A 57,671-nucleotide genomic window follows, 5' to 3' on the forward strand; every position below is an offset into this window, starting at 1 on the left:
GGCCGCAACCGCCACCCCCGTCCGGGGCGGCGGTCGAGAGAACGACCGAGAGGAACACCGAGAGGAAGGGCGGCACCAGACATCATGAGCGAACGGAACACGCGCGGCGGGGTGGCCGCGGGCAGGGATGGCGCGGGCGGGGCAGCCGGGGCCGCCGGGACGGCTGCGGCTGGCGCGGGCGCGGGCGGGGCAGCATCCGAACACATCGCGGACCACACCACGGCCCCCGTGCCCGGCACGCTGCGCAAATCGCTGAAGAACCGGCACATCCAGCTCATCGCGCTCGGCGGCGCCATCGGCACCGGCCTGTTCTACGGCTCCAGCGAATCCATCTCGCTGGCGGGGCCGGCCATCCTCGTCGCCTACCTGCTCGGCGGCCTCATCATCTTCCTCATCGTGCGCGCGCTGAGCGAGATGTCGGTGGAAGATCCGAAGGCCGGCGCCTTCAGCTACTACGCCACCCGCTACTGGTCGAAGCGGGCCGGATTCGTTTCCGGATGGAACTATTGGTTCAACTACATCCTCGTCTCGATGGTGGAGCTCAGCGTCGTCGGCAGCTTCGTCAACTACTGGTTCCCGGCCATCCCGCAGTGGGTGTCCGCGGCCGTGTTCCTGGTGCTCATCACCGCCGCCAACCTGCTCGGCGTGAGCAAATTCGGCGAGTTCGAATTCTGGTTCGCGGTGATCAAGATCGTGGCCGTGATCGCGATGATCATCGGCGGCCTGGCGGTGATCACATTCGCGCTGCCCACCGACTCCGGCGTCAAGGCGAGCTTCATGAACTGGTTCACCGTGGGTGACGGCTTCCTGCCCAACGGCCTCATGCAGCGGGCCGACGACGGCAGCTGGACCGGCCTGCTCATGGCGCTCGTCGTGGTGATGTTCAGCTTCGGCGGCACCGAACTCATTGGCATCACCGCCGGCGAAACCGAGGACCCGCGGCGCATCATCCCCCGCGCCACCAACGACATCATCTGGCGCATCCTGGTGTTCTACATCGCCGCGCTCGGCGTGATCATGGCTGTGGTGCCGTGGGACCGCATCGACGGCGAGTCCAGCCCCTTCGTGCAGATCTTCGACTCGGTGGGCGTGCACGCGGCCGCCGGCATCCTCAACTTCGTGTGCCTGACGGCCGTGATGAGCGTGTACAACTCCGCCCTGTACTCCAACTCCCGCATGCTGTACTCGCTGGCCAAGCAGGGCAACGCGCCCGCGTACCTGGGCCGGCTCAACAAGCGTGGCGTGCCGGCGGCGGGCGTGCTCACCTCCGCTGCCATCACCGTGATCGCCGTGGTGGTGGTGTTCGTGTGGCCCGAGTTCGCGTTCAACTACCTCATGTCCATCGCCACGATCTCCGCGGTGATCAACTGGACGATCATCATGGTCACCGAGATGCGCTTCCGCAAGGTGGTCGCCTCCGGGCGCGGGCCCGGCGAGCTGGCCGGGCACACCGGCTCGGATGCGCTGGAACGCATCCAGTTCAAGCTGCCGTTCGCGCATGTGACGCCGTATGTGGTGCTTGTGTTCCTCGCGGCGATGGTGGTGCTCATGTGCTTCTCCGCCAGCTACCGTGTGGCCGTGGTCGCCGGCGTGGTGTGGCTCGCGGTGCTGCTGGTGGCGTATCAGCTCACGCAGGTGCGGCGGGCCTGACGGGCGGTTCGGCTGGGTTGGTTTGCGGGGTCGGCGGATGGCTGCCGGGGGCTGCGGGTGGATCCGCGGCGGTGACGCCCGCCACACGCCCCCCGCTTACCGCGGCAGGTCGGTAAATCCGAACTGGGTGAGGTAGTCCTTGCCGACGGTCATGTCGTATTGGACGAGCCGGTAGTCGGCGAGGAGCTGCTTGGCGCGGCTGCTCAGCTGTCGCTCGTTGATAGGGTTGCCATCGGCATCGAGGAGGGTGGCGGTGCCGGTGCCGAATCCACCGGTGTCCGCGACCACTCGACTCATCGCCGGCACTTCGGCATGCAGCTCGGTGAGCAGCGCCAGATAGGGGGAAACCTTCGCGTCCAGATGCTGCGCCGTCTGTGCCATGAAGAAGTTCGACGACGTATAGCCGCCGGCCGAGGCGGCGTCATCCGACCCGTCGCCGGCTGACGGCGCTTCAGCCGTACCTTCCTCACCGCCATTGCCGGCCGCCGTACCATCGGCCGCCGCCGTCGCCGCGTTCGACCAGATGAACCAGTCGGTCTCATGCAAGGCCAGCGTGTTGTTCTCGTCCGCGGCCGCGGTGGCATAGATGCCGGGCAGGTGGTCGCCATAGAAGACGACAGTGACGGGCTTGTCCAGTCCGTTGAGCGCGTTGAGGAAGTCGGCGGTCGCTTGGTCGGTGAGGCGGACGCCCTCCGCGTAGGTCTCGATGGGGATGTGCTCGCCGTCGCCCACCTGGGAATAGTCGACGGTTTTGAACGGATTGTCCGGGTACCAGTCGTCGTAGCCGAGGTGGTTCTGCATCGTCACCAGCTGGATGAACTGCGGGTGGTCGGTCGCGCCGAGCTGGTCCAGCACCTCCTGATAGGCGGCCGAGTCGCTGACATAGGGATTGTTGCCCGCGTGGTCCTGATGAGTCACCGCAGGCGTGCTGTCCAGCGTGTGGAAGGACTTGAACCCGAACTTCTTGTAGTCCACGTCGCGCAGATACATGTTCTTGTAGTACGGGTGGAAGGCCGCGGAACCGTCTTTGCCGTGGGCTTGCTCCCACATCTGGTTGAACGCGAACGGAGTCTTCTGATGCGGCACCAGCTGCTGGTAAGGCGTCTGCAGCGAGGTGTCGAAGTTCGCCAGCGCCAGGCCGGTGAGGGTCTGGTATTCGACGTTCGCGGTGCCGCCGCCATAGCCGGAGGAGAGCATGATCCCGGAGGTGGTGCCCTCCTTGATGGCACGGACGTTGGGCATCGGGTCGAGACCGAAGGCGATGCCGGGCACGCGCGTCGGATCGGAGAACGATTCCGAGAGGACCATGATGACGGTGCTGTCGGTGAGATTGGCGGCGCGGGTCACATTGATGTCGTTGGCGGCTTTGCGGTAGCGCTTCGCCAGCTCCTCCATCGTCTCCTTGCTGTAGTCCGCGGGCTTGGCCATCGTTTTGGCGTGTGCAAGGCGCATGAACCCGGCCGCGGTGCCGTTGGCCTGCGCGTCCTCCAGGGAGTTCCAGTACCGCGGGGAATCGCCGAGATTGAGCGCCATCGTACGCGCCCACGTGCCGTTGGTGTTGAAGGTCCACGCCATGCTGGTCACGAAACCCACGGTGAGCGCCATCGCGGCCAGCCTGGTCGCGATGAGCGCCGCCGACCGCCACGGTGCCCTCCGGATGGTCCGGGGACGCCAGCGCACCGGGATGAGCCCGTTGCGACGGTCAAGGAACTGCAGCACGACGCAGATGCCCGCGAACCAGAGTATGCCGGTGACGGCCGTGCCTACCAGCGCCAGGTCGTCGTCGGAAAGGAAGGAGAGCAGACTGTCCGTGTTGCCGCTGGCCACGAAGCTCAGGTCGGAGGGCAGCACCGGCTCGTTGCGGAGGGCGACTTTGCAATGGTCGGCCACGGCCAATGCCGTGGCCGCCGAGCCGACGACGGCCGTGGCGATCCAGAACCGGTTGATCACGAACACGGCCGCCAGATAGATGGCCGCGACGATGAAGAGGTTGAGCAACGCCTGGGCGCCCAGCCCCAGCCAGGCCCTGGAGACGAATGCCGAGACCTGCCCGACGATGCTCTGGTTGGCCCGCGTCGTAGTGTCGACCTGCTGGTCCGGCGCGTACACCGGCGCCTGATACACGCCCGCCTGCAGGAACAGCATGGCGGTGACGCTGATGACGACGAACACCAGCACGTACAGCGCGACGGAGAACCTCGGACGCCGCTGCCACAGCCAGCGCACGGGTGGTGCCACCACGCCGAGCACGCGCTGGGCGACGCCCAGGACCCCGTTGCCGGGTAGTGACGGAGTCCCCGCGCGGCGGAGCGGAGCCTCGTCTGCGGTGGCGTCGGTCATGGCGGCGCGGGTGGCGCTGGTTTCGCCGGCGTCATTGGCGTTGCCGGTCGGTTGAGAAGGGGCGGCGGTGCGGGATGGCCGGTCTGCTCGTGTTGCCTGCGGCGCGCTCGCAGAGGGATTGGCTGCCGCTGATTGCCCGGTCGGCGTCTGGCTGCGGGCGGACACGTTGAGTTTCAGCCCGGCCGACGTGAGGTAGTCCTGATAATCGTTGTGCATCACACACCCTGCCTATGCGATGGGATTGTTGTTGCTATGGCAAGTCGTCCAGTGTAATCAGACGGTCCGAGGAGGGTGGCGCCGAGCGCTTGCCGCTAAGTTCGATTGCCGGGCATCCGCTGAGTGGATCGTCTGCGCAGCTGCCGACACGGTTGCGCTCACGTATCACTTGCATGATGCCAGTGGCGCTGTGCGAAGACGTCGTTTCTGCTAGCGGCAAAGGTCACCGGACGGCGTTGGCGTTTGTGTGCCGCGGACGGTGCGAATCAAATGAAGTGCTGGAGTTAAGACTCCAGCAATGACCGGCGTGAGCGTGGTGTGCGTGGCTGTGAACGATCCTCAATGAAGTGCTGGAGCTAAGACTCCAGCATACACTCGAGTCCAGCAAGCCCCGCTACAACAAGAAGGGAGGTGACCATGGAAATCAGCATTATCGTGATTTGTTTGACGATTCTTGCTTTGGCCCGGCAACCTCTATGCTTGGGTTGTTTATCAACTGACTTGCTAATAAACGCCCTATCCCCCTCTTCATTGAGGCGAGTTTAAGAGTCTGAACAAGGACTCTGCATGCTATCCGTTCCGAGCCAAGTCGGACTTCCTTGGACGTTGATGCATTTCCATAGCATATGGAAATGCATCAACGTCTTACATCACATTTGCTGCGGATCATCGCTTGGATGGCTTATGATTTTGTCGTCGGCCACATCCTTGAGATGTTTGCCATATGGGCTCTTGCCGTACTTGCGTGCTGCTTCAAGCAGTTCCTCGCGGTCAATCCAGCCGTTTTCGTAGGCGATTTCCTCGGCCACCGCAATGGGCAGTCCTTGGGCCTTTTGCACGGTACGCACGAACTCACCCGCCTCGTACAGGGAATCCATGGTGCCTGTGTCCAGCCAGGCATAGCCTCGGCCGAGCGTCTGTACGTTGAGGCTGCCATCCTCCAGATACATGCGGTTGAGATCGGTGATTTCCAGCTCGCCGCGGGCCGAAGGCCGGACTCGCTTGGCGAATTCGGTGACACGGGAATCATAGAAGTAGAGACCTGTCACCGCATAGTTGCTGGCTGGATGCTTGGGCTTCTCTACGATGGAGATGGCCTTGTGGCTCTTATCGAATTCAACCACGCCATAGCGTTCCGGGTCGTCCACGTAGTAGCCGAAGACTGTGGCGCCGTGTTCCACAGATGCAGCACGACGCAGGATTTTGCCCAGACCGTTGCCGTAGAAGATGTTGTCACCCAGCACCAGAGCGCACGGCTCGCCGCCGATGAACTCCTCGCCCAGTAGGAATGCCTGCGCCAGGCCATCGGGGGAGGGCTGCACCTTGTACGAGAACCGCACCCCGTACTGCGAGCCATCGCCTAGGAGCCGCTCGAAGTTCGGCAGGTCCTTCGGTGTGGAGATGACTAGGATGTCGCGGATGCCCGCCATCATCAGCACGCTCAGCGGGTAGTAAATCATCGGTTTGTCATACACCGGCAGCAGCTGCTTGGACGTGACTGTGGTCAGTGGGTAAAGACGTGTGCCGGAACCACCGGCGAGAATGATGCCCTTCATCGTCCGATCTCCTTGGACAGGTAATCCTTAAGTGAATCCTCCCAGTCGCGGGGCTGATAGCCAGTCGCCTCGATTTTGGATAGGTTGAGGGAACAGTTGCGGGGGCGTAGCGCAGCGTGATTGTTGCGCGCGTATTCCTCGACAGAGTTGGCGACGACGGTATCCGGATCGGCGCCGGCCGCCTGGAAGATTTCCCTGGCGATGTCATGCCAGCTGACGACGCGACCAGAACCAGTCATGTTGTAGGTGCCGTAGGGGGCGCGGGAATCCAACAGGTGGAAGATGGCCCCTGCCATGTCATCGGCGAAGGTGAGACGGCCGAACTGGTCGCTAGGGGCTTCCGCATGACCGCCATCCTTGGCTAGGGTGAGCATGCGGGTGACGAAGTTGTGGCCTTCGCCGATGACCCAACTGGAGCGTAGGAGATAATGGTTGGGAACGTTGTTGACGAGCGCGTCGCCGGCAGCCTTGGTCTGGCCATATACGCTGATGGGGGCGAAGCTCTCATCCTCCTGATGCATTGGGAGGATGCCGTCGAACACGTAGTCGGAGCTGACATGCACAAGCGTGATGTGGTGTGCGGTGGCAACCTGGGCAAGCCGCCGCACACCCTCAACATTCACACGCCAGGCTTCCTTGCGGCCCTCAGGGGTCTCGGCCTTGTCCACCGCGGTGTAGGCGCCGGCGTTGATGATCGTGCCATACAGATCCCAGTCGATGCCCTCATAGGCGACTGGGTCTGCAATATCGAAGGTGTCGTTGTCATGAAATTCGAAGCCAGTCAGCCCATGTGACTCGGCATAGGCGCGCACTGCGCGGCCAAGCTTGCCGTTGCAACCGGTGACCAAGGTACGCTTGGGCGCCATTGGCTTGGCGTCCTTGAGCATCGGATGATGCAGGTCGGCCTCGCTCCGCTCGGATTCCTCCAGCGGAATCGGCCACTGGATGTTAAGCTCCGGATCCGCCAGATTGACGAAGGTGTAGGTCTTCTTCTGCTCGAGACTCCAGTGCGCGTTCACCAGATACGTATAGGCGGTGCCGTCCTCGAGGGCCTGGAAGCTGTTGCCCACGCCACGCGGCACATAGATCGCACGCGAAGGATCGAGCCGGGTCGTGTACACCTGGCCGAAGCTTTCGCCTGGGCGCAGGTCCACCCACGCGCCGAAGATCTCGCCGGTGGCCACGGAGATGTACTTGTCCCACGGCTCGGCGTGGATGCCACGGGTCACGCCGCGCTTGGCGTTGAAGGAGATGTTGTTCTGCACCGGGCCAAAGTCAGGCAGCCCCAGCGCGGTCATCTTCGCGCGCTGCCAGTTCTCCTTGAACCAACCGCGGTTGTCGCCGTGCACCGGCAGATCGAACACCAGCAGACCGGGGATGTTGGTCTCGGTGACCTTAAGTTCTTTCTCGAATTCCATGACGTTGCTCACTGGTCCTTCAGCTCACTGGCCCTGCTTGGCGTACTTGGCCTCGGTGGCGGCCTTGGCCGGCTCCCACCAGGCGCGATTGGCGGTGTACCATTCGATGGTCTGTTTCAGCCCGGAAGTGAAGTCGGTGTGCTTCGGCTTCCAGCCGAGTTCGGTCTGCAGCTTGGTGGAGTCGATCGCATAACGCCGGTCATGGCCCGGGCGGTCCTTGACCCAGTCGAACGCATCCTCGGGCTGGCCCATCATGTCGAGGATCATGCGCAGCACGGTGATGTTGTTCTTCTCGCCGTTGGCGCCGATGAGATAGGTCTCGCCGATGCGGCCTTTGGTCAGGATGGTCCACACGCCGGAGGAGTGATCCTCGGTATGGATCCAGTCGCGCACGTTCTCGCCCTTGCCGTACAGCTTGGGACGGATGCCCTCGAGGATATTGGTGATCTGGCGGGGGATGAACTTCTCGACGTGCTGGTACGGGCCGTAGTTGTTCGAGCAGTTGGAGATGGTCGTCCTCAGGCCGTAGGTGCGGTGCCAGGCGCGCACGAGCATGTCGGACGAGGCCTTTGTGGACGAGTACGGGGAGGACGGGTGATACGGGGTCTCCTCGGTGAACTTGGCCGGGTCGTCGAGGGCCAGGTCGCCGTACACCTCGTCGGTGGAGATGTGGTGGAAGCGCACATCGTACTTGCGGGCGGCCTCGAGCAGACGGAACGTGCCTTCCACATTCGTCTTGACGAACGGCGCCGGGTCTGCGATCGAGTTGTCATTATGGGACTCGGCCGCGTAATGCACAATCGCGTCATGGCCCGGCACGATGCGATCGAGCAGCTCGGCGTCGCAGATGTTGCCGTGCACGAATTCGACGCGGTCCTCCGGCAGACCGGCGATGTTCTCGATGTTGCCGGCATAGGTGAGCGCATCCAGGACCGTGACGTGGGTCTCCGGGTGGTTGTTCACCACGTAATGCACGAAGTTGGACCCGATGAACCCGCAGCCGCCGGTCACGATGATGTTCTTGGGCGCAAAAATCTCTTCAGCCATGAGGCCTAGTCTAGCCAGCGGGGCGGAACGTCGAGGAGCCGGTAACGTTCTGACAGCCCCATATCGGAAAGGTGGCACCGCCAACAAGCGAGGAAAAGAGGAGAAAAGAAACCGCGGCCGTCATTGCAGGAAGGCGCCCTGCTAGACTCGGAAGCCATGAGCAAGAGAATCCTCGTGACTGGCGCCGGCGGCTACATCGGGCGCCATGTGGTGAAGGCCCTGCTGGATGCGGGGCAGGAAGTCGTTGCTTCGGACCTGCGCGTCGACGATGTCGATAATCGCGCTACGAAGCTTGAGGCCAATATTTTCGAGGCCGATGAACATGTGTTCGAGAAGCTTGGAGAACCGGATGTATGCCTGCATATGGCATGGCGTGATGGTTTCAAGCATAACTCCGACAACCATATGGGCGACTTGTCCTCCCATTACCGCTTCATCAAGGACATGCTCGACGGCGGCCTCAAGCAGATTGCCGTAATGGGTACCATGCACGAGGTCGGATACTGGGAAGGCGCCATCGATGAGAATACGCCCTGCCGTCCCGCTTCCATGTACGGCATCGCCAAGAACGCGCTGCGCGAGGCGACTCTCATGCTTGCGCAGGAACATGATGCCATTGCCCAGTGGATTCGCGCCTACTACATTGTTGGCGACGATGCCCACGGCAGCTCCATCTTCTCCAAGCTGCTCGCCGCAGCCAAGGAGGGTAAGCCCACTTTCCCGTTCACTACAGGAAAAAATAAGTACGATTTCATCGACGTGGACGAGCTTGCCCGCCAGATTGCCGCCGTGGTCTCCCAAGACCAAGTCAACGGCGTTATCAATTGCTGCACTGGCGAGCCGATCTCCCTGGCCGACCGTGTCGAGCGGTATATCAAGGACAATGGCCTGGACATCAAGCTCGACTACGGCGCCTTCCCCGACCGTCCCTACGACTCTCCAGGTGTGTGGGGCGACGCCACCAAGATCAAGCAGATCATGGCTGCGCGCTGAGCGCCGGTATCGTGCCGTCAGACAACACACGTTATAGGAGTGTTCGAGATTCATGCACATTGAAACCAGCGACCCCTCAGTCGCCGTTCTTATCCCTTGCTACAACGAGGAGATTACCATTGGCAAGGTGGTGACGGATTTCCGTCATGTGCTACCCGATGCCACGATATATGTGTATGACAACAACTCCACCGATGCCACCGCTCGCATCGCGGCGGCTGCCGGCGCTGTCGTGCGCAAAGAGCCCAGACAAGGCAAAGGTAATGTAATCCGCGCAATGTTCGAAGACATTGATGCCGATGTGTACGTTATGGTCGATGGCGACGACACCTACCCAGCTGAAGCTGCGCCTGACATGGTGGAAAAGGTGCTTGAAGGTTATGACATGGTGATTGGCGACAGGCTTAGTTCCACGTACTTCGCCGAAAATAAGCGGCCGTTCCACAATGTTGGCAATCGTGTGGTTCGAGGCGCGATCAATATCCTCTTTGACGCTCACGTCACTGACATCATGACCGGTTATCGCGCTTTCTCCTTCACTTTCGTCAAGACCTATCCGGTGCTGTCCAAAGGCTTCGAGGTGGAGACGGAAATGACCATCCATAGCCTGAACAACAACCTGCGTCTCTACGAGCTGCCAGTGCAGTATCGCGACCGTCCGGAGGGATCGGTTAGCAAACTTAATACAGTTGGCGATGGCATCCGGGTGTTGTCTACGATTTTCCGCCTTATCCGCGAGTACAAGCCACTGCCGTTCTTCGGCTGGATTGGCGTGGTTATTGGTGTGATTGGATTCGTGCTGGCGTTGTCTGTGACCATTGATTTCTGGCACACCGGTATGGTGCAGCGATTCCCGACACTCATAGGGGCGGTGCTTCTGCTGCTGGTCGGGTTGCTGAGCATTGTGGCGGGAATCGTGTTGGACACCCTTGCCAAGAATTCCCGGAGCCGTTTCATTCTGGACTCCAATATGTCCGCTTACGTCTATCGGCACAATCGTTGAGCATAGGTAGGAAGATGTCTGCATGGAGGAACCTGTGAACAGGCAGATAGCAGCGATACCCAGCACAGCGAAACGAAGCGCGAGGGGAAACCAAAAGGACAGGGATTCCCGGACCTTCGTACTGTGGGTGAGGGTGTTGATTCTCGCGGTCCCGTCCCTCGTTATGTGGGGTATCATGTTCCCGGGATTCCTGCAGGCCGATCATCAGAACACCATCTCGGGCATCGCGATGGGGAACCTCTCGGAGTGGCATTCCCTCCTGTGGGGGTTTCTCTCCTATCCGTTGATATATTTATCTCCCTCTTTCGGCTTATATGGACTGCTGCAAATCGGGATTTTCGTTGCTGCGGCTGCATATTCCATCACCCGTCTCTCGACTTTGGAACTCATCACGAGACGTACGGCAACCGTGCTCACCTGGGTGTTCGCGCTGTGCCCGACGTTCCTCCTGTATAACCTTCTGTACAGCTCGGATGTTGTTTTCGCTGTTCTGTTGCTGCCGCTCACCGTGCAACTCATGGAAGTGGCACATTCCAAGGGAGCATGCCTGCAGCGTGTTTCTTTTCTCGTGGGTTTCGGATTGCTGCTATATGCGGAGTACGAGCTGCGCAAGAACGCGATGCTCATCGTCATTGTGGTGCTGATAGTGCTGTTCGTCGTTTACAAAATGGCGCGTAAACGTTTGATTGTACTTGCGGCGGCTTGCCTGGCAGCTGTCATGGGCACTGGTTTTGTATTCTCGAACGTTCTTCATGCCGAGCCCTCCCCGTCTCAAGAACTTCTTTCGGTGCCGGTGCAGCAGATTGCGCGGGCTTATCAAGATGGCGGCACAATTCCTGAGGACGCAAATCGCTATCTCACCCGCATCCATTCCCGTGAGTACTGGACGACCCAATACCTGCCGTACAATGCCGATCCGGTGAAATTCCAATTCGATGAGACCAAGGAACCTGTGGAGCTCACTCCTGAGTTCGTCAAGGCATGGGTCCAGATTGGACTCAAGAACCCGGGCTCCTATGTGCGAGCCTACCTTGATTTGATGAATCCTTATTGGCAGTTGGTCGCGAATCCATCCACGGAATACATCGACACGGATTTCATGGACCATGATAACTACACGCGCGCTGCGTGCGGCAATGATGGGTGCAGAGCCGGATATGTGGCGCAGTTCCAGAGCAACTATTCTCCAGCGCGACGAATCGCCTCAACTGCTTTCAATACCGTCAATGGGCTAGGTGTGCCTCTGGTCACGGATGTGACTGATCTGGTGTTATTCAATCGTGCTCTGCCATTGTGGATGTATGCAATCGGCTGGATTGTGGCAGTGCACCGGAGGCAGGTCAGAGCCTATGCCATCTTTTCTCTGCCGATGCTGTGTATCTTGGCATCGTTGCTGGCCTTCTCCCCGGTTGCTTCATTCCGCTATTCGCTTCAGATGTATTATGTACTTCCGGTGTTACTGGCTTGGATGATGAACCATAAGGCCACAGAAGTCAAGGATGATGGAGTAGCGACGCTTGGGGAGACCGGCGATACGTCCGCATGACGGTGTCATTGTTATCGAGTTCTTAATGGTTGATGCGAGGACGTTCCTATGGAAAGAATGTCCTCGCAAATCTGGCGAGCTGGCGTGACGAACTGCTAGAAGGAGTCCTGCCACTTGGCAGCGGTGCCGGCAGTCTGCTTGACGAACGTCGCAGTGCGCTCAGCTCCCCGCGGCGCAGAGGAGCGCGTTCACGATGACACGGCTAAGGATGTTGTCCTGATGACGACCTGCGGCCGCGATGCACTGTGTGGGGAATCCGACGAACATCTGGCCGAAGCGAATCTCGCCAGCTCGATCATTGACCGGCTTGGTGCGCCGTGCGCACCCTCATTAGGCTTTCGCAATCATGGAACGCACGTAGGTGATGGTCGTACGCTCGAGACGGTAGAGGGCGATGGACAGAGCCATGATAATGATGAAATCCACAGCGAAGAGCAGATAGGCTCCAGTCGTCGACAGGCTAGCCGGGTTCACCACGGTGAAGATTTGCATGATGAGCACATGGTGCACCAGGAAAATCGGGTAGGAGTACTTCGCTACGGTCTTGACCGGCACGCGCACGGCGCGCACGTCCAGCCAGTGGGCGGCCCACACGAGCACCAGGAAAGCGGCGATACCCACGAAGGTCACCCCCAGCAAACCGGTGAGTAGTGGATGAATCTCCTGCGCCGCCAGGAACACGATCGCGACGATGGCTGCCATCCATGGCACCCGCTTGATGTAGCGGATAAAGAACATGCCGAAGACCAGTTCAGGAAGCCGGGTGGTGAGTAACAGATCGATAGGCAGTCCGAAGACTCTCGGCTGGAAGATCAGCGTGAGCACGTAGAGCGCGGCGACGATGACGGCCGTGATCCATGGATGGTTGCGCACTCCATACCGCAATAGCGGGAACACCACGTAGAACAGCAGGATGAAACCAAGGAACCATTCGCCAAGCGTGTAGAAGGTCGGCAGCGCGGTGTTGGCCACAAGGCCATCGACACCCAGCATGGAGAACACGATGGTCCACGGCTGTGCCTGGGAGAGCACGTGACCGCCTGCGCGCAGGAACAGCCACGCGTTCGCGATGATGAAGGCGAGCCAGAACATCGGATAGATGCCCAGGAACCGGCGGTGGTAGAAGCGCTTGAGGTCAAGCTTTGGCTCATCGCCGTACGTGTACATCAGCGCCGCACCCGAGATGATGAGAAACAGCGAAACACCAAGGCTGCCGATGTAGATGCCGAAAGGCTGGTTCGCGAAAATCGGACGGTTCGACAGATATGGATTGTTGAAATGCGTGATGACGATGAGGATGGCCGCCAATGCGCGCACCAGATCCAGATAGAACAGGCGTGGCTTCTTCTCCCGCTGCCCTGTGGCGGTGCCGGCTGCGGGGGCGGGCTGCTGCTGGTCAGTCATGGCACGGTTTTCCTTTCGCCATCGCGCTTACGCGCGGGTTTTGTCGAGGTGGCCCGCGCCGCCGTACACGGCGTCATAGTCATGTGGATGCTTGATATGGCGGTAGACGCTCATCGCTTTGGCTCCCAGATGATAGAAGAAGGGCTTGGAGACAAGGTGGAGCTTGAACCAGAACAGCAACGCGGCACGAAGACCAAAGCCTTTGTGCACGGCGTCGCAGGTCTCGTTAATCGTGGCGCGCAGGTACGGAGCCGTGGAGGCGGCCAGCGTTTGCGTGTCATAGGAGAGGTTGGTGATCTCGATGCGGGCGAAGCGATCGGAGAACACATATCCGGAGTAATAGCCGTTGGCTTGTGGCACGTAGCCGTAAGCGCGCTCGATGAAGTGCAGCATTGAGCCATCGATTTTGTTCGGCTCGGGCGGGAAGTCCTCATACCTCCACTCTCGCTCGAAGAACTGCTTGAATGCAGCCGGGCGGAACCAGAACATCGTACCCATTGGCGCCACCGGCTCCTTGTTTGGGTCGAGCGGCACATGGATGCCGAGCTCCTCGAGGAATTCCTTGGTGCCTGTGTAATTCGGACCCCACTTGCTGCCGAAGTTGCCGAAGTAGTCGGCGTGATTCGGCGCCGTGGGCGCCAGCAGGCCCGCATGCGGGTCCCGCTCGAAGTGATCGATGATGTTCGAGACGAGCTCCTTGCTACCGAGGATGTTCTCGAAGCACTTGTAGGCAAAGCCGTCGCCGATGCTGTAGGGGGAGAGCTGGGTGACTTTCTTGTCGTGAGCGAAGCATACGTAGTCGTATTTGAGGCAGTCCCTGCCCGCACCGACGAGCAAGGCAGAGACATCGCGGCCGCGGTTCTGGATGACGCGCACGTCCACGTTGTACGGCATGCCCTTGCAACGCTTGCGCACAAGCTCGGCGTTTTCCTCGGAACCGACGGTGAGGATGAAGTCGCAGCCCTCCGGCATGGAGGAAGCATAAGCGAGGGTTTTGTCGAGCAGGTCCATGTAATAGAGGTGCATGACGAGCGCGACACGACGGCCTTCGGGAATGGGCGTGCCGACGCGGCTCGGCAGCACAAAGTCGAGGTGGAGGTTTTTGACCAGGTCGGCCATGTTCATCGTGCGCAGCGCATTCTGCCAGATGAGGTCGGTGTCGTAGTCGGTGTGGTCGTGCAGGTACTCGTACAGGTCGAGCGCGGCGTTGCCCACGGACTGATCGAGTGTATCCGCGTAGTCGTGGAAGAAAGAACGGCGCTTGAAGATTGGGCAGCGCTTTTCCGCTACGAGCTGCTTGGCGGCGAAGGTAATCGGTCCGTAGGTGAAGCCCTCGAGATCGCTCGTATCCACGTAGACGTCCCACGCAAAGCCCTGGTCGGCGAAGCGCTTGGTGAACAGGGATTCGTGCAGACCTACGGAGTCGTAGTAGCTCTCAATCGGCGGCATGTTGTCCCAGTAGTCCTGGAAGGCCTTGCTTGTCACCAAGCTGCGGCGGTAGGCGTGGAAGTGGGATTGAATGTGCTCGGGCAGGTAGCCATAGGGGCTGCGGTTGAAGGGGTCGCGCGGCACCTTGTGGAACTTGGTGATGCCCCAGAAGTCGAGGTCGCGTCTGTTCATCGTCTCGAACATTTCGGAGAAGGGGTACACGGGGCCCATGATTGTGGCGTTGAAGAGCACCACCTCGTCGAACGCCGCGAGCCTATCCCAGCCATAGGAATCGAGCGCGGTCTTGTACGCCCACACGTCAAAGCCTTTGTTCTCTCGGACGATGAGGTTGGAGGTATAGCGCGAGAGCTTCTCGCCGCCTGCGTCGTTTAGCTTGCCATTGCACACGATTGTCATCTCGGAGAAGTGGGGTCGAAACCCGTCGAGCAGGGTGGTGACGTAGTCGTCCACCACGCCCTGCGCATCGTAGAAGAAGAAGATGCCGAGGCGGTTGACGGGGGAGCCGGTGAGCAGCATGGGCTGATTTCCTTATCTGATTACCGATATGCGGACGGTGCGGATGCGATGGCATCGAAGCGAATGCCCAAAGTATAGCGCGGCGCCCGGAAGCCGAATGCGCCGAAGCTGTGTGAACATGAAGTGGGAACCGACGCGGACCGGACATGCGTGCCCCTGTCTTGCTAGGATGATGCCCTTGTGAAGAGCATCATTCGACGTATAGGGGAGCGCTACCGGTATTCCATGGTGGTGTTCAAGGAACTGGTGAAGACCGATTTCCGTCTTCGCTATCAGGGATCGTTCCTAGGCATGGCATGGTCAGTGCTCAAGCCGCTGATGCTGTTCGCCGTCATGTACGTGGTATTCGTCCGCTTCCTTAAGTTCTCGGACGGCACTCCCACCTTTCCCATCTCGCTGTTGTGCGGCACCTGCCTGTGGTCCTTCTTCACCGAGGCGACGAGCATGGGCATGCGCGCCATCGTCGACCGCGGCGACCTGCTGCGCAAGGTGCATTTTCCCAATTACATCATCGTGGCCTCCACCACGATGGGGTCGATGATCTCGCTGGGCATCAACCTGCTGGTGGTCATCGTCTTCGGTTTCTTCGCCCATGCGCACTACACGTGGCGCGTGCTGCTGGTACCGTTCAGCATCCTTCAGCTTTACCTACTTGCGCTGGGCGTGACACTGCTGTTGGGCACCTTGTACGTCTACTTCCGTGATGTGGCACACATCTGGGATGTCGTCACACAGGCCATGTTCTACGCCACGCCGATCATCTATCCGATTTCAATGATCGCCCAGCGTGCTCCCGACTTTGCTTGGGCGTCGAAGATCCTCATGCTCAACCCGAGCACGCAGGTCATCATGGATATCCGGCACAACCTGCTGTCGCCGGAGTACATCCCCACGGTGTGGTCTTTCGTGGGAAACCCCTTGCTGTGCCTGATTCCTTATGCGCTGTCCGCTGTCATCTTGGTGCTTGGCATCGTGGTGTTTCGTAAGTACAGTGCCAAATTCGCCGAGGTGCTTTGAGATGGAGGTGGAAGCCGCAATGGAAGCGAAGGACATGGAAGTGCAGCGGGACTCGAGCCCTGTGGTGCTCAGGGTCGACCATGTGGCTAAGTCGTTCCGTTTGCCTACTGAGCAGGCCACGGGCCTCAAGATGGCTTTCCTCAACTGGACGAAGGGCATCAAAGGCTACACTGAGCAACGGGTGCTTCGCGACATCAGCTTCGAAGTGCGCCAGGGGGATTTCTTCGGCGTGGTGGGGCGTAACGGTTCCGGCAAGTCTACGCTGCTCAAGATCATCTCCCAGATTTACGTGCCTGAGGAAGGCACGGTAGAGGTGAAGGGCAAGCTCGTGCCCTTCATTGAGCTCGGCGTCGGCTTCAACCCGGAACTCACCGGTCGCGAGAACGTGTACCTCAACGGCGCGTTGCTCGGCTTCAGCCGCTCCGAGATCGACGCGATGTACGATGACATCGTCGAATTCGCCGAGCTTGACGCCTTCATGGACCAGAAGCTCAAGAACTACTCTTCCGGCATGCAGGTGCGCCTCGCCTTTTCCGTGGCCATCAAGGCCCAGGGTGACATCCTCGTCCTCGATGAGGTGCTTGCCGTGGGCGATGAGGCCTTCCAACAGAAGTGCGATGCGTTTTTCAAACAGGTCAAGGAGGATCCTACCAAGACCGTCATCTTGGTCACGCACAGTATGGGCGCCATGAAGCAGTACTGTAACAAGGCAATCCTTATCAAGGACGGCGAAATCGTGGCGTCGGGGGATCCAAAGACGGTCGCGGACCAATACAGTCTGGAGAACGCGCAGAGCAGCAATTACTTCCGCACGAAGGATCAGGGCGAATTCGCGCGTCCTCTGGGACTGAACGCCCGTGTACCCAAGCTCAAGGTCACGCATGAAGGCGACAAGTTCGTCGACGGCAGCCAGCCTTTCGAATTCTCCGTCGAGTATGAGTTCACGGAGGACAAGCCGGCCTACCTCGGCCTTATTCTTCAAGACGTCAGGCGAGGGGCCCAGGTATATGATGTCGACTCTCAGACTGAGTCCAAGGGGATCCGCGTCGCAGGCGGCCATCATGTCATGCGATTCTCCGTGCCGTTGGACTTGGTTAACAACGGGGAGTACCGTATCTTCGCGACCATGAGGGAAGGGCAGACGGATGATGCCGCAGTCCCCCGGTCCATCGCCTTCACTAATGACGACAACTGCTGTTACTTTGCAGTCAGGAGCAAAGACGGTGCGGAAAACGGCGTGCTGAACGTTAAGGCCATGCATATTGATGTGCTTGGATTGCAAGACTGAGCCTACGTCCGGGAACGACGGAGTCCGACTGACAACCGACAGGAGTGTGAGGTCGATGTCTCGTGTGGCATTGTGCGGTGTGTTCGACATCCCGAACTATGGTGACCATCTGTTCCCCCTGGTGTTCCGCAATGAACTTACCAAGCGCGGGTGCGAGGCAGAGGTTGTGCTGTTCTCACCTTTCGAGGCCGAGGAGAGCTTTGTCGAGGATTCGCACGTGTACTCGCTGGATGACATGGAACGCATGCACCGGGACAATCCGTTCTCCGCGATTGTCGTGGGTGGCGGCGAGATCATCCATTGGCACCGCTACAGGCAGAAGCGGTCGTTCCAGGACGAGGAATTCGTGGACTACCCGATGGACAAGGTCTGGGCGATACCGTCCTTCATGAAGATGAAGCACGACGTTCCTCTGATCTGGAACGCGCCGGGCATTCCCTACGACTTTGATGCCGACGAGGCCCTTGCCCATTTCCTGCTTGGGAACATCGATTATTTGAGCGTCCGAAATGAGTTTTCCGCGAAGGTGCTTGAGCACTGCGGGCTGCCGTCCGGGGGCATCCATCTGGTTCCGGACACCGGCTTTGCCTTGCGCACCATCGCCAGCGAGGATGAACTGATCAGGTTGCGCAGCGAAGTGGTGCCGGATGATGAGCGATACATCATTTTCCATTGCAACCGCTTCATCGACGATGACGCGCGTGATGCCATTGTCGGAATCCTGAGGCGGCTCGGCGAGGCCTACGGATGCAAGATCCTGCTCTTGCCGCTGGCATACACCCATGGTGACGACGACAAGCTCCGGGAACTGCGCGAAGCGTCGAACGGGGAGTTCCTCATGCCGGAAGCGCCGTTGTCGTTGAAGGGCATCATCGCAGTGCTGTCCGGATGCGAGCTGTACCTCGGCACCAGCCTTCATGGTACGGTCACGGCTTCAGTGTTTGGGCGGAAAACCGTCGCCTTTGATTACCAGAAGACCAAAAAGACCAAGGACTTGTATGACACGCTTGGCCTGTCGGAGTATTACCTGACTGAGGTCGGCCAGGTGGAGGACGCTGTGCGGAAGGCATTTGATTGTCAGCGTCCCGTTGATTTCTCAGAAGTTGAGCGAAGGCTAGGAATCCATTTTGACGCAATCGTTCGGTTGATCAATCATGGGGAGGTCGAGAATCCCAATCCGCCTGCTCAGACGACTGAGTTCTCCGACTCGGTGAACCGGCATTTTGCGTTCGCCTATGAGAGCCAGGGGCTGCGGAAACGCGTCAAGGAACTTAGCGAGGCTCTGGAGACCAATGAGAGGTTCGTTCAGATTTTCAAGGGACGGAGCGAGGGGTTGGCCGCTCAATATGAGGATTTGCAACATCGCTATGAGGACCTTGCGCACAGATATGACAAGACGTTGCGTTGCAAAGTCTCCCGTCTGCGGCAGCGCCTCAGTAACTGAACTGCTAAGCGCCTACCGTCTTGAATACGGTGGGCGCTTTTTATCGCTTTGCTCTGTAATAGGCGGGATGCCTTGCTCGGCTGATTCCAGAATTCCAGGATTAACTCCAGGATTCTGGAATCAGTGGTGCAGACAGCGTCTGCTCACTTCATGTTCTTGACCCGCCTGTCGTAGACCTGTTTCTCCAGCAGCCTCAGCGTCCGGGTGACGGCGCAGTGGAGGCGCTGGGCGGGCGTCAGACGGGCGAGCAGGGCGGCGAGCTCGGCGCGGTCGTCGTCATGCTGGCGGCGGTTGGCGGGGTCGTCGAAGTCGGGGGCGGTCCTCTCCTCGGCCAACGCGCCCACTGCGGTGTAGTAACTGCGCCCCGGCCGCACCCCATGCTCCAGGCAGAGGCGGAAGTTCGCGGCGCCGGCGGCGAAGTTGTCATGGTAGAAGCCGAAGCTGCGCTGCTTATGCGTCACGGAACCGGGGGACTGGAGCCAGTTGTATAGGCTCACGTCGATGTCTGCCACCTTGTCCATGCGCAGGTAGAGCTTGCCGGCCACCATCACGTCCTGCGCATACATGCCCTCGGGGAACCGAACCCCATCCCACAGCTCGGCGCGGTACAGGCGGCACCAGTTCGCCTCGTTGAAGTAGCGGGCCTCGGTGTTGCGGCCAAGCCGGTCGCCGATCAGCCGCAGCGACTTGCAGAACACGGTCTGGTAGGCGGCCAGCGGATGGCGGAACACCGTCACGCTTCGCGGGTCGGCGGCGCCCACGGCGGCCTCGCGGGCTACTGTATCCAGCGTGGAGACACCGAACTGGCGCCAGCGGGCCTTGCTCATATCCGCACCCGTGTTCACCAGCGCCTTGAGCAACAGTTCGATGTTGCGGCGGTCGAGGATGTCGTCGTTGTCGGCGAAGGCGATGAACTCGCCATGCGCGGCGTCGAGACCGGCGTTCTGCGCCTTCGCGATGCCGCCATTGGCCTGGTGGATCACCGTGACGCGGCTGTCGCGGGCGGCGTAGTCGTCACAGATGGCGGGGCTGGCGTCGGTGGCGCCGTCGTCGACGAGGATGACCTCCAGATTGCCGTAGGACTGCCCCAGGATCGAGTCGACGCAATGGCGCAGGAACTGCTCGGCGTTGTACACCGGCACGATGATGGAGACGAGCGGCTCTGCCGCATCGTTGGCGTGGCTGCCGGGGATGAAAGGGGTGGTGGTGCTGTTCATGATGGCGCTTCTGTGGTGTGGGTGTGCGCGGCGCGCACGGGTGGGGACGGGTATGGGCGGACTGCTCCAGTATGGCACAAAGCCCGTTGGACGGTTTCGTTCTGATCTGCCGTCCGGTCCGAGGACGTTCTTTCCGCACGGCTGCGCAACATGACCCGGCCAGTCCAGCGAACCGCACAGCGGCTATGTGAGTTCTGCCCTCACCCGCCGCTATCATGGCGGGCAGCGCGCGGATGCACGGCGGAAAGCGAGGAGACACATGGCCCAGGCACAGCCCCAGGCACAGCAGCACTACACTCCGGAGCATATGCCGGATCTGGTAGTGGTCGGCGCGGGCCTGTTCGGCCTGACGGTGGCGCAGCAGGCGGCGGAGCGCGCGGGCGCCCACGTGCTGGTGATCGACGTGCGTGATCATATCGGCGGCAACGCTTACTCCTATATGGATGAGGAGACCGGCGCGGAGATCCACCGGTACGGCGCCCATCTCTTCCACACGTCCAACCGGCGCGTGTGGGATTACGTCAACCGCTTCACCTCGTTCACCGGTTACGTGCACCGCGTGTACGCCACCCATGACGGCGAGGTGTATCCGCTGCCGATCAACCTGGGCACGATCAACCAGTTCTTCCACGCGCATTACACGCCGGCCGAGGCGAAGGCGCTGGTGGAGGAGCAGGCCGGCGAGCTGGCCGGCACCGATCCGCAGAACCTCAACGACAAGGGCGTGCAGCTCATCGGCCGCCCGTTGTACGAGGCGTTCATCAAGAACTACACCGGCAAGCAGTGGCAGACCGATCCCTCGCAGCTGCCGGCCGACATCATCAAGCGCCTGCCGGTGCGCTTCAACTACGACAACCGCTATTTCAAGGACACGTGGGAGGGGCTGCCCACGGACGGGTACACCGCCTGGATGGAGCGCATGGCCGCCGACCCGAGGATCGAGGTGCGCCTGGGCGTCGACTTCTTCGACTCCAGCCAGCCGTGGAACAAGGCCGCGCTGGTGGGCAAGGTGCCGGTTGTGTACACGGGGCCGGTGGACCGTTACTTCGACTATGAGCTCGGCGACCTCAAGTGGCGCACGGTGGATTTCAAAGAGGTCCGTTATGACGAGGGTGACCATTTCGGTTGCCCGGTGATGAACTATTCCGACGCCGATGTGCCGTACACGCGCGCCATCGAGTTCAAGAACTTCAATCCGGAGCGTGCCGACCGGCAGAACCCGGACCGGACCGTGGTCTGGCAGGAGTACAGCCGTTTCGCCGAGCGTGGCGACGAGCCGTATTATCCGGTGAACACCGAGGCGGACCGGAAGCTCTACGCCGCCTACGAGGCGAAGGCCGCGGCCGAGCCGCAGGTGGTGTTCGGCGGCCGTCTGGGCACGTACAAGTACTACGACATGCATCAGGTGATCGACACGGCGCTGACGGCCTACGACGAGCGGGTCGCGCCGATGCTCGCCCGCTGAGCACAGCCCGCTGAGCGCGCCCGGCGACGCGGCGCGGCCCGCGACAGGCGGTCCGCGGCCCGCGCCGGCGGACCCGTGGTCGGCACGGATTGTATGGTGGAGGATATGACTGACAGGAAGAGCCCCGTCGCGGCCGACGCGTCCGCTGACGCTACCATCGAGAAGCTGGCCATTGTCGTCGTCACCTATAAGCGGCAGCAGCTGCTGGGTAGGCTGTTCGCATCCCTGCTCGCGCTGGAGCAGGCCCCGTGGCGCATCGTGGTCGTGGACAACGAGCACAGCGATGAGACTGCCGCGATGGTCAGCGATTTCTCCGCCGCGGTCGCCGGCCGCTGGGGCGCCACCGAGACCGACGCGGCCGGCGGCACCGCCCGCGTCGTCTACGCGCCACAGACCGACAACCTCGGCGGCGCGGGCGGGTTCTCCGCCGGCGTGGGCAAGGCCTACGACCTCGGCGCCGAATGGTTCTGGGTCATGGACGACGACGTCGCCGTGCTCCCCGACGCCATCGCCAAGCTCGCCAAATGGACGCCCCATCACGACGTGATCCAGGGCTCCCGCCTCGATTACGACGACGGCCCCTTCTACTGGCAGTACGACTTCATCGTGCCCCTGGGCATCCCGAACCCCATCGCCCCGGCCGCGTTCGGCCCGTCCGGCTACCGCGTGATGGACACGCTGTGCTTCGAGGGCGGTCTGTTCCGCCGGCGCATCGTCGAGCAGATCGGCCTGCCGGACCCGCGCTTCTTCATCTACTGGGACGACACCATGTACGGCTATCTGGCCAGCAAAGTCACCAATCCCATCATCGTGCCCGACGTCATCCTGCGCCGCACGCGTGAGATCGGCAACTGGGACATCGCCGGCTTACGCCAGCTCAACTCCACGTCGGATATGAACCGCTACCATATCCTGCGCAACCGCGGCTACATGGCCCGCTACTTCATGGTGCACGGCGATTTCCGCCCGTTCCTGTTCGGCGTCGGCACCCTCGCCACCATCGCCAAGGAGCTGATCCGTCTGGTGATGGTGGACCGCGAGCATGTGCGGACCGGCATCGGCCGGATCTTCGAAGGCTGGCGCGACTCGCGCAAGCTGCTGCGCGACCCCGACTGGCAGCCGATGCCCCCGCTCAAGTGAGCGGGCGGCGCGCATCAGGCGTAGATGTTGCGCGCCTTCATATCCTCCGGCAGCCCCTCGAGGAGCGTGGCCACGGAGCCCTCCTCGAACACGGAGCGGATGCCGGCGGCCAGCAACGGCGCGACGGACAGCACCGTCATATTCGGCAGGCGCTTCTCCTCGGGCACGGGCACGGTGTCGGTCACCACGATCTCGCGCGCCCCGCACTCGCGCAGACGCTCAATGGCCGGGCCGGAGAACAGGCCGTGCGTGGCCACCAGCGTGACGGACTTCGCGCCGGCGTCGCGCAGCGTGCGCACCGCCTCGCAGATCGTGCCGGCGGTGTCAATCATGTCGTCCACCACCACGCAGTCGCGGCCGTCCACGTCGCCGATGATGCCATGCGCCTCGGCATGGTTCGGGCGCGTGATGTCGCGCTGCTTGTGGATGAACGCCAGCGGCAGGTTGCCCAGCTTGGCGGCCCAGCGCTCGGACACCTTGATGCGGCCGGCGTCGGGGGAGACGATGGTCGTGTTCTCCAGCGGCATGCTGCCGCGCACGTAGTCGATCAGGATCGGGGTGGCGGTGAGGTGGTCGACTGGCCCGTCGAAGAAGCCCTGCTCCTGGGAGGCGTGCAGGTCCACGGTCACGATGCGGTCGGCGCCGGCGGTGCGGAACAGGTCGAAGATCAGGCGCGCGGTGATCGGCTCGCGGCCCTGGTGCTTCTTGTCCTGGCGGGAGTAGCCGAGGAACGGGGCCACCACGGTGATGGAGCGGGCGGAGGCGCGCTTCAGCGCATCCACCATGATGAGCTGCTCCATGATCCACTCGTTGATGTCGCCGGAATGGCACTGCAGCGCGAACACGTCGGCGCCGCGCACCGGCTGCGCGAAGCGTACGTACATCTCGCCGTTGGCGAAGTCATAGGCGGTGGTCTCGAACACGTCGACGCCGAGGAACCTGGCGGTTTCCTGCGCCAGCTCGGGGTAGGCGCGTCCGGTCACCAATGCGAGACGCTTGTCCGGGGTTCCTTCGAGCACTGCCGACATAACCGCTGATCCACCTTTTCCTCGAGCCGTGATGATCTGAGCCGCCGATGGGCCGCCTACCAGTGTAACGGCATCGCTGGTCGGGACACGTCGCCGCGGGCGGTCCCCGCCGCACACGGCGACGGGGACCACGACCCGTCAGTAGTAGCTGCTGTTGAGGTCCACCGTCACCTTGTTGCCGTCGATGGTGTAGGTGCCGTAGCACTCGAAGCTGTCCTCGTCGCTGTCCGGCTCCCAGGTGTCGTCCCAGTTCTTGCGGTCGTAGGTGACCTTGGCCGTGCCGCTGCTGGCGCTGAACGAGCCGCTGAGATCCACGTCGGTCACCTTGGGGTATTTGGTGATGCTCCACGAGTAGTTGCGGTAGTACTCGTCGCTCCAGCGGTAGGTGGAGAACGGGCATCCCTCCGGCTCGGCTTCGGTGGATTCGGCGCAGGTGTCAAGCTTGGACTTGACCTGGTCCCCGATGGCCTGGGTGAGCGCGTCGGTGGGCTTCGCGCGCAGGTCGACGCTCACGCCGTCGGCGATGGTCGCTGCCTGCGCCTTCTGGCTTTCCGCGGTGTAGTACTTTGACTTCGTCGCGGTGACCTGGTAGGCGCCCGGGTACACCTTGAACGTCCAGCTGAAGCTGGAGCCCGTCGACTCGCCGCCCGCGGCATTGGTCTTGTCCAGATCCACGCCGTTGATGGAGACGCCGGTCACCTCGTCGGGTGCGGAGACGGTCAGGGTGCTGGTCAGCGGCGTGACGACGCCCCAGTCCTTGAACACCAGGAACTTCGGGCCGTTCGACGCCACCGTGAGCGAGCCGGTGTACTGCTTGCCGCCGAGCACATAGCGGATCTGCGCGGTGGCCGAGCCGCCGTCGATGGAGACCTTGGTGACCTCCGGGTTGGAGATGGTGGCGCCGTCCTTCGCGGCCGCGTCGTCGAGCAGCTTGGATTCCTTGTCCGTCGTCTGCGGGTTCACCAGCTTGGTCGCCTGGCTCCAGCGGCCGCCGGCGATGGCCTCCAGATACTCCTGGACCGCCGTCTTCGGGCTGAACACCGTGGCGCCGAGCACACCCCAGAGGATGGCGAGCAGCGCGACGACGCCCGCGACGGCGCCGCCGATGATGAGACCGCGCTTGGTGGAGGCCTTCATCGGCTGGTGCGGGACTGCCGCCGGGGGCACGGCCATCGCCATGGTGGGTTGTATGGGCTGCGTGGGTTGCGCGGGCTGCGTGGGTGCCGTGAAGAGCTGGGTGGGTTGCTGGGACGGCTGCGCCGGCGGGGCGGCGGCGCCTTGCGCGCCGTCCGGCACCGGAGCCGCGGCGGCCGGCGTACCCGCTGCCGGCTGCGCCTGGGCCTGCGCCGGCTGGGCGGCCCAGGCCAGCGGCGGCTGCACGCAGCCGCCGGCGACGATCTTCCACATCGGCGCCACCAGATGCGGGCCGAAGGTGTTCGCCACCACTTCCACGATGAACATCCACAACGCCACGACCAGGCAGGTCCACAGCGCCGGGCGGACGTCCGCCGCCGAGGACGAGCCGCCGTAAGAGGCGCGCATGCCGCAGAACAGTCCGGTGAACACCAGCCAGGCCACGCCGGCGGTCAGCGGCGACTTCCAAGAGTTCTGCCAGCCGCCCTTGGACGGGTCATACATCGCGCGGGCGCTCAGGCGCAGCGCCACATAGCACGTGGCCACCAGGAACAGCAGCACGCCCACCCACAGCGCCCACTGGCTGGCCATGTTGGGGGAGAACAGCGACATGGTGAGGACGGAGTCGCTGCCAGCTCTCATGGTGATGCCACCGAAGCAGGTCATCGCCATGATCCACGTGCCCATCCACGGGAACAGTACCGGCAGCAGCAGGACGACCGTCGCCTGATGGGACTGCGCGGCCAGGATGATAAGCACCACCAGCAGCAGCACCGTGTACAGCGCCGCGTACACCAGCGCCGCCTCCACCACCGTGCGCACGAACCCACGCGCGCGGTGCAGCCAGCGCCAGAAGCTCATGAACACATTCGAGCCGTCCGGCGCCGCGGAGGCGAGGAAGCACCCCGCCGCCGCGCCCAGGCCGGAAGCCAGGAACGCTGAGAAGAAGGTGCCGAACGTGGCTCCGGACAGCACCGCGGAGGCGCCCATGCCGTACATGCCGGCGCTGAGCGTGGCACGGCCGATCAACGCCAGCACCAGATAGGCGACGCCTCCCAGCGCGCCCACGATGACGGCGCTGGCCACGCCGGTCCAGCGCCAGCGCATCGCATGCCGCCGGGCGAACCAGAACGCGCCGAATGCGGCGCCCGCGAACAGTGCCGCGCCGGCCAGGCCCAGACCGAGCGAGAACTCCATCGAGGTCGAGGCATCCTGCCCGAATCCCTCCGCTGAGGCTGCGACGCTGAGCGAGCCGGCCGAAGTGAGCGTGAGCATGATCACGATGAGCTGCAGGAAGTTCGGGGCGGAGGATTCCACCGAGCCGAGCACGCCGGACAGCGTGCCCATGCCGGGAACGGAGGACATCAGCGATGACCCGGCCTGCGCGAAGACGGCAGTCAGCGCCGCTGCGCTGATGATGGCCGCGACCACGGCCGCCGCCATACCCAGGCCGAGCGAGACGCCGATGGTCTGCCAGGTGCGGCCGTCCTTGAGGTCCGCGCCGAGCTGCTCGAGCTCAGGATTGGGTTTGGGCGCGGCGGGCGCGCCGGGCATGACGGGCGCGCCGGCCTGGCCGGGCATGCCGGGTTGGCCGGGCTGGGCAGGTTGGGCAGGTTGGCCGGGCATACCGGGCTGATCAGGTTGAGCCATGTCCGTGGCTGGCAGGGTCGTCGCATCCGGCGGGGCGGCGGCGTCGGCCGTGGTCGGGATGACGATGGTCGGCTGGGCGCTCGCGGGCTCCGCGTCGGCGGGACGCGGCAGCGCCTCGGTCGGCGTCTCCTGCGTCATCGTGTCGGCAGGGGCCGGGGCCACATCGGTGGCGGCCGCGGGCTCCGTGTCGGTGGTGACCGCGGCCATGTCGGCGGCTGGGATATCCGGTGTTTCCGGGGCCGCCTCCGGCTCCGGAGCCGCTGCGATCGGTTCCATAGCCGGGGCTGGCTCCGGAACCGCAGGTTGCGCGACGGCCGGAACCTGAGGCTGGGCCGGCACGACGGGCGGCGTCTGGGCCGCTTGGGCCTTGGGCTGCGCGGCCGGAGCTTGTGCGGTCTGGGCGGCGGGCTGCGCGACGGCAGGCTGCTGGACGGGCGGTCGGACGATTGGATGGCCGCAATGCGTGCAGAACTTGGCGGTGTCGCTGCATCGCGCCCCGCAATTGGTGCAGAACATGGTGTGCTCCTTCTTCTCGGCGTCTCACTACGCCGTGGGACTGTTACCCATGGTAACCCGGATGCTGTTTCCGGGAGGCGAAGACATGCGCAACGGCAGCGGCTAGACTGGAAGCACAACGACGTGAGAGAAGCGTTCCGGCAAGGAGGAGGGGCAGCGATGTGGTGTCCTCAATGTGGCAACAAACTCGGCGATGACGATAAGTTCTGCGGGGTCTGCGGCTGTCCGCGCCCCGTCGAGGACGACGCCTCCGCCCCGGCCGTCCCAGCCGCGGATGCCTCCGGCGGAACGGCAGCACCCACGCAGCCCGCCCAGCCGGGGTCGATTCCGCCGGTCCAACCCGTCATGCCTGTCCCGGAGCAGTCCGTGGCCGACCAGCCGGAGCCGCCGCATGGGAAGCGGACCCGGACCATCGTGCTCGTCGTCGTGGCCGTCGTGGCGGCGCTGGCCATCGCCGCGGCCGGCGTCGGCATCTGGTGGTTCACCTCGCACCGTGGCGCCGCCCCGGCCAGCGACGGGGTCGTCGCCACCCACGCCGGCAAAGACGCCGGCAAGGCGTCGGCCAAGGACGGCGCCGGCGCCGAGAAGGAAGGCGGCAAGGAGCGGAAGGCGGCCTGCGTGGCCGTGCCCGACGCCGAACTCGGCTCCGTGGACCGCAGCGGCGAGAACCTCATCGGCGCGTTCACCTTCACCTCGAACTGCGAGGACGGGGACGCGGCCTACGCGGCCAAGGACGTGCAGGTCACTGTCAAGGACGGCGACGTGGTTGCGGCCGCCGTCTTCGACTTCTCGAAGCACCCCATCGCGTTCCAGGACGGCGAGGCCATCGTCAAACTCGCCTTCAACGCCTCCCAGCACTGGCGTCCCTCCAGCCAGATCGACGCGGACGACGCCGAGGTGGTCGTGCAGGGCCGGCAGACCCCGCAGAGCCAACCCGCGGCGGGCGCGGCGGGCGCGCTCGGCGGCGCGGACATCGCGAAGAACTCGGCCGAGCGCTACGCGCAGACCGCGCTCCAATGGCAGACCAGCCACGACTCGTCGAAGGCATCGGACTTCTACTCCACCTACACCACGCAGCTGTCGAGCAAGAAGTTCGGCATGCAGGTGGAGGGCAAGACCTGGGGCTACGCGGACATCTACCGGCAGTTCCTCACGTGCAAGTCCAAGCATCCCAACGCACTGCTCGTGTGGAGCGGCGACTGGCCCACCTACACGAAGACGAACACCGGCGACTACTACGTGATCCTCTCCGGCGAGCCCTTCGACACCACGGAGGCGGCCAACGGGTGGTGCTCGGCCAACGGGTACACGAGCAACGACTGCCTGCCGGTGGACCTCCAGTGAGCCACGGGCCTGCGGGCGGGGCCGGCGGCCGGGCGGCCTGTCGGCGGGCCGACCTATATTGGACAGGTTGCTCGGCGCCGGCGTGTCGCACCGCGTCACCCGTCGCACGGGCATAGCGTGAACACACTCCTGCCGCGGAACGTCCGCGGCCGACTAGTCCGAAGGAGGTGGGTGATGTCTGCGCATAAGTACGAACTGATGTTCATCGCCGATCCCGAGCTGGATGAGCGCGGTCTGAAGAAGCTGACCGAGCCGTATCTGGAGCTCGTCACCAAGGAGGGCGGCCAGGTCGATGACCCCGATTACTGGGGCCGTCGCAAGCTCGCCTATGAGATCGCCGGCAAGACCGAGGGCAACTACGTCGTGGTGACCTACAGCTGCGAGCCCGCGGTGAGCGACGAGCTCGACCGAGTCCTCAACCTCAACGAATCCGTGCTCCGCACGAAGATCCTTCGCAAGGACGCCAAGTAAGCCGACGCATGGTCGGCGCATAGCCGACGCGTGGGCGGCGTCCGCACGGCTGTCCGCCAAGTGCGGGCGGCCCGGGCCCCGGCCGGGGCAGGCAACCAACGCCAACGAAACGTAAGAAGGTAAGTGTCATGGCAGGCGAGACGACGATCACCATCGTGGGCAACCTCACGGCTGACCCCGAGCTTCGCACGATCGGCAGCGGCGCGACGGTGGCGAGCTTCACCATCGCATCCACCCCGCGCGTGCGCAACGCCAGCACCGGCCAGTGGGAGGACGGCCAGGCGCTGTTCATGCGGTGCTCCGCATGGCGCGATCTGGCGGACCACTGCGCCGCGAGCCTGACCAAGGGCATGCGCGTCATCGCGCAGGGCCGTCTCCAGCAGCGCTCCTATCAGGCGCAGGACGGCTCCAACCGCACCGTCGTGGAGATGCAGGTCGACGAGATCGGCCCCTCGCTGCGCTACGCCACCGCGCAGGTGCAGCGTCAGTCCCGCGCCGACGGCGGTTTCGTGGGCGGCACCCGCGCCCAGCAGGGCAACGGTGGCTTCGGCGGCTACTCCGGTGGCGCCGGCTATCAGGGCGGCGCCGGGTATTCCGGTGGCGCCGGCTACCAGGGTGGCGCGCCCGCCCAGCAGGCCCTGGCCCCCGCGGCTCCGGCCGCCCCGGCCGCACCGGCCGCCGATCCGTGGAGCGCCCCGGCCTCGTCCGGCAACAGCTTCGGCTCGTTCGGCTCCTCCTCCGACTTCGGCGGGGACGGCGACGAGCCCGAGTTCTGAGCCCCGCGCGGCAGCGCGAAGAACAACAGTTTCCAGACATTCATAAGGAGAACATCATGGCAAGGAAGCGTCCGCAGGCGCCCATCAAGCCGTTCAAGAAGAAGCCGAACCCGCTGAAGGCGGCCAAGGTCACCGAGATCGATTACAAGGACGTCGCGCTGCTGCGCAAGTTCATCTCCGACCGTGGCAAGATCCGCTCCCGCCGCATCACCGGCGTGACCGTCCAGGAGCAGCGCGAGATCTCGAAGGCGATCAAGAACGCCCGCGAGATGGCTCTGCTGCCGTACGCCACCTCGGGCCGCTGAGTTTAGGGAGGAACGCATCATGGCTAACACCAAGGTCATTCTCACCAAGACCGTCGCCAACCTCGGTCACTCCGGTGACGTCGTCGAGGTCAAGGCCGGCTACGCCCGCAACTACCTGATCCCGCAGGGCCTCGCTTTCGCGTGGAACAAGAACGCCGAGGCGCAGATCAACGCGATGCGCCGCGCCCGCCTGGCCAAGGCCATCGCCACCCGCGAGGGCGCCGTGGCCGCCAAGGACACCATCGAGGGCACCACCATCGAGATCGCCGCTAAGGTGAGCGAGTCCGGCAAGCTGTTCGGCGCTGTCTCCACCGCCGAGATCGCCAAGGCTCTGCCCGTGGCCGTCGACCCGAAGACCATCGAGGTCGAGACCATTAAGACCACCGGCGATTTCCCGGCCAAGGTCGCCCTGCACCCGGAGATCACCGCCTCCTTCTTCGTGAAGGTCGTCGCCGAGTGAATCCCCCGGTCCGCCTGACGGCGGGCCACACCAGACCGAGAGTCTGAGCTTAAGCACCGGAAGGCCCCCGCCGCGTCCGGTCCGTGCCGCCGCACGGGCCGGACGGCGGGGGCCTTTCCGGTGTTCCGGGTGCGGTGTTCCGGGTGGCGCGGCTTGTCGGCGCGCGCTTCAGACGGGTCCGCTTCCTGAATGTTGCATGAACGCCATGGTGCGATTTCGTGGAGTTTGTGCCGCCAGACCGCCGTTTCCGGGCCTCCTCGCCGTCCCGCATTGTATTATCAGGGGGTTGTCTGGTCCCATTTGCGAAGCACGAGGTCTGTCATGCGCATCTCCCCCCGCCACATCAAGTACAAGGGGCATCGCCAGCTCGCGGACGCCCGGCGCACCGGGCGCATCGTGCTGGGCGCGGTCAGTGTGGTGGCAGGCCTGCTGCTCGCCGTGGTCCTGGTCTTCGGCGCCTCCGTCGCGGCGATGCTCTGGCAGGCGAACCGCATGATCGACGCGGCCAACAATCTGGCGAACACCGCGCTCGGGTGCGGCGGAAGCGGCGACATCTCCAAGGATTCGCACCATCTGGTCGAGGCCACGCGTCAGCTGCGCGACGAACTCGACCAGCCGCAGTGGACCTTCCTGCGCGACCATACGTCCTACGGCAGCGACATCACGGCGGCGCGCACGACGCTCGACGCCGTGGGCGAGCTGGTCGACGGACCGTTCACCGACATGATGGACCTGGCGCACCGGCTCTCCGGGTTCTCGCTGCAGGACAAGACCGTGGATATGTCCGCGCTCATGGACATGCCGGGTATCGTGCGCACCGCCCGCTCCGACATCCACACCCAGCTCAAGCGACTGAAGAAACTGGAGCGTCCGAGCATCGGCAAGGTCGCCCAGCTCGTCGACACCGGCATCTCCGGGCTCCAGACGGTCGACGACATGCTCGACGGCTATGACGAGCTCATCGACCTGGTTCCCCAGTTGCTCGGCGCCAACGGGGAGCGCACCTACCTGGTCGCCGTGCAGAACCCCGCGGAGCTGCGCTCCGCCGGCGGCATGGTTGGCACCTACACGGCGATCACCGCCGACCAGGGCATGGTGGAGATCGGCGACTTCGACACCACCGGTGGATGGCAGAATCCGGACGCCCCCTTCGACGAGGCCAACGCGCAGGAGGCCGCGATCTACGGTGCGCAGGTGTACCGGTGGCCGCAGACGACCACCGTCAACCCGAACTTCCCGCGTGCGGCCGTCACCTTCAAGAACCTCTGGCAGATGCAGCCGGGCAACGAGGGGACGCAGGTCGACGGCGTGCTTATGGTCGACCCGGTGTTCCTGCAGTCGATGGTCGAAGCCACCGGCGCCGTCACCCTAGACGACGGCAAGGTGCTCGACGGGTCGAACACGCTGCGGTTCTTCGAACGCGACCTGTACATCGACCATCCGGATTTCGACGACCAGAACGAGTATGTGTCCAAGGCTGCCAAGGAGATCATGAATCACGTGCTCTCCGGCGTCAACGCCTCGAACGCCTCGAATCTGCTCAAGGCGCTGCGCCAGACGACGGAAAGCGCCCACTTCAAGCTGTGGATGGCGCAGCAGCCAGAGTTCGATGCGCTGGTGCAGACCGGGCTCATCGACGCCAACGCCGCCGGCGCGCTGCCGGACGACCCGTCGAAGCCCGTCGCCGGCATCTACCTGACCGAAGCCCACGCCAGCAAGCTCGACTGGTATCTGCAGACCGACATCACCGTCACACGCACCTGCGACGGCAACCTCAACGCCTGGAACAGGCGATTGACAGACCAGCTGGACGCCCCCACGCGCTCCACCGCGCTGGCGGCGGTCCCCACCTCGTCGCTGGGCGAGGAATACACCGTCGTCTTCACCGTGCGCAACACGCTCACCGAGCAGCAGGTCAAGGACCTGCCCGGCTTCGTCACCGGCACTGCCGCGGAGGAGATCGCCGAAGGCTACAAGGCCGGCGAGATGGGGTTGCGGCTGGTGCTCACCGCCCCCGCCGGCGGCGCCATCACCTCGATCGCCTACGACCATGCCGAGCTGGTCGCCAACGGCATGCTCGACGAGCATCAGATCCTCAACGTGCGCCTGCGGAACCTGCCCGCCGGCAAGCAGGAGACCATCGCCTTCACCGTGCGGACCGCGGCCGGCGTCTCCTCGCTGCTCGACGTGACCACCACGCCCATCATCAACGAGACAGGCATCCACACCGGCTCCAACGGCGCCGTCACCGACGCCTGCACCGGGCAGCCGGCCAAGCCTCGCGCCACGGCCCCCGCCGACGGCCAGAGCGGCGCGCAGGGCGGCGCGCAGACGCCCGCCGACGGCCAGGGGACTGCGGACCCCGGCGCGGCTGCGGATCCGAACGCGCAGGGCGACGCCGCGCAGGGCGGAACCTCGGGGGAGGCCGCGCAAGGCGGCGGCTCTACGGGTGGGTCGTCGCCCGCCGATGTGCTCGGTTCGCTGAGCACGCTCAAGGACCAGCTCTCGTGCCCCGTCGACATCCGCAAGCTGCTGTGACGGGGCCGGCCGGAGTCGGAGTGAAAACCGTTGGAAATGCTGGAGACACGCCGTGAAGGGGTGTTGATTTGCACGGAAGGAGAATGTGAGTATAGTTATCACTCGGCTCCGGAAGTGAGAACTTCTAAGACCAACGCCCCTTTAGCTCAGTTGGTTAGAGCAGCTGACTCTTAATCAGCGTGTCCAGGGTTCGAGTCCCTGAGGGGGCACCGGAGGAAACCGGACTGCGGAAGCGGTCCGGTTTTTCGTATGCGCGGCCCTGCGGGCGGGCCGGGCGCGACGCTACAATGGCACACGGTCGGGGAACCGGCCGGGCCTGCAAGCCTGCAAGCCTTCGAGCCTTCCAAGGAGTCTGGAGTCTGCCATGGCGATCACCTTGCGTTCCGTCGTCGAATTGCTGCGCGGCCACGGCCTGCTGCGCGAGATTATCCACGGCGACCTGTGGACGCTCGACCCGGACCGGCTCGACGGCGTGGACGTGGACGCCCCCATCCCCGCCATCACCTACGACACCCGCGAGGTCGTCCCCGGCACCCTGCTGTTCATCAAGGGACGCTTCCAACCCGAGTTCCTCGACGGCATCGACGCCAAGGGCCTGGGCCTGTACGTGGCCGAGGCCGAATACGCCGGACGCACCGCCGCGCCGGGCGTCATCGTGAACAATGTGCACCAGGCGATGAGCCTGGTGGCGGCCGAGTTCTACGGCCGCCCGCAGGACCGGCTCACGCTCGTCGGCGTGACCGGCACCAAGGGCAAGACCACCACCAACTACTTCGTCCACGCGATCCTCAACGCCTACTCCGGCGGCCACGCGGCGATGATGAGCTCCATCGCCTGCTGCCTGGATGGCAGGACCTGGGAGCCCTCCCACCTGACCACCCCCGAGCCGCTGGACAGTCTGCGCATGATGCGCCGCGCCGTCGACGCGGGCATGCGCTACTTGGTCATGGAGGTCAGCTCGCAGGCGTACAAGGTGTTCCGCGTGCACGGCATCACCTTCGACGTGGCCGCGTTCCTCAACATCTCACCGGACCACATCAGCCCGATCGAACACCCTACCTTCGAGGACTACTTCTTCTGCAAGCGCCAGATCATCGCCAACTGCCGCAGGCTGGTGCTTGGCGCCGACAGCGCCCACCACGGCCTGCTCATGGAGGAGGCCGCCCGCCACGGCGTGCCGGTCACCCAGTTCGCGGTGCGCGAGGCCGGAGCCGGCGCGGAGGGCGTCGACGTGGTGGCCCGCCCAGACCCCGCCGTCAAAACCGGCTTCACCGTGACCGTCGGCGGCCGGGACCTGGGCCTGGTGGAGCTCGATATGCTCGGCGAGTTCAACTTCGCGAACGCGGCGGCCGCCATCGCGCTCGCCCAGGCGGCGGGCGTGCCCGCCGACGACCCGGCCATGCGCGCCGTCGGCCGCGTGCAGGTGCCCGGGCGCATGGAACGCATCCCGGGCGGCGAGAACCTGCTCGTGTTCGTGGACTTCGCCCACAACTACCTGTCCACCAAGGCGCTGGTGGACGAGATGGAACGCGTGTACGGCGATCGGGACCCGCGCATCACGCTGGTGGCCGGCACCACCGGCGGCAAGGCGATCGACCGCCGCGAGGGCATCGTCAAAGGCGCGCTGGGCCGTGCCGCCGTCTTCGAGTTCACGCTCGACGACCCGAACTTCGAGGACCCGCGCAAGATCTGCGATGAGATGGCCTCGTTCGTCACCGACCCCAAGGCCGAGGTGCGCATCAACATCGACCGCACCGCCGCCATCGGCGAGGCCATCGCCGGCGCCCGCGCCGACGCCGAGGCCACCGGCCGGCTCAACATCGTGCTCGTCATCGGCAAGGGCCACGAGACCCGCAACATCATCGACGGCAAGGCCGTCGCCTGGCCCGGCGACGCGGTGGTCGTGCGCCGCGTGCTGGAGGGCTGACCGGCCCCGCCGGCGGAACCGGCCGCCGGCGGGCTCAGCCGTCCTCCAGGCCGGTGAACCAACCGGAGCCACGCAGCGGCGTGTGGCGGGCGGCGTCGGTGGACTCGCACACATGCATCGGGCATTCAATCATCGACACCCCATGGTGCGGCAGGCCGTGCATCGCATCGATGAGCAGCTTCGCGGCCGTGCTCCCGAGCAGCGAGATGTTGTTGTCGAAGGTGGTGAGCGTGGGGTGGGCGCTCACCGAGAACACCTCTCAGTCGTCGTGCCCGACCACGGCCACATCCTGCGGCACGCGCAGTCCGCGCGCCATCAGCCCGCGCACCATGCCGCGGGCGATCTCGTCATTGAGGCAGTAGACCGCGTCGACCGGACCGTCGGCCGGGCCGGCCAGGCCGGTCCGGCCGGCCGGGGTGCCCGGGTCGAGCAGCGCCGCCGCGCGCTCGCCCCAGTTCTCGCTCCACTGGTCGCTCAGCATCCGTGCCGGGGCGATGCCGTACAGGCGGAACGTGGCGAGCGCGCCTTCCATCCGGTCGCGCGTCGCCTGGAAGTTGTGTGATCCGCCGACGACCGCGATCCGCCGGCGGCCGATGCCCAGCAGGTATTCGATGGCCTGCCGTCCCGCGCCGGCGTTGTCGCAGATCACGCTGCAGTCGTTGGGGTCGGAGGATGGGTCGTAGGCGTAGACGATGGGCAATCCCATGGTCACCGAGTCGGGGACGCGCGGCCGGGGGTTCGTGGTGTCGCCCACGATGATGAGCCCGTCCACGCCGTGCACCGCGAGCAGATCGATATGGCTGCGTTCCAGCTCGGTCCTGCCGTGCGAGCTCATGAGCAGGGCCGCGTGGCGGGCGGCGCCGAGCGTGCTTTCCGCGCCGGTGAGCAGCGGTAGGGAGAACCGTCCGTTGTAATCCGAGGTGACCACGCCGACCAACCCCGAACGCCGCCGCGCCGGAGGCTCCGCCGTGCCGTCGCCGTGACGGGCGTGCCCGGCGTGCCTGCGGGGGCGGCGGTACCCGAGCGAGTCGGCGACATGCATCACCTGCGCCGCGTCTCCGCCGAGATGCGGTCGGTGCCGTTGAGCGCCTTGGAAGCCGTGGAGACGGAGACGTGCGCGGCGCGCGCCACGTCGGCCAAGGTGACGTTCGCTCCGCTGCGATGCCTTGTGCCAGTGCCCATAACGGCCACGATAAGCGAAAAATTTCGCAACCGCAAGACCCATGAATCCGGCCATCCGCAGGTCCATATCATCGCTGGTGACAGCGTTGAACAGGGCCGGCAGTCAGCGCAGACGGTTCGTTCACACGCCCAGCGAAGAGCATCAAGGAAAGGCAACATCATGGCACAGGTGACGGTGACCTCGCCATTCTGGAAGAGGTATCGCGACAACGTCGCCAACGAGGTGATCCCTACCAGTGGGCGGTCATCAACGACGAACAGCGCATCGACATCCCCGAGGATCCCTCGGGCGTGGAGGTCGAGGCGCTCTCCCGCGAGTGGAGCCACGCCGTGCGCAACCTCAAGGTGGTCGCCGGCGACGAGCAGGCCGATTTCAACGGCATGGTGTTCCAGGATTCCGACGTGTACAAGTGGCTCGAGGAGGCCGCGTACGCGCTCGAGTACGACCACGACCCCAAGCTGAGGGCGCTGTGCGACAAGGTCGTGGACCTCATCGCCCGCGCCCAGGGCGAGGACGGCTACCTGGACACCCCGTTCATGATCAAGTCCGGCTCCTACGCCAAGCGCCCGCGCTTCAGCCAGATCCAGCAGAGCCACGAGATGTATGTGATGGGCCACTACATCGAGGCCGGCGTCGCCTACTACGAGGTGACCGGCAGCGAGCAGGCCCTGTCCATCGCCACGAAGATGGCCGACTGCCTCGACGCGAACTTCGGCGACGAGGACGGCAAGATCCCCGGCGCCGACGGCCACCCGGAGATCGAGCTGGCCCTGTGCCGCCTGTACGAGGTGACGCACGAGGAGCGGTACCTCAAGCTCGCGAAGTTCTTCATCGACGTGCGCGGCCGCGACCCCGAGTTCTACGACAAGCAGAACCAGGCCGCCCGCGAGGCCGGCGCCACGCCGATCTTCCCGCAGATGCTCGCCTGGAGCCATGAGTACACGCAGACCGCGCGCACGATCCGCAAGCAGCAGACCGCGGAGGGGCACGCCGTGCGCGTGGCCTACATGCTCACCGGCGTGGCCCATGTGGCCCGCCTGACCCGTGATCAGGAGCTGCTCGACACGGCCGAGCGTCTGTGGCGCGACATCGTGCGCCGCCGCATGTACATCACCGGCGGCGTCGGCTCCACCCATGTGGGCGAGGCCTTCACCTACGACTACGACCTGCCGAACGACACGATGTACGGCGAGTCCTGCGCCTCCGTGGACCGCTACCTGTACACGGTCAAGGAGGACGAGCGTGTGATCGCCGCCCACCAGTTCATCGCGAACGAGGCCGAGTTCCTCGACGGCGTCGCCGTGAGGCAGGAGTCGAACTTCCCGTGGGAGGGCGACGTGCGCTTCACCGTCACCGTGCCGGAGGGCGCCGAGCCGGTGCGCTTCATGGTGCGCATCCCCGGCTGGTCCGCGGCCAAGTACGAGCTCAAGGTCAACGGCGTGGATGTGACGGACTCCGCCGCCGTCAAGGACGGCTTCGTCACCATCGAGGCCGCCGAAGGCGAGACCGTGGTGGAGCTGGCGCTCGACATGGCCGTGCACTTCGTGCGCGCCAAGTCCTCCGTGCGCTGGGACGCCGGCAAGGTCGCGGTCATGCGCGGCCCGGTCGTGTACTGCGCCGAGGAGTGCGACAACCCGCGCCCGCTGTGGAACTACAAGATCCGCCATATGGACGCGGCGCTCGCCACGGCCGAGTGGCGTCCCGACCTGCTCGACGGCGTCATGGCCCTCACCGTCCCCGCGTTCAAGCGCGCCGAGGACATCAAGGACGCCCCGCTGTACGCGGACGCCTCCACGGTGACCACGGACCTGCCCGTCACGGTCAAGCTCGTGCCGTACTACGCGTGGGCCAACCGCGAGGTCGGCCAGATGCAGGTCTGGTTCGACTCCGACTTCTGACCGTTCCGGTCCCTCCACTCTCCGGCAGGCCCGGGCCATGGTGCCGCACCGGTCCGGGCCCTGCCCCCCCCCTCATAACTGAATACCCAATCCAATCAATGAAGAAGGAACACCCATGAGCAACGCAACCGCAACCGCCGAATCCGGCGCGGTCAAGCTGTCGCTGAAGGAGAAGATCAGCTACTCCTTCACCGACATGGCCGGCAACCTGCTGTACGTCACGATCTCGACGTACATCATGTACTTCTACACCGATGTGTTCGGCATCCCCGCCGCCGGCGCCGTCGGCGCCAGCACCATCCTGCTGGTCGCCCGCTTCGCGGACGCCATCGCCGCGGTGGTCTGGGGTTCGATCGTCGACCACACCCAGACCAAGTGGGGTCAGAGCCGCCCGTGGTTCCTGTGGCTGTGCGTGCCGTTCGCGATCACCGTGTGGCTGGCGTTCACCGCGCCGAGCCTGCCGGATCCGTCGATGAAGTTCTGGTACGCCCTGATCACGTACATCCTGGCCGCCGGCGCCGTGTACACCGGCATCCAGACCCCGATCACCGCCATCCTGCCGAACCTCACCTCCGACCCGACCGAGCGCAACAACGCCAACTCCTTCCGTATGGCCGGCGGCCAGATCGGCTCCTTCATCACCTCCTCCCTGACCATTCCGCTGGTCGGCGTGTTCGGCCAGATGGTCAGCGGCGGCGAGAAGAACGACAAGGCCGGCTTCATGATCGTCACCGCCATCTACGGCGTGATCGCGATCGTGCTGCTCGTGCTCGCCTTCATGAACCTGCGTGAGCGCAACTACCACCCGGAGATCCAGAAGCCGATCCCGCTCAAGGATTCGCTCAAGGCCGCCAAGGGCAACTCGCCGTGGATCATCATCGTCGTTGCCTTCGTGATCTACTGGGTCGCGCAGTCCACCCGTAACGGCATGTCCACCTACTACGCCAAGTGCAACCTGGGCAACGAGAACCTGACCTCGCTGTTCAACGGCGTGCAGATCGTCGGCTTGCTCGGCACCATCGCCATGCCGATCCTGGCGAACAGGCTCAAGAACAAGACCCTCACCATGATCATCGGCCTGGCCATCGGTGCCGTCGGCCAGATGCTCATGCCGCTGGCCGGCGACTCCGTGGCTCTGGCGGTCGTGTTCTGGACCATCGGCGTGATCGGCGCGGCCATCGCCTGCGGCATGCCGTTCGGTATGCTCGCTGACACCGTGGATTACGGCGAGTGGAAGAGCGGCATCCACGCCGCCGGCTTCCTCACCGCCTTCGACTCCGCCTTCTGCATCCAGGTCGGCTCCGGCTTCGGCGCCTTCGTGCCGCTGGAGATCATGAACGCCAACGGCTACGTGGCCAATGCCGAGCAGAGCCAGCAGTCCCTCAACGCGATCAGCTTCTGCTTCATCTGGCTGCCGGTGATCGTGTACGCGATCGTGGCTGTGATTATGTGCTTCTACCGCAAGTACGAGAAGATGGAGCCGCAGATCAAGGCCGAGCTCGCCCAGCGCCATGCCGAGGCGTTAAGCCGATGACCCGGTGGGTCATCGGTAGCCGAGGCCGAGGCGCGGCAACGCCGAGGTGACATTGAGTTTGCCGAAGGCAATCCATTGTTGCAGATCGAGGCGTTGAGCCGATGACCCGGTGAGTCCACCAAGCCTATCGTTCCAGTGAGGTGATGACCATACGACCATAGTCCGCAATCCATCACTCTTCTTCGCGGATCCCGCCCGTGCCTTCCCGGCATGCGGCGGAATCCGCGTATCTGTGTCGCATCCGTTTACTCGGTGGCAACGGATGCGACGATTCGGAGGGCCGTGGTGTCGCTTATGTTTCCCGGGTGGCAACGGATGCGACAATTCAGGGGGCCGTGGTGTCGCTTATGTTTACCCGGTGACAACGGATGCGACAATTCGGCCCGTTGTGATGTCGCATCTGTTTCCGGTGCCGGGGCGGTAGGATGTGGGATGGCTGCCGAAGGATGAATCAGGGGAGCGGACGATGGTCGCGTACATGGAGCACAAGGATCTGGCCAATGAGACGATCGACCCGGAGCGCGCGGGGCAGATCGCCGGCAATGTGCGTCGCGTGATGGACCGCATCGCCGCTGCCGAGGCCGCCGCCGGGCGCGAGGCGGGCTCCGTGCGGCTGCTCGCCGCCACGAAGACGCGCGATGTGGGCGAGATCATGGCCGCCCTTGACGCGGGCGTGCGCATGATCGGCGAGAACCGGCCGCAGGAGGTCGTCGCCAAGGCGCCGGGACTGGCCCGTCTGGCCGCGGAACGCGGCTGGACCATCGGCACGCAGGCTCAGCCCACCCAGACCCAGACCACTCAACCCACCCAAGCCCAGCCCACGCACATCCCCTTCCATCTCATCGGGCAATTGCAGAGCAACAAAATCGGCAAGGTGCTGCCGGTGGTCGACACCATCGAATCGGTCGGCACGCTGGAACTGGCCGAACGGATCTCCCGGCGGGCCGTGGCGCGCGGCGTCACCGTGGGCGTGCTGCTGGAGGTCAACGAATCGGGGGAGGCGAGCAAATCCGGCTGCGACCCGGCGCACGCGGTGGAGCTGGCGCAGCGCATTGGCGCGATGGGCGGGCTCGAACTGCAGGGCCTGATGACCATCGGCGCCCATGTGGACGACGAGGCCACCATCCGCGCCTGCTTCGCCCACCTGCGCCGCACCCGCGACCGCATCCTGGCCGAGGGCGCCCCCGGCACCGGCGGCTGCGTCGAGCTGTCGATGGGCATGACGCACGACATGGAACTGGCCATCGCCGAGGGTGCCACCATCGTGCGCGTCGGCACCGCCATCTTCGGCCCCCGCGCCTTCATCTGACGTGCCCGCCCGGCCCCGGTCGTCTGCCGGAACCGGGCCCGGGCGGCTGTCACCGCGCCCAGTAGACTGGGCAGAATGAGTCCTGAAGCACTGAGCGAACTGATTTCCTCCATCGCACACCAGCTCGTCGCCGCCGGGAAGGCCGGCGACCTGACCGACGACCTCATCCCCGAACCCGCCAAGCTGGCCGTGATGCGCCCGAAGGACCGCGCGCACGGCGACTGGGCCTCGAACGCGGCCATGCAGCTGGCCAAGAAGGCCGGCATGCGCCCCCACGACCTGGCCGAGCTGTTCGCGACCGAACTGACCGCTGACCCCGGCATCAAGTCCGTGGAGGTGGCCGGCCCCGGCTTCATCAACATCACGCTCGACTCCGCCTCCGCGGCGGCCGTCGTGGACGCCGTGCTCGCCGCCGGCGCCGCCTTCGGCCGCAACGACCACCTGTCCGGCAGGACGCTCAACCTCGAGTTCGTCTCCGCCAACCCCACCGGCCCGATCCACATCGGTGGCACCCGCTGGGCCGCGGTCGGCGACTCCATGGCCCGCGTGCTCGAGGCCAACGGCGCCAAGGTGGTGCGCGAATACTACTTCAACGACCACGGCGAGCAGATCAACCGCTTCGCCAAGTCCCTGGTGGCCGCGTGGGCCGCCGCCAACGACCTGGGCGCTCAGGGCTATAACACCGAGACCCCGGGCGACGGCTACAAGGGCGCCTACATCGACGAGATCGCCGCGCGCGTGGCCGCCGAGGCCGCCGCCGACGGCGTGGACCTCACCGCGCTCGAGCATACCGACCAGGGCCTGGACGCGGACGGCCATGCGATCGGCGAGGGCGACACCGCCCTGCGCGAGGAGTTCCGCAAGCGCGCCGTGCCGATGATGTTCGACGAGATCAAGGCCTCGATGAAGGAATTCCGCGTCCGCTTCGATGTGTGGTTCCACGAGAACAGCCTGTACGCCGACGGCGAGGTGGAGCGCGCGATCGCGGATCTGCGCGCCCGCGGCGACATCTACGAGAAAGACGGCGCCACCTGGTTCGCCTCCACCAAGCACGGCGACGACAAGGACCGCGTGATCGTCAAGTCCAACGGCGACTACGCCTACTTCGCGGCCGACATCGCCTACTACCGCAACAAGCGCCACCGCGCCACCGACCCGGCCGACGTGGCGATCTACATGCTTGGCGCCGACCACCACGGCTACATCGGCCGCATGATGGCCATGTGCGCCGCGTTCGGCGACGAGCCGGGCGTCAACATGCAGATTCTCATCGGCCAGCTCGTCAACGTGATGAAGGATGGCAAGCCCGTGCGCATGTCCAAGCGCGCCGGCAACGTGGTCACGCTCGAGGACCTCGTCGAGGCCGTGGGCGTGGACGCCGCCCGCTACTCGCTGGCCCGCACCGACTACAACTCCCCGGTGGACATCGACCTGGACCTGCTGGCCGCGCACACCAACGAGAACCCCGTCTACTACGTGCAGTACGCGCACGCCCGCTCCTGCAACGTGGACCGCAACGCGGCCGCCGCCTCGATCGACGCGGTCGCCGCCGACCTGTCCCTGCTCGACACCACGGCCGACGGCGAGGTGCTCGCCGCCCTCGCCCAGTGGCCGGCCGTGCTGCGCGAGGCCGGCGACCGCCGCGCCCCGCACCGCGTGGCCCACTACCTCGAGGACCTGGCCGCCGCGTACCACAAGTGGTACAACGTCGAGCGCGTCGTGCCGATGGACCTGACCGACCCGGAGGCGCGCGGCGACGCGGCGGCCGTCGAGGCCCTCCGCATCGCCAAGTGCCCGGAGCCGGCCCGCGCCGCCGCCCGCCTCAAGCTCAACGACGCGGTGCGCACCGTGATCGCCGCCGGCCTGGACCTGCTCGGCGTCGAAGCCCCGGAGCAGATGTGATGGCCGCCGCAATCAGCCCGATTTGGCCGTCCGGCGCCGCCGTCACCCCGGACGGCGCCTTGGCCTTCCACGGCCGCACGGCCGCGAGCCTGCTCGACGAGTTCGGTTCGCCGCTCTACCTGATCGACACGGACGAGGTCGCCGCGCGCGCCCGCCGCTTCGTCGCGGCCGCGGCCGCCGCCTTCCCCACGTCGACCACCCATGTGAGCTTTGCCGGCAAAGCCTTCCTGTCCAAGGAGGTCGTGCGCCTGGTTACGGCCGCCGGCATGCTCGTGGACACCTGCACGATGGGGGAGATGCGCATCGCGCTGGCCGCCGGGGTCCCCGGCCGCCGGCTCGTGCTCCACGGCAACAACAAGTCCGACGAGGAGATCGCGCTCGCGATCGAGCAGGGCTTCGCCAAGATCGTGGTCGATTCGCCGGATGAGCCGGCGCGCATCGCCGCGATCGCGCGGCGGCTGGGCAAGCGGGCGCGCGTCATGCTGCGCGTCACCTGCGGCATCCACGCCGGCGGCCACGAGTACATCTCCACCGCGCACGAGGACCAGAAATTCGGTGTGCCGCTACTGCCCGCCGGTGCCGACGCCGGGGTGCTGGGCATGCTCGACGAGCTGGGCGAGGGCCGGACGGACCACCTGGACCGGGAGGGCCGGACGGACCACCCTCAGTCGCGGCTCACGACAGCGGGAGCCCAAGCCTCGGCTGGCTCCCGCTGGCGGGAGCTGTCTGCGCAGCAGACTGAGGGTGGTTTAGCGGCCCATCCGACCGGCGACCAGCCCGCCGCGTCCGCCGCCAACCTCCACGACGGCCACGCGCTGCGCCACGACGTGCGCTACCCCTACGACCTGCGCGCCGCGGATGTCTCCGACGAGGACCGCGCGCTGGCCGCGGCCATGGAAGCCGTGGCCGACGGCCCGGCGCTCGCCGTGCTCAAGGACATGCTGCGCCGTCCGGAGCTGGAGCTCGTGGGCATCCACTCGCACATCGGCTCGCAGATCCACGACGCCACCGCCTTCGTCCAGGCCGCGCGCCGCATGATGCTGCTGCGCAAGACCTTCTACGCCACCGACGCGTACACGCTGCCCGAGGTGGACTTGGGCGGCGGCTATTCGGTGGCCTACACCGACGGCGAGGATTCGATGGACATCGAGGCCGAGCTGGGACGCCTGGCCCAGGCCGTCGCGAAGGTCAACCGCGCGCTCGGCATGCCCGCGCCGGTCGTCTCCTTCGAGCCCGGCCGCTGGATCGTGGCCCCCGCCGGCGTGACGCTGTACCGCGTCGGCACGGTCAAGCCGGTGCGCCTGCCCGCCGGCACCGTCGACTCCGCCGGCGCCCCGATCGACGAACGCACCTACGTGTCCGTCGACGGCGGCATGTCCGACAACATCCGCCCGGCCCTGTACGGCGCCGACTACACGGCGCGCCTGGCCAACCGGGCCGGTTCGGCGGAGACAATGCTGGCGCGCGTCGTCGGCATGCACTGCGAATCCGGCGACATCCTCGTCCACGAATGCCGCCTGCCCGCGGACACGCGCCGCGGCGACATCCTCGCCGTGCCCGTCACCGGCGCCTACGGGCGGACGATGGCCAGCAACTACAACCAGGCGCTCATCCCGGCCGTCGTCGCCGTGGGCGAGGCCGGCGCACACGGCATGCTGCGCCGCCAGACCATCGACGACCTGCTCGCCCTCGACGTCAGCGAGTAAGGCCGGCCCCGGCGGGCGGCGCCCATGCCGCCGCCCGCCGTCCGGTCCGCTGGATGAATTTTCGGCGAACCGGACGTGATGTTTTCCCGACCTCCCCGTCCCCGGCCGGCGCATTCCGATAGTACGGAGACGTACCAGCGGCGTGGGCCGCGGTCCCGCCCCGATCGGCGGGACGGGCTCCACCCGCATCCGGAATATGGGGAAGGGACAGACATGACACAGACAACCAGACGTCCGCTGCTGGCGACGATGGCCACCGGCATCACGTTGGCGATGGTCCTCGCCGGCGGCATGGCGGCCTCGGCGGCCGAGCCGTCGCCGACCGCCGGCATCGCGTAGCCCGACCTCGTCGCCCTGCTCAAGGACTACGAGAATTACTACAAGCCCGCGGGCGACTACGACAAGGCCGATCCGTCGAGCTTCGGCAAGGGCACCGTGACCGAGCTGGGCAAGACAGTGCTCGGCTGGAACGACAAGACCACGCAGAACATCAACAACACGGCCGCCGCCGGCTCCGACGGCACCACACCCACCGCGCAGCAGAAGCGCGCGCTCGTGGACTCGGACTACGACTTCGAGGAGACCTTCCCCGACGCTCTCGGCCCGGTGCTGGGCGCCTACCTGAGTGCGGGGCTCAAGGCCAGCGCCAACGCGGACGGCTCGGTGAACCCGAACGGTCCGCTCGCCAAGACCTACCGCCTGCTGGAGAACGACACGGCGGACACCGCGTCCGGCGACTACGCGAACTCGCTGGTCAGCGACTGGGTGGACACTTCCGCCGCCAAGACGCACTTCAACCACCCGCGCCCCTACGTGGACCGCACGAACGGCGGCTATCCGGCCGCCGGACTGGCCGCGACGCTCGACATCAAGCGGGCGCCGGCCTGGGACGGCCATGACGCCAACTACGACGGCATGGTCACCTCCGGCTCCTTCCCGTCCGGGCACACCACCTACGCGTACTCGGGCGGCATCGGCCTGGCCACGTTGCTGCCGGAGCTCGGCACGGAGATCATGACGCGCGCCTCCGAGGCGGGCAACAACCGCATCGTGCTCGGCGTGCATTACTCGCTCGACATCATGGGCGGGCGCATCGACGGCGAAGTGGCGAACACCAAGCTGTGGAGCGACCCGGCCTTCCGCGCCGACTACCTCATGCCCGCGCGGCAGGAGCTGACGGGCTACCTGACCGACCAGTGCAAGGTGCACGGCCAGGGCGATACGCTGCAGGCCTGCATCCAGACGGTCGGCGCCAATGGCGCCAACGGCTACAAGAACGACTTCACCGACGGCATCGTGAACACCAAGCCCGTCACCGACCGCGCCTCCGCGATCGACGCCTACACGGCGCGCATGACGTATGGGTTCGCGCAGACCGGCAAGAGGGGTGAGGCGCCGGTGGTGCCCGAGGGCGCGTCGAATCTGCTGCTGACGGCGTTCCCGGAGCTGACCGATGCGCAGCGTTCGCAGGTGCTCGCCGCCTCGGAGATCGATTCAGGCTATCCGCTGGACGCCTCCTCCGACGGCTTCCAGCGGCTGAACCTCGCCAAGGCGTACAGCGCGAACGTGGTGCTGTCCGCCGACAAGTCCACGATCACCGACATCACCTTCGGCAACGCGGCCCCGTCCGTCACCGTGGAGCAGCCCGGCCAGCAGCCGGGCAGCCAGGGCGGAACCGGCGACCAGCCGGGTCAGCCCGGGGCGGGCAGCCAGCAGCCGGGCCAGCCGGGCGGCGCGGCGAAGCCGGCCACGAAGCCCGGCACGACGACCGCCGGCGGACGGCCGGCCGCGACGGGCGCGCTGTCGAAGACCGGCGCCGCGCCGACGCGCGGTGACCGCCCGCCCGGCCGGCTGACCGGGCCGCCCCGGTTTGCTGTCCTCTGGTCGGGACGCGCCGCATCGGTGTCGGAAAACGCCCGTAGACTGGGACAATCGGTTTCTCGACGTCCATCGACGTCGTCGTCAGGAGGGATTGCAAGTGGCAGCAGTAACGAACGAAACCCCCATCCGCGTCGGCCTGCTCGGCGCGGGCACCGTCGGCTCGCAGACCGCCCGCCTCATCGTCGAGCAGCGCGACGAGCTCGCCGCACGCGTCGGCCGGCCCGTCGAGCTGGCGGCCGTGGCCTGCCTCGACCCCAAGGAGACCGAGCGCTTCCCGTGGATCGACCCGGCCATCGTCACCACCGACACGATGCAGGTGGCGACCCACTCCGACATCGTCGTCGAACTCATCGGCGGCACCACCGCGGCCCGCACCTTCGTGATGGCCGCGATCGAATCCGGCGCCTCCGTGGTCACCGCCAACAAGGCGCTGCTGGCCAAGTACGGGCCGGAGATCTACGCGGCGGCCGAGGCCAAGGGCGTCGACATCTACTTCGAGGCGGCCGTGGGCGGCGCGATCCCGTTCCTACGGCCCCTGCGCGAGTCGCTGGTCGGCGACTGCGTGACCAGCATGCTCGGTATCGTCAACGGCACCACGAACTACATCCTCGACGAGATGACCACCAAGGGCCTCGACTTCGACGAGGTGCTCAAGGACGCGCAGGCCAAGGGCTACGCCGAGGCCGACCCGACCGGTGACATCGAGGGCCACGACGCGGCGAACAAGGCCGCGATCATGGCCACGCTCGGCTTCCACACGCCCGTGTCCATCGACGACGTGACCGTCGAGGGCATCACGCGCATCACCGCCGACGACATCGCCGCCGCCACCGCCGAGCACAAGGTGATCAAGCTGCTCGCGGTTGTGGAGAACGGCGAGGCCGGCGTCTCCGCGCGCGTCTACCCGGCGCTGCTGCCCGACACCCATCCGCTGGCCGCCGTGCACGGCTCGTTCAACGCGGTGTTCGTCAAGGCCGAGGCGGCCGACGACCTCATGTTCTACGGGCGCGGCGCGGGCGGCGCCCCCACCGCCTCCGCCGTGGTGGGCGACGTGGTCACCGTGGCGCGGCACATCGCCGCCGGCACCACCGGCCCGTCCATCCCGCTGTACAAGAACCTGCCGCTGGCGCCGGCCAGCGCCTCGCGCGCGGCGTTCGCGGTGCGCTTCCTGATCCACGACAAGCCGGGCGTGCTCGCGGCCGTGGCCGGCGAGTTCGCGCGCCACGGCGTGTCGATCAACGCGGTGAACGGCGACCTCAAGCCCTCGGCCACGCAGCCGGGCTACGACGGCGAGATCCAGCAGCTGCGCATCGTGACCCACCCCACCGACGAGGAGACGCTGCGCGCCACCGTCGACGCGGTGCGCGGGCTCGACGCAGTGACCGGCGAACCGTCCATCCTGCGCGTCATCGACTGAGCGGCACGGCACAAACGCCCACCATGCGGTGGAACGCCCACCATGCGGTGGCCCACAACGTTGGAATGCCAACGAACCCGTTTGCGGCCACCACCGCACCGTGGGGGAAGCACCGCACGGTGGGGGAGTCACCGCACCGTGGGAGTGGAACATTTGAGGGAAAGGACCGTGAGATGACCCCTGTGACCGATCGCGTGACCGTGCGCGTGCCGGCGACCAGCGCCAACCTCGGCTCGGGCTTCGACACCGTGGGCCTGGCGCTCGACTACCACGACGAACTCACGTTCACACTGACGACCGGCCCGGACGGGCACCCCGACCCGGCCGACACCGCCGCGCGCGTGATCATCCACGGCGAGGGCGAGACCACGCTGCCGCGCGACGAGACGCATCTGGTCGTCGCCACATTCCGCCGCGCCTGCGCCACCTTCGGCCTGGGACGCATCGGCTTCACGCTCAAGGCGACCAACAACATCCCGCAGGCGCGCGGCATGGGCTCCTCCGCCGAGGCGATTGTGGCCGGCATCGCCGCGGCCGCCGCCTTCGCGCAGCCCGGCGAACTCAACCGGCAGGCCGTGTTCGACTTGGCCGCGCATATCGAGGGCCATCCAGACAACGTGGCGCCGGCCGTGTTCGGCGGTCTGACCGTCAGCTGGGACTTCGAGACCGGCGAGGGTGTGGGCTCGGTGCCGATTCCTGGCGGCGAGCCGCTGCACGGCGGCTTCCACACCGTGAACTATCCGGTGGACCCGGCCGTCACCGCCGCCGTGTTCGTGCCCGATTACGAGCTGTCCACCGAGAAGGCGCGGCGCGCGCTGCCGGCCGAGGTGCCGTTCCGCGACGCCGTGGCCAACATCTCGCGCGTGGGGCTGCTGCCTGCCGCGATGAATCCCGCGCTATTGGCGCAGGCCGCCGCGCAGGGGCGGAATGAAATCGATGGGAATGCCGGGACCGTCGAGGCGGCCGCGATGCGCGCGGCCGCGGCCGAGGCGAACACGCTGCTGTTCGCCGCCACGCAGGACCGGCTCCACCAGCCGTACCGCGCCGCGCTGATGCCGCCGTCGTCGCAGCTCATCGAACTGTTCCGGTCCAAGGGGTACGCGGCCGCCGTCTCCGGCGCCGGCCCCTGCGTGCTTGTGCTCCACTATGGCGACGCGCGCGAGGCCATCGACGCGCTCGCCGCCGACGCTCTGGCCAGCGGCCACTGGCGGGTGCTCCACCTGCCGATCAACACGACCGGCGTCGAGGTGACCCGCGCCTGAGGGGGCTGGGTATCGGGTCGGGGTCCCGGGGTATCGGATATCGGGCCGGAATCCGCGGTGTTGTGTCGCATCCGTTCCCCGGTCGGAAACATATGCGACACAACGGAGGCCTGATCTGTCGCATGTGTTTGCTGCGGTGAAACGGATGCGACAGCTTGACCCGCTGCGTTGTCGCAAATGTTTCCGCGTGGGAACATGTGCGACATCGAGCGGGCCTGATTTGTCGCATCCGTTTCCGACCCGGGAACATATGCGACAACGGAGGCGGGGTCTGCCGCATCGGTTCCGCGCCGCACCCGCTCCCGCCACCCCTGGCCCGCCTGCGGTAGGCTGACCCTATGAGCATTCCCCTGATCCTGGCCTCGAAGTCCAAGCCGCGCCGCTATGTGCTGAACTCCGCCGGCGTGTGCCCCACCATCCGTGTCTCGCATGTGGACGAGGACGCCGCGCTGGAGCGTGCGGCCGCCAGCCAGGGGCGTGAGGTCGCGGACCTCGACGTCAACCAGCGGGTGATGATCCTGGCGCAGGCCAAGGCGCAGGCGGTGTACCACGCGTACCGCGACGTCGCCGCCACCGCGGCCGCCGCACAGGGCGAGCGCGTCATCGGCTACCCGCTCAAAGGCGCCCTCGACGCACAGCAGCGCCGGGAACCTACACATGCGCGCCATGCGCGCCCCGTGGCCGACGGCGCTGCCATCGACTATTCCCGCGCGGATGTGGCGCAGACGCGCGATTTCTCCGGCGTGGATTTCCCGACCACCAGCGAGCCGATCGACGTGCCCGTGGCGGGCCAGCCGGGCCTGACGTGCAGCGAGGTCGGCCCGCTGATCCTGGGCTGCGACTCCCTGTTCCTGCTCGACGGCGTCTGCCAGGGCAAGCCGCACACCGTGGAGGTGGCGCGCGAACGCCTGCGCGCGATGCGCGGAGCCTCGGGCGAGCTGTGGACCGGTCACTGCCTGATCGACTTCGCCTCCGGGCGGGCGGTGCAGGGCGCGAGCCGCGCCGTGGTGCGGTTCGCCGACTATTCCGACGAGGACATCGAACGGTACCTGGCCACCGGCGAGCCGCTGGAAGTGGCCGGCTCGTTCACGCTGGAGGGCTTCGGCGGCGCGTTCATCGACGGCATCGAAGGCGATCCGCATGGCGTGATCGGCGTGAGCCTGCCGCTGGTGCGCCGCCTGTGCGGCAAGCTGGGCATCGCCTGGCCCGACCTGTGGAATGTGGGCCGTGGCGTCGAGGAACCGGAAGGCAAGGCGGAGGGCGTGGCGTGGGCCGCCGCGGCGGCGCGTGCGGCCGCGGCCTCCGGCGACTCCGGCGCGAATGGCGCGGCCGGCGGCGACAGAAACAGCGCGCCGCGCCTGGGCGGCACGCCGCGTGAGGTGACGATCGTCCCGCCGGCGGAGAACGTGCACCAGCCCGGCGACGGGTGGATCGACTGCGCGTGCGGCCGCAAGCACTGGGGCGTCAACGGCGCCTCCGGCGTGCTGCTCGCGCGCCGCGACCCGGCGACCGGCGCGGTGACGCATGTGGTGATGCAGCACCGCGCCGCCTGGTCGGCCGAAGGCGGCACCTGGGGCATCCCCGGCGGCGCCACCGCGGACGGCGAGTCGCCGATCGAGGGCGCGCTGCGCGAAAGCTTCGAGGAGGCGAACATCACGCCCGCGGACATCGAGGTCGTCGGCTCCTACCGCGAGGACCACGGACCGTGGGCGTACACCACCGTGTTCGCGTTCGAGAAGCCCGGCCATGAGGTGCGTCCGCGCGCCAACGACGACGAAAGCATGGAGATCGAATGGGTGCCGATCGACGAGGTGCCCGACCGCAAGCTGCTGACGGCCATGCGCACCGACTGGCCGCGGTTCGCCGCCCGCCTCGCCTCGCTGGCCGAGGAGCACCGCGGCCGCTGACGGTCGAAGCGTCGTCCGGCTCATCCGCGGGGATGAGCCGGACGCGCAAGTCGTTCCGCCGCACGATGGGGTGGCCGGCGCCGCGCCCGTAGCGTGGCAGTCATGACCAACGTTACGAACACCGCGAACCTCGCGCATACCGGGGCCGCGCCCGCGCCCCGTCCGGCCGCCGCATACCACCCGGCCGGTGCCGCACCCATCCTCGCCGCCGAGGGCCTGACGATGGACTACGCCGCCGGCCTCGCGCAGGCCCGGCGCGGCCATGCGCCCACCGGCACCATGCCCGCCGCGACGATGCCGGACGCGCTCCAACCGCTCGCGCTCGACCATGTGGACTTCCAGCTGGCCGCCGGCGAAACCGTCGCCGTGATGGGTCCCTCCGGCTCCGGCAAATCGACGCTGCTGCACGCGCTCGCCGGCATCATCACGCCCACGGCCGGCGCCGTGCGCTTCCGCGGTGCGGATCTGGCGGCCATGCCGGACGCCGAACGCGCCAAGCTGCGCCGCACCGCCTTCGGCTTCGTCTTCCAATCCGGCCAGCTGCTGCCCGAGCTACCCGCCGTCGAGAACATCGCGCTGCCACTCATGCTCGCCGGCGCCGGCTATCGGCAGGCCACCGACACCGCGACGCTGTGGCTCGAGCGCTTCGGCCTGCGCGCCCTCGCCGGGCAGCGCCCCGGCGAGATGAGCGGCGGGCAGATGCAGCGCGTGGCCATCGCCCGCGCGCTCGCCGTCCAGCCGGCCGTCGTGTTCGCCGACGAACCCACCGGCGCCCTCGACCAGACCACCGGCCGCGAAGTCATGGGCATCCTCATGGAGGCCGCCCGCGGCACCGGCGCCGCCGTGGTCGTCGTCACCCACGACCCCAATGTGGCCGCCTTCTGCGGGCGGACCATCCGCTTGCGCGACGGCCGGCTGGACAGCGACGGCCCCGGCCCGGCCCCGACGCAGGGAGGTGCGCGATGACCACACTGCGACTGTGGCGTCTGTTCCATCGGCCCGGCCGGCGCGACGCCGCCGGCCGCACGGCCACGCTGGCGACCGTCGCGTTCGCCGCGGCCGCCGCGATCTTCCTGACGGTGCTCGGCGGCGTGCACGCGTTCATCCGGCGAGCCTCGCCCGACCGCACGCTCGGCTGCCTGCTGGACGAGCGGGCCTGCGCGCCCGGCGCCCTCGAGGCATGGTTGCACCGGTTGGCCGACCCGCACGACCCCGCGCAGTACGCGGCCACCTACGTGCTGTTCGCCGCGTTCGCCTGCGTGCTGCTCGTCGTGCCCTTCGTGGCGCTCGCCGGCTCGGCCGCGCGTCTGGCCGCCTCCCGGCGCGACCAGCGCCTGGCCGCGCTGCGCCTGGCGGGCGCCACGCGCGCGCAGGTCACGGCCCTGACCGCGCTCGACGCGGCCGGCCAGGCGCTGACGGGCGCACTGATCGGCATCGTCGGCTATGTGGTGCTGATGCCGGCGATCATGCTGCTGAACTTCCAGAACGAACCGTTCACCGCCGCCCAGCTGTGGGTGGGGGTGCCGGCGCTACTCGCCACGGTCGCGGGCGTCACCGTGCTCGCGCTGGTCTCCGCGCTGGCCGCGCTGCGCCGCGTGGCCATCACGCCGCTCGGCGTGGCCGCGCGTCAGACGCGCCCGTTGCCCGCCCGGTGGCGTGCGCTCGTGTTCGTGACCGTGCTGGGCGTGGCCGTGTTCGCGCTCGCCAACATGCAGCTGTTCGCCGGACTGAGCGACGCGATGGTGTATGTGGTGCTGTTCGCGATGTTCGCGCTGCCCTTCGCGCTGGTGAACCTGGTCGGCGCCTGGGTGGTGGCGGCGCGCGCCCGCGCGAAGGCGCGTCGGCCCAAGGACGCGGCCACGATGCTCGCGATGCGGCGCATCCTCGACGACCCGAAGCGCGCCTGGCGCAACGTCAGCGGCATCGCGCTGGCCGTGTTCGTCGCCGGCATCACCTCCGCGACCGGCGGCATCGCGGCCATGGCGGCGCCCGAGGGCACCGCGGCCGACGACCCGATGCTGGTGTTCACGCGCGACATCGGCACCGGCGGCCTGCTGACGCTCGCCTTCGCCGGTGTGTTGGCGGCCGTCAGCTGCGGGGTCATGCAGGCCGGGTCGGTGATCGAACAGGCCGACGAATACCGCATGCTCATGCTGGAAGGCACCGACGCGAGGACCCTCGACCGGGCGCGGTTCGTCGAGGTGCTCACGCCCCTGGCCACCGTGGTCGTGGTGGCGGGCGCCTGCTCGCTGCTGCTTATGTGGCCGCTGTTCGCGCAGCTTATGACGCAGCCGGGGTCCATCGTGATGTTCGTCGGCGGCGTCGCAGCCTGCTTCGCCCTGGTGATGGTCGGGGCGCTCGCCGCCAACCGCGTGGCCGCCGGCATCAGCGTGACCGGCCTGCGGCGGGACGACTGAGCGGCCCGGCCGGGGCGCGCCGGACGTGCATGGCGGGCCGGCTAGGGGGCGGGCCGGCCTGTCAGGGGCGGGCGCGCGTCCGCATCCCGCATCCCCTTGCGGCAAACCGTACGCTGACAGCCGCCAGGAGTACGGTTTGCCGCACTGGCACGGTCCTCATGCGGCAAACCGTACGCTTACGGCGCGTGAGAGTACGGTTTGCCGCACGGCGGGCGGGGCTGCCTAGCCGAGCAGCACGGCGACGATGGCGATGAAGATCGGCGAGGTCATCGTGCTCAGCAGGATGCCGTCGCGGGCGAACTGCATGCCCACCTCGTAGCGGGCCGCGTAGTTGTACACGTTCTGGCCGGTCGGCAGGGCGGCCAGCACCACGCAGGCGTACAGCTCCGGCCCGCGGAAGCCCATCATGAAGTACGCGAGCAGGAACGCGATCACCGGCATCACGATGTTCTTGAGCACTGCCACCGTGAAGATAGCCGGCCGGTCGCCCTTCTGCTGCAACGGCTTCGAGCCGTGCAGGGACATGCCGAAGGCCATGAGGATCATCGGCACGGCCGAGTCGCCGATCATGTCGATCGGGTCGAAGATGTAGTTCGGCACCACGAACACCCCGGTCCATGCCTTGATGGCGGAGACGAGGATGCCCAGCAGCGAGCCGATGAGCAGCGGCTGGTGCAGCGGCTGGGTGAGGATTTCCTTGGCCGAGGCCTTGCCTTTGGTGGTCACGTCGAGCACGGTCAGGCCCACCGGCGTGAAGAGCGCCTGCTGCATGACCAGGATCGGCGCCACCAGCGCCGGATTGCCCAGAATGTACGTGGCGATCGGCAGGCCGATGTTGTTCGAGTTGAGGTACAGCGAGTTGAGCGCGCCGATTGTCGCGTCCGCCGCCTTGAGGTGGAAGAACGCGCGGTTGAGCGCCAGGAATACCGCGCCCACGAGCACCGCCGAGAGGAACGCCACGATGATCGACGGATGGAAGATGTCGAAGATCGGCTCCTTGCTCAGGATCGCGAACATGAGGCAGGGGCTGGAGACGAAGAAGCTGAACTTGTTGAGCACCATCTGCGCGGTCGAGCCGCCGATGCGCAGGCGCGCGGCCACATAACCCACCGCGATCACGATGCCGATGACGCAGAACCCTTGCAACGCACTCAACAATCCCATGCCGCCAGTCTCGCACGCGCATATGTCACACGCCCGTCCCCGTCCCGCTTGCCGGGCGGCCCGCGCGTGAGCGTACGGTTTGCCGCACTCTCACGGTCCCCATGCGGCGAACCGTACTGTGAGCGCGGCTAAGCGTACGGTTTGTCGTATCGGAACGAGGGGCGTGCGGCGAATCGTACTCTTGCGCGTGCTCACAGTACGTTTTTTCGCAGTCTTGCGGTCTTTATGTGGCAAACCGTACTATGACGGCTCGTGAGAGTACGGTTTGTCGCATCGGAACGGAAGGCATGCGGCGAACCGTACTGTGAGCGTTCGTAAGCGTACGGTTTGCCGCATGGGCATGGTTTCAGTGCGGCGAACCGTACTGTGAGTGCGACTAAGAGTACGGTTTGCCGCATGAGGGTCGTTGCACTGCGACAAACCGTACGCTTGCGGACTGTTGCGCCCCTCTCCGCCCGCCCGCTACGGTGGGATGTCAAACCCACGCCCCTTCGCCCCGCCCGCCGCGATGGGACGCCAACCCGGGCATCCCGCCTTCCCCGCTACGATGGACCCCATGATCGGATTCGACGCGAACGCCAGCCAGTCCGAGGCACTGGCCACCCTGCTCACCCAGCTCATGGAGACCTATTCCGTCTCCGACGAGGAAGGCCCCCTCACCGACGAGGTCGAGACGTTCCTCAAGGCCCAACCCCACCTGACGGTCCGCCGCCACGGCGATACCCTGGTCGCCTCCACCGACCTGGGCCGGCCCAGCCGCGTGATCCTGGCCGGCCACCTCGACACGGTGCCGGTCATCGACAACTTCCCTCCGAAGTGGCTGGAGCCCGGCGACCCCGCCATCCGCCCGGAGGTGGCCGAGGCCCACCCGCACGACCGCGTGATGTGGGGCCGCGGCGCCACCGACATGAAGTCCTCCGACGCGGCGATGCTCTACCTGGCCGCCACGCTCACCGAGCCCCGGGTCGACCTCACCTACGTTTTCTACGACCACGAGGAGGTCGCGGCCGAGAAGAATGGCCTGAGGAAGGTCGTCGAGGCCCATCCCGACTGGATCCAGGGCGACTTCGCGATCATCGGCGAGCCCACCAACTGCGGCATCGAAGGCGGTTGCAACGGCACGATGCGCTTCGACGTCATCGTCCACGGCGTGGCCGCCCACTCCGCCCGCGCCTGGATGGGCGAGAACGCGATCCACAAGGCGGCCCCCATCCTCACCAAGCTCGCCGCCTACGAGCCGTCCGACGTGGAGGTGGACGGCCTGACCTACCGCGAGGGCCTCAACGCCACGCTTATCTCCGGCGGCAACGGCACCAACGTGATTCCCGACGAATGCCGCATCCACGTCAACTACCGCTTCGCGCCGGACAAAACCCTCGCCGAGGCCAAGGCCCTCATGATGGGCGCGGACGCGGGCGCCGAGCTCGGCAACGGCGAGCACACCGCCACCGGCGGCTTCTTCGCCGGATACGGCATCGAGATGAAGGACGAAAGCCCCTCCGCCCGCCCGGGCCTGACCGATCCGCTCGCCGCCTCGCTGGTGGAGCTCGTGCGCGAACGCACCGGCCGCGAGCCGTTGGCCAAGCTCGGCTGGACCGACGTCGCCCGCTTCGCCTCCCTCGGCATCCCCGCCGTGAACCTGGGCGCCGGCGACCCGCTGCTCGCCCACAAGCACGACGAGCAGCTGCCCGCCTCCGACCTGATGCTCATGGCCGACCTGCTCGCCGACTGGCTGGGCTGAGGCCCGCCGACGCGCGGGGCGGGGCGCCGGGTTGCACGGTGGACGAACATCGGGCGAACACGCGGTGAAAAGTGTGCCATACTGGACGGTGGCGGTTCTGCACACCGCCACCGAAGCATGAGATGGCGTCGATCCCCTCGCGTGATTGTTCCGCGGGCGCCGGTGTCCGCCGTCGTGCAGCGAAGACTTTTGCAGGAGCAGCCTCTGCAGCGCGCCTCGGGCGCGGCCACGGTGAGAGCGTGGCGTGACAGCCGCAGCGGCTTTGAGTAGGCGACGTGGTGCAGCATGTCGCGAGGAGCCACCGTGTCTGAGCAGACCACCGGGCCCGTCGAGAATGACGAGGCCGAGACCATGACGAACGCATCCGCCGAAGCCGCCGCAGCGCCGCCCGCCGAGGACGACCAGGCCGCCGCACCCGCGCCGAAGACCGCGCGCCGTTCCCGTGCCAAGGCCGCGAAGGCCGAGGTTGAGACCGAGGCCCAGCCCGACCTTTTCGCGTCCGCCGACGAAACCGAATCCGTTGCCGTTGAGCAGGCCGAGGATACCGCCGCCGAAGCGGCCGAGCCCGCCGAAGCCGGGAACGATTCCGAGTCCGAGAACGCCGCCGCTGCCGAGTCCGTCGACTCCGCCGAGCCCGAGTCCGCCGTCGAGTCCGACGAAACCGATGATTCCTCCGAGGAATCCGTGACTGACTCCACCGAGGCTGAGCCCGAGACTGGGGCCGAGTCCGCTGACTCCGTCGAGGCTGATGATTCCGCCGCGACGGACTCCGCCGCGCTCGCCGATGACTCCGCCGCCGAGTCCGATGCTGCCGAGTCCGTCACTCCCACTGGCGCCGAGGCCGATCCGACTGAAGCCGACCCCGCCGCCGAGGTCGAGTCTGACGCTGCCGAGGGCGAGACCGCGGATTCCGCCGATTCCGCAGAGGAATCCGCGGCCGAATCTGCTGACTCCGCCGAGGCTGAGTCCGCCGATTCCTCTGAGGAGTCCGTGACTGACTCCGCCGAGGCCGGGCCGGTCGCCGAAACCCCGGCCTCCGCGGTGACCGTGGTCGTGTCCGGCGAGGACGCCCCCGCCCCGCGCCGCCGCCGTGGAGGCCGCCGCGTGGTACGTGGCGCCGGTGCCGCCGGTGCCTCCCTGGAGCTCAAGGTCGAGGAGAAGCCCGCCCGCCGCCGCAAGGCCGCCGAACCGGCTTCCGCCGAGTCCGCCGAAACCGCCGAGGCCGCGGACGAGACCGAGGCGCAGCAGCCCACCCGCTCGCGCGCCAAGAGCGCGGCCCAGGATGCCGCGGCAACCGCGGAATCCGCCCCGGCTCGTCGCACGCGCCGTCGCGCCGCCGCTGCCGAGGATGATGACCTCGCCGAGCCGCGTCCTGCCCGTTCCCGTCGCCGCGCCGCCGTCGAGGCCGAGGAGTCCGAGGAAGATATGCGTCCGTCCCGCACGCGCCGTCGTGCCACCGTCGAGGACGAGGATGTGACCGAGGATCGCCCGG

General features: G+C 66.1%; 37 protein-coding genes, 1 tRNA gene and 4 pseudogenes. 30 read left to right on the forward strand and 12 right to left on the reverse strand.

The annotated features are described in order from the left end of the window. Positions 1-84 precede the first annotated feature (84 nt). Entirely contained in the window at positions 85-1,650 is a 1,566-nt protein-coding gene (locus tag H7U32_RS05630; protein WP_204468834.1) for an amino acid permease, read from the forward strand. A gap of 96 nt (positions 1,651-1,746) precedes the next feature. Here the strand turns inward: H7U32_RS05630 and H7U32_RS05635 are convergent, their stop codons facing one another. From H7U32_RS05635 to rfbB, 4 genes are all read right to left on the reverse strand, one after another. Continuing rightward, positions 1,747-4,206, reverse strand: a complete 2,460-nt coding sequence (locus H7U32_RS05635; RefSeq protein ID WP_239457549.1) for a sulfatase-like hydrolase/transferase — start codon at positions 4,204-4,206, stop codon at positions 1,747-1,749. Between the two features lie 650 nt (positions 4,207-4,856). Next, positions 4,857-5,762 (reverse strand): glucose-1-phosphate thymidylyltransferase RfbA, encoded by a 906-nt coding sequence (gene rfbA / locus H7U32_RS05640; RefSeq protein ID WP_204468836.1) that lies wholly within the window; start codon positions 5,760-5,762, stop codon positions 4,857-4,859. After that, a complete protein-coding gene (locus H7U32_RS05645) occupies positions 5,759-7,180 on the reverse strand; it encodes a sugar nucleotide-binding protein (protein WP_204468907.1) in 1,422 nt (473 codons plus the stop codon). Before H7U32_RS05645 ends, rfbA begins: the two co-directional genes overlap by 4 nt. Before the next feature lie 24 nt (positions 7,181-7,204). Beyond that, positions 7,205-8,227 carry a dTDP-glucose 4,6-dehydratase gene (gene rfbB, locus H7U32_RS05650; protein ID WP_204468838.1) on the reverse strand — a complete coding sequence of 341 codons (1,023 nt, stop codon included), beginning with the start codon at positions 8,225-8,227 and terminating at the stop codon, positions 7,205-7,207. Positions 8,228-8,383: 156 nt separating this feature from the next. Here rfbB and H7U32_RS05655 point away from each other — a divergent pair, with 156 nt between their 5' ends. The 3 genes from H7U32_RS05655 to H7U32_RS05665 all read left to right on the forward strand — a co-directional run bounded on the left by H7U32_RS05655 (position 8,384) and on the right by H7U32_RS05665 (position 11,769). Then, positions 8,384-9,220 carry an NAD-dependent epimerase/dehydratase family protein gene (locus H7U32_RS05655; RefSeq protein WP_204468840.1) on the forward strand — a complete coding sequence of 279 codons (837 nt, stop codon included), beginning with the start codon at positions 8,384-8,386 and terminating at the stop codon, positions 9,218-9,220. Between the two features lie 52 nt (positions 9,221-9,272). Further along, on the forward strand, positions 9,273-10,223 hold the full coding sequence (locus H7U32_RS05660) for a glycosyltransferase family 2 protein (RefSeq protein WP_204468841.1): 951 nt from the start codon (positions 9,273-9,275) through the stop codon (positions 10,221-10,223). Between the two features lie 175 nt (positions 10,224-10,398). Beyond that, on the forward strand, positions 10,399-11,769 hold the full coding sequence (locus tag H7U32_RS05665; protein WP_204468843.1) for a DUF6020 family protein: 1,371 nt from the start codon (positions 10,399-10,401) through the stop codon (positions 11,767-11,769). A 330-nt stretch (positions 11,770-12,099) separates the two neighbouring features. Here H7U32_RS05665 and H7U32_RS05670 read toward each other — a convergent pair whose 3' ends face one another. Together H7U32_RS05670 and H7U32_RS05675 are read right to left on the reverse strand one after the other, a co-directional pair. Then, the gene (locus tag H7U32_RS05670) at positions 12,100-13,173 is read right to left on the reverse strand and encodes an acyltransferase family protein (protein ID WP_204468845.1); all 1,074 of its coding nucleotides are present in this window, start codon (positions 13,171-13,173) and stop codon (positions 12,100-12,102) included. A 27-nt stretch (positions 13,174-13,200) separates the two neighbouring features. Next, positions 13,201-15,138 carry a rhamnan synthesis F family protein gene (locus tag H7U32_RS05675; protein ID WP_204468847.1) on the reverse strand — a complete coding sequence of 646 codons (1,938 nt, stop codon included), beginning with the start codon at positions 15,136-15,138 and terminating at the stop codon, positions 13,201-13,203. Between the two features lie 225 nt (positions 15,139-15,363). Here H7U32_RS05675 and H7U32_RS05680 point away from each other — a divergent pair, with 225 nt between their 5' ends. The 3 genes from H7U32_RS05680 to H7U32_RS05690 are packed head-to-tail and all read left to right on the forward strand — an operon-like array spanning position 15,364 to position 18,887. Beyond that, on the forward strand, positions 15,364-16,155 hold the full coding sequence (locus H7U32_RS05680) for an ABC transporter permease (protein ID WP_204468909.1): 792 nt from the start codon (positions 15,364-15,366) through the stop codon (positions 16,153-16,155). A gap of 1 nt (position 16,156) precedes the next feature. After that, positions 16,157-17,443 carry an ABC transporter ATP-binding protein gene (locus H7U32_RS05685; RefSeq protein ID WP_440201437.1) on the forward strand — a complete coding sequence of 429 codons (1,287 nt, stop codon included), beginning with the start codon at positions 16,157-16,159 and terminating at the stop codon, positions 17,441-17,443. Positions 17,444-17,498: 55 nt separating this feature from the next. After that, positions 17,499-18,887 carry a polysaccharide pyruvyl transferase family protein gene (locus H7U32_RS05690; RefSeq protein WP_204468849.1) on the forward strand — a complete coding sequence of 463 codons (1,389 nt, stop codon included), beginning with the start codon at positions 17,499-17,501 and terminating at the stop codon, positions 18,885-18,887. A gap of 143 nt (positions 18,888-19,030) precedes the next feature. Here H7U32_RS05690 and H7U32_RS05695 read toward each other — a convergent pair whose 3' ends face one another. After that, the gene (locus H7U32_RS05695) at positions 19,031-20,104 is read right to left on the reverse strand and encodes a glycosyltransferase family 2 protein (RefSeq protein WP_204468850.1); all 1,074 of its coding nucleotides are present in this window, start codon (positions 20,102-20,104) and stop codon (positions 19,031-19,033) included. Positions 20,105-20,363: 259 nt separating this feature from the next. On the opposite strand from H7U32_RS05695, the gene glf reads away from it, so the two are divergent. After that, positions 20,364-21,569, forward strand: coding sequence for a UDP-galactopyranose mutase (gene glf, locus H7U32_RS05700; RefSeq protein WP_204468852.1), 1,206 nt, complete (start codon positions 20,364-20,366; stop codon positions 21,567-21,569). 105 nt (positions 21,570-21,674) lie between these two features. Beyond that, positions 21,675-22,709: a glycosyltransferase family 2 protein gene (locus H7U32_RS05705; RefSeq protein ID WP_204468853.1), complete on the forward strand. Its 1,035-nt coding sequence runs from the start codon at positions 21,675-21,677 to the stop codon at positions 22,707-22,709. Between the two features lie 14 nt (positions 22,710-22,723). Here the strand turns inward: H7U32_RS05705 and H7U32_RS05710 are convergent, their stop codons facing one another. The 3 genes and pseudogenes from H7U32_RS05710 to H7U32_RS11795 all read right to left on the reverse strand — a co-directional run. Next, positions 22,724-23,737 carry a ribose-phosphate diphosphokinase gene (locus H7U32_RS05710; RefSeq protein WP_204468855.1) on the reverse strand — a complete coding sequence of 338 codons (1,014 nt, stop codon included), beginning with the start codon at positions 23,735-23,737 and terminating at the stop codon, positions 22,724-22,726. Between the two features lie 138 nt (positions 23,738-23,875). Continuing rightward, the gene (locus H7U32_RS05715; protein WP_239457550.1) at positions 23,876-26,797 is read right to left on the reverse strand and encodes an MFS transporter; all 2,922 of its coding nucleotides are present in this window, start codon (positions 26,795-26,797) and stop codon (positions 23,876-23,878) included. Between the two features lie 174 nt (positions 26,798-26,971). After that, positions 26,972-27,037, reverse strand: a pseudogene (locus tag H7U32_RS11795) (zinc-ribbon domain-containing protein); the annotation flags it as partial. A gap of 345 nt (positions 27,038-27,382) precedes the next feature. Here H7U32_RS11795 and H7U32_RS05720 point away from each other — a divergent pair. The 8 genes from H7U32_RS05720 to H7U32_RS05755 all read left to right on the forward strand — a co-directional run bounded on the left by H7U32_RS05720 (position 27,383) and on the right by H7U32_RS05755 (position 34,858). Beyond that, the gene (locus tag H7U32_RS05720) at positions 27,383-28,381 is read left to right on the forward strand and encodes a hypothetical protein (RefSeq protein ID WP_204468858.1); all 999 of its coding nucleotides are present in this window, start codon (positions 27,383-27,385) and stop codon (positions 28,379-28,381) included. Between the two features lie 174 nt (positions 28,382-28,555). Then, positions 28,556-28,852: a 30S ribosomal protein S6 gene (rpsF, locus tag H7U32_RS05725; protein WP_204468860.1), complete on the forward strand. Its 297-nt coding sequence runs from the start codon at positions 28,556-28,558 to the stop codon at positions 28,850-28,852. A gap of 128 nt (positions 28,853-28,980) precedes the next feature. Further along, positions 28,981-29,628 carry a single-stranded DNA-binding protein gene (locus H7U32_RS05730; protein ID WP_204468862.1) on the forward strand — a complete coding sequence of 216 codons (648 nt, stop codon included), beginning with the start codon at positions 28,981-28,983 and terminating at the stop codon, positions 29,626-29,628. A 56-nt stretch (positions 29,629-29,684) separates the two neighbouring features. After that, positions 29,685-29,933 (forward strand): 30S ribosomal protein S18, encoded by a 249-nt coding sequence (rpsR, locus tag H7U32_RS05735; protein ID WP_204468863.1) that lies wholly within the window; start codon positions 29,685-29,687, stop codon positions 29,931-29,933. 19 nt (positions 29,934-29,952) lie between these two features. Beyond that, entirely contained in the window at positions 29,953-30,393 is a 441-nt protein-coding gene (gene rplI, locus H7U32_RS05740; RefSeq protein WP_204468864.1) for a 50S ribosomal protein L9, read from the forward strand. A gap of 321 nt (positions 30,394-30,714) precedes the next feature. Next, positions 30,715-32,931, forward strand: coding sequence for a DUF4012 domain-containing protein (locus tag H7U32_RS05745; protein WP_204468866.1), 2,217 nt, complete (start codon positions 30,715-30,717; stop codon positions 32,929-32,931). A 135-nt stretch (positions 32,932-33,066) separates the two neighbouring features. Beyond that, a tRNA-Lys gene (locus H7U32_RS05750) sits at positions 33,067-33,140 on the forward strand. 155 nt (positions 33,141-33,295) lie between these two features. Continuing rightward, the gene (locus H7U32_RS05755) at positions 33,296-34,858 is read left to right on the forward strand and encodes a Mur ligase family protein (protein WP_204468868.1); all 1,563 of its coding nucleotides are present in this window, start codon (positions 33,296-33,298) and stop codon (positions 34,856-34,858) included. 34 nt (positions 34,859-34,892) lie between these two features. Here H7U32_RS05755 and H7U32_RS10775 read toward each other — a convergent pair. Beyond that, a pseudogene (locus H7U32_RS10775) lies at positions 34,893-36,040 on the reverse strand (LacI family DNA-binding transcriptional regulator). A 160-nt stretch (positions 36,041-36,200) separates the two neighbouring features. Between H7U32_RS10775 and H7U32_RS05770 the strand changes: the two are divergent. From H7U32_RS05770 to H7U32_RS05815, 12 genes and pseudogenes are all read left to right on the forward strand, one after another. Beyond that, a pseudogene (locus H7U32_RS05770) lies at positions 36,201-37,939 on the forward strand (glycoside hydrolase family 127 protein). Between the two features lie 115 nt (positions 37,940-38,054). Then, entirely contained in the window at positions 38,055-39,473 is a 1,419-nt protein-coding gene (locus tag H7U32_RS05775) for an MFS transporter (protein WP_204468871.1), read from the forward strand. Positions 39,474-39,939: 466 nt separating this feature from the next. Continuing rightward, a complete protein-coding gene (locus tag H7U32_RS05780) occupies positions 39,940-40,782 on the forward strand; it encodes a YggS family pyridoxal phosphate-dependent enzyme (protein ID WP_204468873.1) in 843 nt (280 codons plus the stop codon). Between the two features lie 75 nt (positions 40,783-40,857). Beyond that, positions 40,858-42,684: an arginine--tRNA ligase gene (gene argS, locus H7U32_RS05785; RefSeq protein ID WP_204468875.1), complete on the forward strand. Its 1,827-nt coding sequence runs from the start codon at positions 40,858-40,860 to the stop codon at positions 42,682-42,684. Then, a complete protein-coding gene (locus tag H7U32_RS05790) occupies positions 42,684-44,390 on the forward strand; it encodes a diaminopimelate decarboxylase family protein (RefSeq protein ID WP_204468877.1) in 1,707 nt (568 codons plus the stop codon). Before argS ends, H7U32_RS05790 begins: the two co-directional genes overlap by 1 nt. A gap of 213 nt (positions 44,391-44,603) precedes the next feature. Then, positions 44,604-44,729, forward strand: coding sequence for a hypothetical protein (locus tag H7U32_RS10950; RefSeq protein WP_275051224.1), 126 nt, complete (start codon positions 44,604-44,606; stop codon positions 44,727-44,729). 474 nt (positions 44,730-45,203) lie between these two features. Beyond that, positions 45,204-45,431: pseudogene (locus H7U32_RS11800) on the forward strand (hypothetical protein); the annotation flags it as partial. Between the two features lie 937 nt (positions 45,432-46,368). Then, complete coding sequence (locus H7U32_RS05795) at positions 46,369-47,688, forward strand: homoserine dehydrogenase (RefSeq protein WP_204468878.1); 1,320 nt, start codon at positions 46,369-46,371, stop codon at positions 47,686-47,688. 173 nt (positions 47,689-47,861) lie between these two features. Continuing rightward, positions 47,862-48,950 (forward strand): homoserine kinase, encoded by a 1,089-nt coding sequence (locus tag H7U32_RS05800; protein ID WP_204468880.1) that lies wholly within the window; start codon positions 47,862-47,864, stop codon positions 48,948-48,950. A 338-nt stretch (positions 48,951-49,288) separates the two neighbouring features. After that, entirely contained in the window at positions 49,289-50,857 is a 1,569-nt protein-coding gene (locus H7U32_RS12570) for a Maf family protein (protein ID WP_204468882.1), read from the forward strand. 102 nt (positions 50,858-50,959) lie between these two features. After that, positions 50,960-51,823, forward strand: a complete 864-nt coding sequence (locus H7U32_RS05810; RefSeq protein ID WP_204468883.1) for an ABC transporter ATP-binding protein — start codon at positions 50,960-50,962, stop codon at positions 51,821-51,823. Beyond that, the gene (locus H7U32_RS05815; protein WP_204468885.1) at positions 51,820-53,274 is read left to right on the forward strand and encodes an FtsX-like permease family protein; all 1,455 of its coding nucleotides are present in this window, start codon (positions 51,820-51,822) and stop codon (positions 53,272-53,274) included. The genes H7U32_RS05810 and H7U32_RS05815 overlap by 4 nt, the downstream gene beginning before the upstream one ends. A 222-nt stretch (positions 53,275-53,496) precedes the next feature. Here the strand turns inward: H7U32_RS05815 and H7U32_RS05820 are convergent, their stop codons facing one another. Further along, positions 53,497-54,438 carry an AEC family transporter gene (locus tag H7U32_RS05820; protein ID WP_204468887.1) on the reverse strand — a complete coding sequence of 314 codons (942 nt, stop codon included), beginning with the start codon at positions 54,436-54,438 and terminating at the stop codon, positions 53,497-53,499. A 556-nt stretch (positions 54,439-54,994) separates the two neighbouring features. Here H7U32_RS05820 and dapE point away from each other — a divergent pair. After that, positions 54,995-56,179, forward strand: a complete 1,185-nt coding sequence (gene dapE / locus H7U32_RS05825) for a succinyl-diaminopimelate desuccinylase (RefSeq protein ID WP_440201439.1) — start codon at positions 54,995-54,997, stop codon at positions 56,177-56,179. Positions 56,180-57,671: the final 1,492 nt, after the last annotated feature.

Source organism: Bifidobacterium pullorum subsp. saeculare, assembly GCF_016899725.1.
GTDB classification, from domain to species: Bacteria; Actinomycetota; Actinomycetes; order Actinomycetales; family Bifidobacteriaceae; genus Bifidobacterium; species Bifidobacterium pullorum_C.

Bases quoted from the DNA above. Each gene is read 5' to 3' on its own strand.
- H7U32_RS05630 (WP_204468834.1), top strand. From the start codon at position 85: ATGAGCGAACGGAACACGCGCGGCGGGGTGGCCGCGGGCAGGGATGGC.
- H7U32_RS05635 (WP_239457549.1), bottom strand. From the start codon at position 4,206: ATGCACAACGATTATCAGGACTACCTCACGTCGGCCGGGCTGAAACTC.
- rfbA (WP_204468836.1), bottom strand. From the start codon at position 5,762: ATGAAGGGCATCATTCTCGCCGGTGGTTCCGGCACACGTCTTTACCCA.
- H7U32_RS05645 (WP_204468907.1), bottom strand. From the start codon at position 7,180: ATGGAATTCGAGAAAGAACTTAAGGTCACCGAGACCAACATCCCCGGT.
- rfbB (WP_204468838.1), bottom strand. From the start codon at position 8,227: ATGGCTGAAGAGATTTTTGCGCCCAAGAACATCATCGTGACCGGCGGC.
- H7U32_RS05655 (WP_204468840.1), top strand. From the start codon at position 8,384: ATGAGCAAGAGAATCCTCGTGACTGGCGCCGGCGGCTACATCGGGCGC.
- H7U32_RS05660 (WP_204468841.1), top strand. From the start codon at position 9,273: ATGCACATTGAAACCAGCGACCCCTCAGTCGCCGTTCTTATCCCTTGC.
- H7U32_RS05665 (WP_204468843.1), top strand. From the start codon at position 10,399: ATGTTCCCGGGATTCCTGCAGGCCGATCATCAGAACACCATCTCGGGC.
- H7U32_RS05670 (WP_204468845.1), bottom strand. From the start codon at position 13,173: ATGACTGACCAGCAGCAGCCCGCCCCCGCAGCCGGCACCGCCACAGGG.
- H7U32_RS05675 (WP_204468847.1), bottom strand. From the start codon at position 15,138: ATGCTGCTCACCGGCTCCCCCGTCAACCGCCTCGGCATCTTCTTCTTC.
- H7U32_RS05680 (WP_204468909.1), top strand. From the start codon at position 15,364: ATGGTGGTGTTCAAGGAACTGGTGAAGACCGATTTCCGTCTTCGCTAT.
- H7U32_RS05685 (WP_440201437.1), top strand. From the start codon at position 16,157: ATGGAGGTGGAAGCCGCAATGGAAGCGAAGGACATGGAAGTGCAGCGG.
- H7U32_RS05690 (WP_204468849.1), top strand. From the start codon at position 17,499: ATGTCTCGTGTGGCATTGTGCGGTGTGTTCGACATCCCGAACTATGGT.
- H7U32_RS05695 (WP_204468850.1), bottom strand. From the start codon at position 20,104: ATGAACAGCACCACCACCCCTTTCATCCCCGGCAGCCACGCCAACGAT.
- glf (WP_204468852.1), top strand. From the start codon at position 20,364: ATGGCCCAGGCACAGCCCCAGGCACAGCAGCACTACACTCCGGAGCAT.
- H7U32_RS05705 (WP_204468853.1), top strand. From the start codon at position 21,675: ATGACTGACAGGAAGAGCCCCGTCGCGGCCGACGCGTCCGCTGACGCT.
- H7U32_RS05710 (WP_204468855.1), bottom strand. From the start codon at position 23,737: ATGTCGGCAGTGCTCGAAGGAACCCCGGACAAGCGTCTCGCATTGGTG.
- H7U32_RS05715 (WP_239457550.1), bottom strand. From the start codon at position 26,797: ATGGAACCGATCGCAGCGGCTCCGGAGCCGGAGGCGGCCCCGGAAACA.
- H7U32_RS05720 (WP_204468858.1), top strand. From the start codon at position 27,383: ATGCCTGTCCCGGAGCAGTCCGTGGCCGACCAGCCGGAGCCGCCGCAT.
- rpsF (WP_204468860.1), top strand. From the start codon at position 28,556: ATGTCTGCGCATAAGTACGAACTGATGTTCATCGCCGATCCCGAGCTG.
- H7U32_RS05730 (WP_204468862.1), top strand. From the start codon at position 28,981: ATGGCAGGCGAGACGACGATCACCATCGTGGGCAACCTCACGGCTGAC.
- rpsR (WP_204468863.1), top strand. From the start codon at position 29,685: ATGGCAAGGAAGCGTCCGCAGGCGCCCATCAAGCCGTTCAAGAAGAAG.
- rplI (WP_204468864.1), top strand. From the start codon at position 29,953: ATGGCTAACACCAAGGTCATTCTCACCAAGACCGTCGCCAACCTCGGT.
- H7U32_RS05745 (WP_204468866.1), top strand. From the start codon at position 30,715: ATGCGCATCTCCCCCCGCCACATCAAGTACAAGGGGCATCGCCAGCTC.
- H7U32_RS05755 (WP_204468868.1), top strand. From the start codon at position 33,296: ATGGCGATCACCTTGCGTTCCGTCGTCGAATTGCTGCGCGGCCACGGC.
- H7U32_RS05775 (WP_204468871.1), top strand. From the start codon at position 38,055: ATGAGCAACGCAACCGCAACCGCCGAATCCGGCGCGGTCAAGCTGTCG.
- H7U32_RS05780 (WP_204468873.1), top strand. From the start codon at position 39,940: ATGGTCGCGTACATGGAGCACAAGGATCTGGCCAATGAGACGATCGAC.
- argS (WP_204468875.1), top strand. From the start codon at position 40,858: ATGAGTCCTGAAGCACTGAGCGAACTGATTTCCTCCATCGCACACCAG.
- H7U32_RS05790 (WP_204468877.1), top strand. From the start codon at position 42,684: ATGGCCGCCGCAATCAGCCCGATTTGGCCGTCCGGCGCCGCCGTCACC.
- H7U32_RS10950 (WP_275051224.1), top strand. From the start codon at position 44,604: ATGACACAGACAACCAGACGTCCGCTGCTGGCGACGATGGCCACCGGC.
- H7U32_RS05800 (WP_204468880.1), top strand. From the start codon at position 47,862: ATGACCCCTGTGACCGATCGCGTGACCGTGCGCGTGCCGGCGACCAGC.
- H7U32_RS12570 (WP_204468882.1), top strand. From the start codon at position 49,289: ATGAGCATTCCCCTGATCCTGGCCTCGAAGTCCAAGCCGCGCCGCTAT.
- H7U32_RS05810 (WP_204468883.1), top strand. From the start codon at position 50,960: ATGACCAACGTTACGAACACCGCGAACCTCGCGCATACCGGGGCCGCG.
- H7U32_RS05815 (WP_204468885.1), top strand. From the start codon at position 51,820: ATGACCACACTGCGACTGTGGCGTCTGTTCCATCGGCCCGGCCGGCGC.
- H7U32_RS05820 (WP_204468887.1), bottom strand. From the start codon at position 54,438: ATGGGATTGTTGAGTGCGTTGCAAGGGTTCTGCGTCATCGGCATCGTG.
- dapE (WP_440201439.1), top strand. From the start codon at position 54,995: ATGATCGGATTCGACGCGAACGCCAGCCAGTCCGAGGCACTGGCCACC.